We start from the raw sequence: 56976 nt of genomic DNA, 5'->3' as shown, positions 1-56976 counted from the left end.
AGCGGGCTGCGTGGCCTGATGTTTCTTTGCTGCCGCCCATCGCGCGGCATTGCAACTCTCAGTAAACTGCACGCTCCAACACCAACATCCGTTGAACTCGAGGTTTCTGCATGACGCTCAGTCCTTTGGCAGGCAAGCCGGCTCCGGCCAGCGTGCTGGTCGATATTCCCCGACTGCTCACCGCCTACTACACCGGCCGCCCCGACGCTGCCGTGGCGGCCCAGCGGGTGGCCTTCGGCACCTCGGGGCACCGGGGCACTTCGCTTGAATTGAGTTTCAACGAGTACCACGTCCTGGCCATTACCCAGGCCATTTGCCTGTATCGCCAGGAGAAGGGCATCGATGGTCCGCTGTTCATCGGCGCCGACACCCACGCACTGTCGGCACCGGCTACTGCCAGCGCCCTGGAAGTGCTGGCGGCCAATGGCGTGCAGGTAATGCTGTCCAAGGACGACGAATACACGCCGACGCCGGCTGTTTCCCATGCCATCCTCTGCCATAACCGTGGCCGCCAGCAGGGCCTGGCCGACGGCATCGTCATCACCCCGTCGCACAACCCGCCGCAGAGTGGTGGCTTCAAATACAACCCGCCCAATGGCGGCCCGGCCGACAGCGACGTGACCAAGTGGATCGAGGCCAAGGCCAACGAACTGCTGGCCGCTGACCTGGCGGGCGTCAAGCGCATGGACCATGCCCAGGCGCTGCAGGCCTCCACCACCCAGCGCCACGACTACGTGAGCAACTACGTGGCCGACCTGGAAAACGTCATCGACTTCGACGTCATTCACGGCGCCAAGCTGCGCCTGGGCGTCGACCCGCTGGGCGGGGCAGGGGTGCGCTACTGGTCGGCGATTGCCGAGCATTACCAGTTGGACCTGGAAGTGGTGAACACCGAGGTCGACCCGACCTTCCGCTTCATGACCGTCGACTGGGACGGCCAGATCCGCATGGACCCGTCCTCGCCCTATGCCATGCAGGGCCTGATCGGCCTGCGCGAACGTTTCGACGTGGCCTTCGCCTGCGACCCGGACCACGACCGCCATGGCATCGTCACCCCCGATGGCCTGCTGCAGCCGAACAACTACCTGGCCGTGGCCATCGACTACCTGTACCGCCACCGCCCGCAATGGCGCAGCGATGCCGCCGTCGGCAAGACCGTGGTCTCCAGCGGCCTGATCGACCGCGTCACCCAGCGCCTGGGCCGTGAGCTGTACGAAGTGCCGGTGGGCTTCAAGTTCTTCGCCCAGGGCCTGTTCGACGGCACGTTGGGCTTTGGTGGCGAGGAAAGCGCGGGGGCTTCGTTCCTGCGCCGCGATGGCTCGGTCTGGGCCACCGACAAGGACGGGCTGATCCCGGCCTTGCTGGCTGCCGAGATGACTGCCCGCACCGGGCGCAACCCGAGCCAGGCCTACGCCGACCTGACCGAGGCGCTGGGCAAGCCGTTTGCCACCCGTGTCGAAGCCAAGGCCGATGCCCGGCAAAAGGCTTTGCTGAGCAAGCTGGCGCCGGAGCAGGTGAAGTCGACCGAGCTGGCGGGTGAGCCGATCGTGCAGATCCTCAGCCATGCACCGGGCAACGGCCAGGCGATCGGTGGGCTGAAGGTGATGACCGCCAATGGCTGGTTCGCCGCACGCCCTTCGGGCACCGAGGACATCTACAAGATCTACGCCGAAAGCTTCATCGACGAGGCGCACCTGCAGCGCCTGGTGCAGGAAGCGCAGGTGCTGGTGGATGCGGCGATTGCCTGACAGGTAACAAACCGCTTGGTTCTGCGGCCACCGCAGGGCCTTCCTGCTGTCGGCGACAGTGGGTTTCTAGCCCATTTCAAAAGCTGGCGCGCTCCCTGTAGGAGCGGCCTTGTGTCGCGAAAGGGCCGCAACGCGGCCCCAGGATTGATGCGCAACAGTTGAAATTGCCGGGGCTGCTTTGCAGCCCTTTCGCGACACAAGGCCGCTCCTACAGGTTGGACCGATCGGTCAGACCGAATCAGGCACCACGGCGATCACATCGATCTCCATCAGCCACTCGGCCTGGGCCAACCCAGCCACCACCAGCCCGGTAGAAATCGGGAACACGCCCTTGAGCCACTTGCCTACCTCCTTGTACACCGGCTCGCGGAAGCGCGGGTCGGTGATGTAGGTGGTGGTCTTGACGATGTGCGACAGGTCCGAGCCGGCTTCTTCGAGCAGTTGCTTGACGTTCTTCATCGCCTGCTCGGCCTGCGCCCGTGGGTCACCCAGGCCCACCAGGTTGCCTTCGAAGTCGGTGCCGACCTGGCCGCGCACGTAGATGGTGTTGCCGGCGCGTACCGCCTGGCACAGGTCGTTGTCCAGGGTCTGGTTGGGGTAGGTGACCTTGGTGTTGAACATGCGGATGCGAGTATGGGTAGGCATCAGTGGGCTCCGAGGGTGCTGACGTTGCTGATCTTGGGTTGTTGCTGCTCGTCCGCTGCGCGTTGTTCGCGGTCGCGGTAGGCGGTATAGGTGCGTTGCGTGGCGATGTGGCCGGCGACGTGCTTGGCGTCGTGCCACACGCCCCAGATGAACGACGAGCCACGGCGCGACAGCCAGGGCAGGCCAAGGAAGTACACACCCGGCTCGCGGGCCACGCCGCGTTGGTGCTGGGGCTTGCCGTTGGCGTCGAAGGTGTCTACCTGCAGCCAGCTGAAGTCGACACCGTAACCGGTGGCCCAGATGATGCTGGTAACGCCGGCCTTGGCCAGGTCCAGTTGCTGCAGCGGGTTGCGCATGCACTCCGGGTCGGCCAGGCGTTTGCGGGCTTCGGGCTCTTCCGGCAGGTCCAGGCCGTTGCGTTCGATGTAGGCATCGGCGGCATCCAGCAGGGCCAGGTAGTTTTCGTCGCCGCGGTTGATGTTCTCGACCAGGTTGTCCTGGAAGCGCGCCACGCCGTTCTCGAACGACTGGGTCAGGCCGACCAGGGTCATGCCCTGGTGGGCGAGGGCGCGGAAGTCCACGGTGTGGCCGCCACGGGCGCCACTGACGGCAATGGTCACGTGCTCGCGGCCAGGCTTGGCGATTTCCGCATCCCACTCACCCAGCACGCCCAGCCACCAGCAGAAGTCGCGGTTGCGGTAAGCGCGTGGCGGGCGATCGTGGGCACCGACCGAGAGGTACACCTGGCGCCCGGCACGCATCAGTTCTTCGGCGATCTGCACGCCCGAGGAACCGGCGCCGACCACCAGCACAGCGCCTTCTGGCAACTGCTCGGGGTTGTAATAGGCAGCGGAGTGGATCTGGTGCAGGTTGCTGTCTTTCGGCGCGATGGCCGGGATCACCGGTTTCTGGAACGGGCCAGTGGCGGCGACCACGCGGTTGGCGCGAATCACGCCTTCATTGGTTTCGATGGTAAAACCGGGGCGGTCGCTGTTGCGCAGCACTTTCTTCACTTCGATGCCGGTGCGTACGGGCAGGTTGTACTTGCGTACGTACTGCTCGAAGTAGTCGGCCACCTGGTCCTTGCCGGCGAAGGCGTCGGCGTCGAGGTTGAATTCCAGCCCCGGGAAGCGGTCGTGCCAGACCGGGCCGTTGGCCACCAGCGAGTCCCAGCGGCCGGTGCGCCAGGCCTCGGCGATACGCTTGCGCTCCAGCACCAGGTGCGGCACGCCAAGCTTGCTCAGGTGTTCGCTCATGGCCACGCCGGCCTGGCCGGCGCCGACGACGAGGGTGTCGATTTCGAGGTTGTTCAGTGTCATGTCCGAGCCCTTGTTCAGGCGGTTTTTGTCAGGTCGGTTTGGAGGACCGCCGTTGCCTGGGGCCAGACTAGGGATGCCGTGGAAATGGCGAAAATAGTATTTAGCTGGGGCTTGCCGATAAAACGGCGAAGGCCTTGATTGCTGCCGCCTGCAGCGGTACCCGCAGCAGCTTTGCCGGGGTTTTTCCGGAACGTTTCGTGGTCATAGTTTTTTCCTCTGCAAACCCTCGGAAAAAGGTCGTTTCGCCGGCCGAAAGGTTCCACCCAGAATGCCGTGTATCGCACAGCACAACAGGAACCATGACATGACTTTTTCCATCATCGGTCGTTGCCAGGAAACCGGCCAGGTCGGTATCGCCATCAGCTCTTCGAGCATCGCCGTGGGCGCCCGCTGCCCCTGGGTGCGTGCCGGTGTGGGTGCGGTCGCCACCCAGAACATCACCTTGCCGGCGCTGGGCCCGCAGATTCTCGATGCCCTGGAACAGGGCCAGTTGCCGCCTGCCGCTGCGCTGGACCGGGTGCTGAGCGCCAATGGCTGGAGCGAGTACCGCCAGCTCACGGTGATCGACAGCCATGGCCAGGTGGCGCTGTTCACTGGCAAGGAAGCCCTGGGCACACACCACGCCGTGGCCGGTGAGCAATGTGCGGCGGCAGGCAACCTGTTGGCCTCGACCCAGGTGATCGAGGCGATGGTGCAGGCCTTTGAACAAGCCGGCGGGCATCTGGCCGACCGCCTGCTGGCGGCCATGCACGCGGCGATGGCCGCAGGCGGCGAGGCGGGGCCTGTGCACTCGGCGGCGTTGAAGATTGCCGGCGAGCTGACCTGGCCGCTGGTGGACCTGCGCGTGGACTGGGCCGAGGCCGACCCGATCGGCGTGCTCGATGGCCTGTGGCAGGCGTATCGGCCGCAGATGCAGGACTACGTCACCCGCGCCCTCAACCCGACTGCCGCGCCAAGCTACGGGGTGCCGGGCGATGAGTGAATTTGCCAGCCGCGCGCTGCTGGCCAGGCTGATCGGCTTTGCCACCGTCAGCCGGGATTCCAACCTCGAACTGATCAGCTTCATCCGCGACTACCTGGCCGAGCTGGGGGTGGAAAGCGAACTGTTCCATAACCCGGAAGGCACCAAGGCCAACTTGTTCGCCACCATCGGCCCCCGGGACGTTGGCGGCGTGGTGCTGTCCGGGCATACCGATGTGGTGCCGGTGGACGGCCAGGCCTGGACAGTCGAGCCGTTTGCCCTGAGTGAGCGCGACGGGCGCCTGTATGGGCGCGGCACGGCCGACATGAAGGGCTTCATCGCTTCGGTGCTGGCGGCTGTACCGGCGTTTCTCGCCCAGCCGTTGCGCATGCCGGTGCACCTGGCGTTCTCCTACGACGAGGAAGTCGGCTGCCTGGGGGTGCGCTCGATGCTGGCTGCGCTGGATCAGCGCCCGCACAAGCCACGGCTGTGCCTGATTGGCGAACCCACCGAACTCAAGCCGGTGCTGGGGCACAAGGGCAAACTGGCGATGCGTTGCCAGGTACATGGCGCGGCCTGCCACTCGGCGTACGCACCGTATGGGGTGAATGCCATCGAGTATGCGGCGAAGCTGATTGGCAAGCTGGGTGATATCGGTGATGCCCTGGCGTTGCCGGAGCATCACGACGAGCGCTTCGACCCACCGTTCTCCACTGTGCAGACTGGTGTGATCAAAGGGGGCAGGGCGCTGAACATCGTGCCGGCAGAATGCGAATTCGATTTCGAAGTGCGGGCCTTGCCGGGGTTCGAGGCGCAGGCAGTGGCCGACCAGTTGCAAACCTATGCCGAGGCCGAATTGCTGCCGCGCATGCGCAAGGTCAATGCGGCCAGCGCCATTCACCTGCAGCCGTTGAGTGCGTATCCGGGGCTGGCCACGCCAGCGGATAGCGAGGCGGCTGGCCTGGTGGCGTTGCTTAGTGGTTCGGATGAGTTCGGTACGGTGGCGTTTGGTACCGAAGGAGGGCTGTTCGACCAGGCGGGCATCCCGACTGTGGTGTGTGGGCCTGGGAGCATGGACCAGGGGCACAAGCCGGATGAGTTCGTCAGCGTCGAGCAGTTGCGGGGGTGTGATGCCATGTTGCTGAGGCTGGTGGATTACCTCAGGCAGGGTTGATTGCGCTGGCTTCTTCGCGGGTGAACCCGCTCCCACAGGATCTCGTCAGTCTCAAGGGCTGTGCAGTACCTGTGGGAGCGGGCGTGCCCGCGAAGGGCTGCAAAGCAGCCCCAATCAAGGTTTCAGAAGGTAGCCTTGACCTGCAGGCCAACCACCAGCGCGTTGTCGATGTCCTTCCCGTAGAACGCGCCCGGCTCGATGATGTACTGCACATCCGGGCGCAGGTTCAGCCACGGCGTGGCCTGGTAGCCATAGCTCAGCTCGATCAACTGCTCGGCGCTGTCGATATCGGGGAACTGCTGCCCGGCATTGAACGCGGCATCTTCCAGCACGTCGCGGCTACGCGGGTTGGGCACGGCACGGCCATAGCCCAGCGCCACGGTATCCTTCGGGCGGCCTGCGAACGGCTTGTACAGCACCACGCCGGCGCCATACCACTTGGTGAACGGCGAGGCGGCCTTGCTCGACGCCGAGTACTGGCCGAAGGCATGCAGGCTGCGGCCCGGCAAGCCCTGGTCGTTCCACACGGCCTGGTCGACCAGGAGATAGTGGCCGCCACGGCCGGACACTTCCTCGTCGCTGCCGATGCGCTTCACATCGGAGCTGTCGTAGTAGTAGCCCAGTTTGTACTCGCCAGGCAGCTCGCCCTGCAGCTTGTACACCAGCTCTACCGGTACCACGGTGCCGGTGGTGTGCTTGGGGCCCAGGTGCCAGGCGCGGCTGGAGTTGCCGTTGCTTTCCGGGTCGACGTTGAACGCCGCCACACGCAGCTGCCAGGACGGCGACAGGTCGTACTTCACCCGCACGCCCAGGTGGGCATTGGGGTAATTGGTCCAGCCACTGCCGCCAGACATGTTAAGCGGGTGGCCGCAGAAGCCGGCGTTCATGAAGTTGCACAGGATGCCACTGTCCAGGCCGCCGAGGTCGTTGCCCATGGCCATGTAGCCGAGCTTGACGTTGAGTGCCGGGGTGAACAGGGTGCGCTCGTAGCTCAGTTCGGTCAGGCGGGTGTACAGGCCGCCGAAGTTTTCCTGGATCGGCAGGCGGTTGCCCACCAGGTCTTCCGAGGCGCTGTTGCCGCGGCGGTCGTTGATGGTCAGCTGGACCTTGCCGCCGTTGTCCAGGCCATACAGTTTCGACAGGTCGAACTGCACGCCCAGTTTCAGGTTTTGCGAGTAGCGCGCCGAGCGGTGCAGGCCACCGTGGGCGTTGTAGGCGGTTTCGCCGCTGTAGTCGCCGGTGAACTTGACGCCGTCTTCTTCCAGCTGGTGACGCAGGCCGCCCCAGTCACCGGTCAGGGTGCTGCGGGTCATCAGGTCGCCGTCGGCCAGGGCGGTGCTGCTGGCCAGGGCCAGCAGCAGGGTGGGGGTGATGCGAATTGCGGATGGCATTGCTGAATCTCTGGTTGTTTTTCAGGGCCTCATCGCCGGCAAGCCAGCTCCCACAGGTCTGCGCTGCCTTTGCAGGTGGCACGATCCTGTGGGAGCTGGCTTGCCGGCGATGAAGGCGACGCGGTCTTACGGCAGAGCGTAAGAAATCACGTAGTCGCCACGGTCAGTCGACTGGCGCGCGCCGCCAGCCGTGATCACCACGTACTGCTTGCCGGTCTTCGGCGAGACGTAGGTCATCGGGCCGCCCTGGCTGCCCACTGGCAGGCGAGCCTTCCAGATTTCGTTGCCGTTGCTGCTGTCGTAGGCGCGCAGGTAGAAGTCCTGGGTGCCGGCGATGAACACCAGGCCACCCTGGGTCGACAGGGTGCCGCCCAGGGTCGGCAGGCCGATCTTGATCGGCAGGTGCATGCGGATGCCCAGCGGGCCGGTGTCCTCGACGGTACCCACCGGTACCTGCCACGCCACCTGGCGGGTCTTCATGTCGATGGCGGTCAGGGTGCCGAATGGTGGCGCCTGGCACGGAATGCCGGCCACCGACAGGAAGCGGTTCTTGTTCACCGCATACGGGGTGCCCTTGAGCGGTACTGCGCCCATGCCGGTGTTAAGCGCTTCGCCACCGGAAGCGGCGCCGCCCTTGTTCTGCGACGGGATCATCTGGATCCACAGGCCCAGGCGCATGTCGTTGACGAAGATGAAACCATGTACCGGGTCGGTGGAAATGCTGCCCCAGTTCATGCCACCCAGCGAACCCGGGAAGCTCAGCGACAGGTCGGTGCCCGGCGCGGTGTACAGGCCGTCGTAGCGCATTTTCTTGAAGTCGATGCGGCACAGCAGCTGGTCGTACGGGGTTGCGCCCCACATGTCCGATTCGGTCAGGGTCTGCGCGCCGATCTGTGGCATGCCCACCGACTTCGGCTGGGTTGGCGAGTACGGCTCGTTGGGGATGTTGCTTGGCTTGACCGGTACTTCGTCGACCTGGGTCAGCGGCTTGCCGGTGGCGCGGTCGAGCACGTAGATCTGCCCGGCCTTGGTGCCGATTACCACTGCAGGTACCGACTGGCCGTCGTCCTTGGTGAAATCGATCAGGCTTGGCTGCATCGGCAGGTCGAAGTCCCACAGGTCGTTGTGCACGGTCTGGAACACCCACTTCTGGTTGCCGGTGGTGGCGTCCAGGGCCAGTACCGAAGCGCCATAGGTGTGGTCCAGCTTGCTGCGTTCGACACCGTAGATGTCGGTGGACGACGAGCCCATCGGCAGGAACACGGTATTCATCGCCGGGTCGTAGGACATCGGGGCCCAGCTGTTGGGGGTGCTGCGCACATAGGTGCTGTCGCCCTGCGGCGCCTGGCGATCTTCCGGGTTGCCGGGGTCGAAGGCCCAGCGCATTTCACCCGTGATCACGTCGAAACCACGGATCACGCCACCAGGCATGTCGGTCTGGACGTTGTCGGCGACGCGGCCGCCGACCACCACGGTGGTACCGGCCATCAGTGGGGCCGAGGACAGCTGGTAGTAGGAGTCCGGCACATCGCCCAGGCCGGCCTTGAGGTCGACCTGGCCGTTGTTGCCGAAGCCCTGGCAGAACTCGCCGGTGTCGGCGTCGACGGCAATCAGGCGGCCATCGATGGTGTTGGTCAGCAGGCGACGCTGGCAGTTGGCACCGGCCGGTACGCTGGCCGCGGTGATTGGCGAGCTGTTCGGCTGGGTCGGCTGGGCGATGGCGGCAGTGGCGTCGAAGTAGGCCATGCCACGGCAACGCTGCCAGACCTTGGACTGGGCGTTGATCGCGTTCTTCCAAAGCTCTTTGCCGGTGTCGGCATCGAGGGCGATCAGGTTGTTGTGCGGGGTGCAGATGAACACCTTGTTGCCGACCTGCAGCGGGGTCAGCTGGTCTTCGGCACCGTTGCCGTCGCTGAGCGCCACGTCACCGGTGTGGTAGGTCCAGGCCACTTTCAGCTTGTTGACGTTGTCGCGGTTGATCTGGTCCAGCGCGGCGAAGCGGCTGCCACCTTCGGTGTTGCCGTAGTGGGCCCAGTCCTTCTGCGCCTTGTCGGCCTCGACCGGGGTCATGCCCGGGCCTTTGCCGGTGGGGGCGACGCTTGGGTGGGCGACGAACATGTTGCCGGCGGCGATCACCAGCAGCACGGCCATCACCCCGGCAACGCCATAGGCACCGCGGCCGGCGCTGGTGCCATTGGCACGGGCCAGCAGCGGGTAGACCAGCGCCACCACCATGCCGATTGCGCCGAACATGAACAGGCGCGAGAACAGCGGCCAGAACACCAGGCCAGCGTCGATCAGCGCCCAGATGGCAGTGCCGACCAGGAACGCCGCGTACAGCCAGGCGCCAGCCGGTTTGCGGCGAGCGATGAGGACGCCGGCGATGGCCATGGCCAGGCCGCCGACCAGGAAGTACCAGGAACCGCCCAGGCCGGCCAGCTTGACGCCGCCCGCAGCCAGGAGGAGGCCGAGCAGGGCGATGATCACGCCCAGGCCGATCAGGATGAGGTTTGTGGCGCCAGAGGCGCGCGGTGTTTCTTTCATGCCAGGGATCTCAGCAGGTGGAATGCGCGCAGTGTAATCTCTTAGCTTGCTAATTAACAAGTTGGTACATAATTTTGTGGGGCGGATTGTCGCAGGGCTGAACTCTGCAAGGTGTGGCTAAAAGTCTAGATCATGCGCTTAAAATTGCAGTAAACAGGGTGTTCATGTCGGCTGGGTAGCCCACGTTCGATTTTCGATTAGCGGATTCACGCCGGCCACGGGGTGCCGCTGCTGTAGAACACCGCGAGCCAGATGGTGGCAATGCCGGGGGCGGTCCATTCCACGCGGTGGCGGTAATGCGGCGGGATATCCAGGCAATCGCCCGGCGCCAGCAGGCGGGTGTGGTTCTCGTGCTCGAAGCGCAGGCCGGCGGCGCCACTGAGCAGCACGATCCATTCGCCTTCGGCCTGGTCGTACCAGAAACCGGGTGGGCTGGCCTGGCCGCTGGAGACGATACGTTCCACGCGCACGCCCGGGCGGCTGAGCAGTTGGTCGACCCATTCGGCGCTGGTTGGGTCGCAAGGGGGCAGGGCGGTCAGCAGGTTGGTCGGGATCATGGAAAACCTCGTCTGGAAGGGGGTGGTTCCACTATGGACGCAATTGCCATGCGCCGCGCTTCTTGACCGGCCCGGCTGTTTGTAAGAACTTTCCGGGATTTGGAAGACGGGCAACAAATGGACAAACTCCTGGCGATGAAGATGTTCGTGGCCACCGTCGATGCCCAGGGCTTTTCTGCCGCTGCACGCCGGCTCGGGCTGGCGACATCGTCGGTGACGCGCCTGGTCGATGCCCTGGAAGCGGCGTTGGGCACCACCTTGCTCAATCGCTCCACCCGCCAGGTCAGCCTGACCGAGGCCGGCGCCCGTTATTACGAGCGCGCGCGGGGTATTTTCGAGGCCCTGGACGAGGCCGATGCCAGTGTCGCCGATCGGGGCGAGGAGCCTGTCGGTGTGCTGCGCCTGTGCTTGCCTGTGGAGTTCGGCAGGCGGGTCATCGCCCCGCACCTGGGGCCGTTTTTGGCGCAACATCCGGCTCTGGAGCTGGACATCGACCTCAGCGACCGCCTGGATGACCTGCTTGACGGGCGCTACGACCTGTCGATCCGCCTGGGCGACCCCTCGCCCAATGACGAGCTGGTATGCCGCCAGCTGGGTCGCTTCCAGCGTTGGCTGGTGGCCAGCCCGGGCTACCTGGCCGGGCATGACGCGCTGGAGCATCCGCGGCAGCTGCTCGAGCACGCCTGCCTGCGCTTTCGCTACGGGCAGAAAGGCCGCCCCTGGCGCCTGGCCCGTGGGCAGGACAGTCTGGAACTGGATGTGAGCGGGCCGTTGCGCAGTGCCAATGCCGACATGCTGCGCGAAACCGCACTGGCGGGGAGCGGTATCGCACTGTTGGCCGATTGGCTGGTGCACGAGGATGTGGCGGCCGGGCGCCTGCAACGCCTGTTCCCCGATTGGCAGGCCAGCCCCGGCGCGGCCAATGACAGCATCAACGCCCTGTACCTGCCCAACCATCGTGGTTCGCGGCGGGTGAATGCCTTCATCGACTTTTGCGAGAATTTGCTGCAGCGCAGCACCTAGTGTTGCGCAGTGCGCAAAGCCCTGTTGCGCCAGCGCTGGATTCTCGCCAGGAGTGCGTCTGGGTAAGGTGGCCGGCATATTCCAGCCATTGTCGAGGACACTCGCATGAATCCCTCCCTTGCCGCCGCGCAGCCTGCAGTCACCGGCCTCAGCCGGGCCCTGGTCGCCCTGCTGGCGTTCTGCTGCGGCGCGATCGTCGCCAATATCTACTATGCCCAACCCATCGTCGGCCTGATCGCCCCGGACCTGGGGCTGTCCCCCGAGCATGCCAGCCTGATCGTTTCGCTCACGCAATTGGGCTATGCCTTGGGCCTGCTGTTGCTGGTACCGCTGGCCGACCTGTTGGAAAACCGCCGCTTGATGGTGGCCACCGCCGTGCTGGCCTGCGTCAGCCTGCTGCTGGCGGGCACCAGCAGCAGCGGCCAGGGCCAGCTGTTCCTCGGCTATGCACTGCTGATCGGTTTCAGTTCCGTGGCGGTGCAGATGCTCATCCCGCTGGCGGCGCACCTCGCGCCGGAGCAGCAGCGCGGGCGGGTGGTCGGCAACATCATGGGCGGCCTGCTGCTGGGTATCCTGCTGGCGCGGCCGTTGTCCAGCCTGGTGGCCGACTACTTCGGCTGGCGTGCGGTGTTCATTGGCGCTGCCGGGGTAATGCTGGCGATCATCCTGCTGCTGGCCCTGACCTTGCCGCGGCGGGTGCCCGAGCACAAGGCCAGCTATGCCGGGCTGATGCTGTCGCTGCTCACGCTGCTGCGCCGTTATCCCTTGCTGCGCCAGCGCTCGCTGTACCAGGCGTTGATGTTCGCGGCGTTCAGCCTTTACTGGACGGCGGTGCCGATGGCCCTGGCAACCGAGCATGGTCTGTCGCAGAGCCAGATCGCGGTATTCGCCCTGGTGGGCGCGGTGGGCGCCGTTGCCGCACCCATGGCCGGCCGCCTGGCCGATGCCGGGCATGCCCGGGCCGGTTCACTGTTGGCGTTGTTGCTGGCGCCGGCGGCACTGTTGCTGGGGCTGACGGTGCCGGGCTACAGCGTGATCGGCCTGGGCCTGACCGGCGTGCTGCTGGATTTTGCGGTGCAGATGAACATGGTCATCGGCCAGCGTGAAGTGTACGCGCTGGACCCGGCCAGCCGCGGGCGGCTGAACGCGGTGTACATGACCAGCATCTTCCTGGGTGGGGCGCTGGGTTCGGCGGTGGCCAGTGCGGTGTTCAGCCAGTTTGGCTGGCAGGGTGTGGCGCTGGTGGGGGCGGGGTTGCCGGGTGTGGCCTTGCTCATCTTCCTGGCCAAAGCACGCCGGGGTTGAATGCTAGCGCGGTCACCTGTGGGAGCGGCCTTGTGTCGCGAAAGGGCCGCAAAGCGGCCCCGGCAATTCTGAAGTGATGCGTAGATCGTGGGGGCGCTTCGCACCCCTTTCGCGACGCAAGGCCGCTCCCACAAAAAGACCTGCACACGCCTGTATCAGACGTTACCGCCCAAGCGGCAACGCCACACCAATCAAGGCAAACAGGCTGCCGCAGCAGCGGTTGAAGCCCTTGCCGCCCTTGGCCAGCCATGGCCGGATACGAAACGCCAGGCGTGCCAACAGGTATTCGACCAGGAACTCGACGCTGGCAAAGGTTGCCGCCATCACCACGAACTGCAGCAGCAACCCACGCTGCGGGTCGATGAACTGTGGCAGGAAAGCACCGTAGAACAGCAGCACCTTGGGGTTGGCCATGGCCGACAGCAGGCCTTGGCGGAACAGGCCGGCATTGCCCAGCCGCGCGCTTTGCGCGGTCAGTTCCAGGTGCAGGCCCGGGCTGCGCCACAGCTGGATACCCAGCCAGATCAGATAGGCGCCACCCACCCACTTGAGCACGCTCAGCACCGAGGCCGAGGCCTGCAGCAATGCGCTGAGGCCAAACATGGCCAGGGCGATCAGGGCGCTGAAGCCAAACACCCCGCCGACGATGGTGAACAACGTCCGGCGTGCGCCATACAGGGCGCCGTGGGTCAGGGCCAGCAGGCTGTTGGGGCCCGGGGTCAGCGACAGGCCGATGCTGGCCAGCAGGTAGATGAGCCAGGTGTCGAGTGCCATGGTGGGGAATGCCTTGTTGATGGGGAGGGCGTCAGTCTATGGCGCCGACCTTGGCCGGAAAGGGTATGATCCGGACATTGAATGGTCGTTTCTGGACGCGATGCCAATGCTGCCCGATATCCGCTTGCTGATCTTGCCGTTACCGGATTTTGCCCTGTTGCCGTTCGGCGCCTTTCTAGACAAGTTGCGTTTCAGCGCCGACGACGAGGACTACAGCCAGCAGCGCTACTGCAGCTGGACCGTGGCAGGGCTGACCCTCGACCCGGTGCCGTCGAGCAGCGGCGCGGTGGTACAGGTCAAGGCCGTCGCTGGCCAGCTCGAGCTGGCCAGTTTCGACTACCTGGTGGTGTTCGGCGGGCGCAACGCCATGGCCACTGCCGCGCTGGCGCCTCGCTACCGGGCCTTGCTCAGGCAGGCCGGCAAGGCTGGCGTCAAGCTGGTGGGGGTCGACAACGGTGCTTTCCTGTTGGCCGCCTGCGGGTTGCTGCAGGGGCACAAGGTAGTGGTGCACTGGCGCCACGAAGCCGAATTTCGTGCGGCCTTCCCGCATTTGCAGGTGCTGAGTGAGCAGCTGTATTGCATCGACGGTAGCCGCATCACCTGCGCCGGCGGTACCGCGGCCATCGACCTGGCCGTCGCGCTGTTGTCACGCGCCTGCGGGCGGGCCCGGGCGCTCAAGGGCCTGGCCGACATGCTGGTGGATGAAACCCGCGATAGCCGCCATGCCTTGCGCTCGCTGGAGCTGGGGGCGGGGCAGGGGCGGCAGGTGCAGCGTGCGCAGGCGTTGATGCGTCATCACCTGGGGACGCCGTTGACGGTGGAGCAGCTGGCGGCGGAGCTGGGCATCAGCCGGCGCCAGCTGGACCGGCAGTTTCACGCCAGCCACGGCATGAGCGCCAAGGCCTGGTGGCTGGAGATGCGCCTGCAACAGGCGCGCTGGCGCTTGCTCAATTCCAGCCACAGCCTGGCGCAGATTGCCGATGAAGTGGGCCTGGGCGATGCCAGTCACCTGGGCAAGTGCGTGCGGCGACGGTTTGGTTGCACGGCCCTTGAACTGCGCTGTCACGTAGAGAACTGAATTCACAAGCGGTCCACGTACCCTGTGGGAGCGGGTTTACCCGCGAAGAAGCCACCGCGGTGCATGGCACCGGCTCCGCCGGTGTTCGCGGCTAAAGCCGCTCCCACAGGGTCCCTGCTATTTCAATGAGTCCTGTGGGAGCCGGCCTATTGCGGCGTCCCGAACAACCCTGTCCAGTAAATCCCCGCGTCACTCTTCGGGTCCACTGCATACGCAGCGCCCAGCTCGCGGAAGTCCGGGTTCATCAGCGTCGCGCAATGCCCCGGGCTATCCAGCCAGCCATCGACCACCTTGCGCGCGGTGTCGCGCCCGGCGGCGATGTTTTCGCCGATCTGCTGGTACAGGTAGCCGGCCAGCTCTGCCCGGTCACCGGGGGTGCGGCCATCCTTGTCGATGTGGTCGAAGAAGTTCTGGTTGGCCATGGCCCGGGTGTGGTTGGCGGCAACCCCGGCCAGCACCGTGCTCCAGCTCAGCGCGGGGGCGGCGGCGAAGGGCTGGCCACCGCATTGGCGCGGCACCTTGCGCGCGGCGTTGATCTCCTGCAGCACCTTCTGCCCCTCGGCCTGCCAGTCGCCCAGGCGGCCACTGAGCAGCGGCCGGGCCAGCACGATGCGCCAGTCGCGGCCTTCCTGGCTGACGCCAATATCGACGAACTGCGGGTCGAGCACCACCTGGCAGAAGCTCTCTTCGATGGCATGCATGGCAGAGCGCGCATCACGCGGCCCCGACAGGCTGATGGCCTGCACGTTGACCATCGGGTAGGCGGCGCGGGTCATGGCCTGCTGCAGGTCGCGGGTACCCTCTGGCGACAGCGCCAGACGGGTATCGCTGTTGAGCGGCGGCAGCTCCAACGACGCTTCGCCACCGCAGGGCTGGGCCTTGCTGCGGTAGACATTGATCGAATCGATCAGTTGCGCCTCTTCGCCGGTGGCAGCCAGTGCCCCGGCCGAAACGACCAGGCCCAGCGACAAGGCGGCAACGGATGACAGGACGCGCATGTGGATCTCCCTATGACTGGCAGCGTCGTGGTTTGCGCTGCTCATCCTACACAAGCCCGGGGCTTTTGGCCCGGGATCGTGCAAAGCAATGAAAACGCCGGCATTCGTTGCTGGCGGCAAAAGAGGGAGTAGACCACTGATCATCGGAAAAGTGCGAACAGTTGGTAATCATTCTTATCGAAGCGCAGCGGTCAGCCCGTTTGCCGGCACCCGGCGGGTATCAGCGCGCCACCGCCTGGTTCGGTTTGTAGAACAGAAAATGCCGGGTCTGCGCCGTCCGGCGGTAGGCTTTGGCCCAGTCCGGGCGCACATTGCGGTCATGGAAGTACAAGGCACCCCCGGTGCGGTCTTTCAACTGCTGGTTGAGCGCCTTGCGCGCGATTTCCTTGGCAATGCCGTAGCGTTGCGCTTCTTCGACCTGGTCCGGGCGCCCGTCGCACCACCAGGAGAACTGGCAGGCCTTGCTTTCCACACCCTGCTTGACCACGCCGCAGATGGTATCCGGGAAGCCATCGTGGCCCAGGCGGTTGAGCACGACGTTGGCCACGGCGGCCATGTCTTCGGCGTCCGCACCCTTGGCCTCCCAGTAGATGGTGCGGGCCAGGCAGGTGATGCTGTCATCCAGTGGCGCCTGGCCGGCCGGGTCCACTGCCTGTGCTTCGCCCGGCGTGAGGGTTTCGGCCTTTTTCGGGGGTGGTGTGTCATTCACCACTTTTTCCTCGAGCACCTCGGCCTTGTCCTCTGCGACGGCAGCCTTGGCCGGGTCGGCCGCGTGCAAGGGGCCTGCGAGCAGGGCCGAAACCAGGCCGATCACCATCCACGAAAGGCGCATGATGCAAGCTCCCGAACTGTAGGCTGGTTCACAGTCTAGCCAAGCGCGAGCATCAGCACCAAAGGCAGGGTGCCGGCGGCCAACACGGTCTGCAGGGCGATGATGGTGGCCATCAACGGTGCGTTACCGCCCATTTGCCGGGCCATTACATAGGAAGATGACGCAGTCGGCAGTGCCTGGAACAGCACCGCCACCACCGCTGCCTGGCCACCCAGGCCAAGCAGGCGGCACAAGCCCCAGGTGGTCAGCGGCATGACCAGGAACTTGAATGCCGACGCCGCCATCAGCGGGCGCACCTGCTGGCCCAGGCGGGCACCACCCAGGGCTGCGCCGACGCACAGCAGGCCCAGCGGCAGGGCGGCCTGGCCCAGGGCCTTGACCGTGGGTTCGATACCCGCTGGCAGGCCCAGCCCGCTGGCGCGCAGCAGCAACCCGCCGGCGCAACCGACGATCAAGGGGTTGGCGAAGATGGCCCGCAGCACTGTGGCCGGTGAGCTATGGCGGGCGCTGAAGCGGGCGAACACCAGCACGCAAAGCAGGTTGACCAGTGGCACGATGGCGGCGTTGGCCACCGCCGCCAGGGCGATGCCGGCGCTGCCGTAGATACCCGCTGCAAGGGTGGCGCCGATGTAGTTGTTGAAGCGGATGCCGCCTTGGAACACCGAGGTGAAGTCGGCACCGTCGTGGTTCATTGCGCCCTGGTACAGCACCAGCAGCACGGCCCCGGCCAGGGTCGAGAGCATCAGCACGCCGACCATGCCCAGCACCGGCACGCCATCGAGGTTGGCGGTGGCAAGGCCATGGAGAAACAGCGACGGCAACAGTACGTAATAGCTCAGGCGCTCGGCGCCGGGCCAGAAGTTATCGGCGAGGAAGCCGCGCAGGCGCAGGAAAGTGCCCAGGGCAATCAGCAGGATGATCGGCAGCAGGGTAGTCAGCAGCAGGTGGAGCATGATCGACGTTCCGTGGTCGGGTACGGGGCACAGACTACTGGTGCGGATCGATCTGTAAAAACGTTGTTTTCTGCACTGACCATTGAGGAAAAATGCATGTTTGAGGTCGACACTGGCTCTTGTAGGAGCGGCCTTGTGTCGCGAAAGGGATGCGAAGCGCCCCCAGGATATCGGCATCGCCACAAAATTGCCGGGGCCGCTTTGCGGCCCTTTCGCGACACAAGGCCGCTCCTACAAGGCCCTGCGAACCTTCACGCCTCCAGCGCAGTCTTCAGCACCGCACTCAAATGCCGCCGCTGGCTCTTCTCATGCTCCAGCAACACCACCCGCCGGGTCAGCTGCGGGTCGCCAAACGGCAGGCAGGTGGCCGGTGGCAAGCGTTGCAGGTCGTCATCGGCCATGGGGATGATTGCCACGCCCAGGCCCATCACCGCCATGCGCGCCAGCGCTTCCTGGCTGTCCAGCTCCATCTGCTCGCTCACCTGCAGATGCTGTCGGCGCAGCTCCTGCTCGATCTGCCGCCCGGCCCAGGCACGCTTGTCGAAGCGCAGGAACGGCTGGCTGGCCAGCAACTGCGGCACGCTTAGCCCGGCCAGGTCGGGGCTGGCGATGGCCCAGAAGCGGTCTTCGAACAACGGCGTGAAGTCCAGGTTTTGCGGGTAGGGGCTGACCGGCTCGGTGGTGATCGCCGCATCGAGTTCGCCGTCTTCCACCCGCCGTGCCAGTTCCGCCGACATGCCGGAGGCCACGCTGACATGCAGCTGCGGATGGTGCGCCTTGATCCACACCAGCGCCTTGGGCAGGCGCCGCGCCAGCACCGTGTGGATCGCCCCCAGGCGCAGGCGGCCGCGCAGGCTCGGGCCGCTGGCCAGGGCGTCGGCCAGTTCGTCATAGCTAGCCAGGATGGTCTCGGCGCGGGCCACCGCCAACTGGCCGGCTTCGGTCAGCGACACCTGCCTGCGGCTGCGGTCGAACAAGGTCACCTGCAGTTCGTCTTCGAGGGTCTTGATGTGCAGGCTCACCGCCGAAGGGGTGAGGCTGAGCAGGTCGGCGGCACGCGCGAAGGTGCCGTGGCGGGCGATGGTCACCAGGGTGCGCAAGGCTTTGAGGGACATGCGGGTGAGGTCCGGTTTCAAGCTGACAGAGCTGCATTGTCAGGCCCGGCCCTATCGCCGGCAAGCCAGCTCCCACAGGTACTCCACCGGCGGTGGCCATTGCGGCACCCTGTGGGAGCTGGCTTGCCGGCGACAGGGCCGGGGCAGGCAGCACTGCTCAACGCCCACCACGCCCATAAGCCTGGCTGATCCGGTCGATCACCATGGCCAGGGCGACGATCGCCAGCCCGGCCTCGACGCCTTGGCCGACATTCAGGGTCTGGATCCCCGACAGCACATCCTCGCCCAGCCCGCGGGCGCCAATCATCGAAGCCACCACCACCATCGACAGGGCCATCATCACCGACTGGTTGAGCCCGGCCATGATGCTCGGCAGCGCCAGCGGCAGGGCGATGCGCCGCAACCGCTGCCAGCGGCTGGCCCCCAGGCCATGGGCGGCTTGCAGCAGCGAAGGGTCGATCTGGCTCAGGCCCAGTTCGGTCAGCCGCACCAGCGGTGGCAGGGCATAGATCAGCGTGGCGAACACGGCGGGCACCTTGCCCAGGCCGAACAGCATCAGCACCGGGATCAGGTAAACGAAGGCCGGCAAGGTCTGCATCACATCCAGTACCGGCAACAGCAACCGCTTCGCCAGCGGCCGGGCAGCCAGCAGGATGCCCAGCGGCACGCCCACCAGCACGCAGAGGCCGGTACTGACCAGCACCAACGCCATGGTCTGCAGCAGTTTGTCCCACAACCCGAGCATGCCGATCAGGGCCAGCAGCGCCACCAGTACCGCGCTGCGCAGCACGCTGCGGCTGGCATGCCAGGCAAGCAGGCCGATCAGCAACAGCAGCAGCCACCACGGCAGCAGGCGCAGCAGGGTTTCCAGGCCGACCAGCAGTTGCAGCAACTGGTCCGAGACGCTGCGCAGGTGATCGCCGTAATGCAGCACCAGCCAGTCGACCAGGCGGTTGACGCTGTCGGCAAAGGAGAATTGCAGGGCTTCGGGGAAGCCGCCGCTCACAGGCTGCCCTCGACCTTGGTGGCAATGTCCGCAGGCAACCAGGCTTTCCACACCTCGCGGTTATCGCGCAGGAAGGTGAGGGCAGCGTCGCGGGCCGGCGTGCGCTTTTCGCTCATGTCGGCCAGTGCCTTGTTCAGTCGGTCGATGGGCAGGTCGACCCGCTCGAACACGCTCACCAGCTCCGGGTAGCCCTCGCGAAAGGCCTTGGATACGCCAATCGACAACTTGGCCGGCAGCGAGCTGCTGCCCTTGGGCTTGGGGTTGCCGGCATCGGTGAGGGTGGCCCAGGCCTGGGCATCGAACGGCGGCTCCTGCAGGCGTATGAGCTTGTAACGCCCCATCAAAGGGGTCGGGTTCCAGTAGTAGAACAGCACCGGCTGGCCACGGCGGATGGCTGAGCCGATTTCGGCATCCATTGCAGCCCCGGAGCCACTGCGGAAGTTGGTATAGAGATCATTCAGCCCGTAGGCCTTGAGTTTCTGGCTGTTGACGGTTTCGGATGTCCAGCCGCTGGGGCTATTCAGAAAACGCCCTTTGCCGGGTGACTCGGGGTCGCGGAACACCTGCGGGTAACGCTTGAGGTCCTCGACGCTGCGCAATTCCGGCGCCACGGGTTTCAGCTTGCGTGCCGCATCGCCCTCGATCACGTAGGCCGGCACCCACCAGCCTTCTTCGGCGTTCTTGACCGTGTCGCCCAGTGCGAACACCTGGCCGGCCTTTTCTGCCTTGACCCAGGCAGGGCTGCGCCCGGCCCATTCCTCGGCGATTACCTGCAGGTCATTGCGCGCCAGGGCCACTTCCATGCTGACGGTGCTGCCTGGCAGGGTGTCGGTGGTGTAGCCGTAGCCACGCTCCACGATCAGCCGCAGGATCTCGGTGGTGAGGGCGCCGCTTTCCCAGCCGATGGCGCCAAAGCGGATGGGCTCGCTGCGCTCTGCCGAGGCGGCGCTGTCGGTGCTGGCCAGGCCGACGGCGAGCAGCAGGCCGGCCAGCAACGTTGGAATTCTCTTCATCAGGGCCCTCGTCGGTTGCCGTGGGGTAGCTGCGGGCAAGTGTAGACGACCCCTCCCGCTCGGTGCCGACGGCGGCAGGGAACGGGCTCCTGATGCCAGCGGGGGCGGCGGTTTGCAAAGGTGCCCAGCGCCGTTTGGCAAGCACATTTTGCGAGGTATTCCTGATGACACTGGACTTGAATTTCGTCTATTACCGCAACTTCCGTTTTGATGGAAAGCTGCACGTTCGTTGCAGTGGCGCAGACCTGCACAAGGTCAGCCGCATTCGCTACGAACTGGAGCGGGCTGGCCCCGATGGCCCGGTGTCGTTCAGAGGGATTTCGGCCTATTCCCGGGCCCACACCGGCAAACTGAGTGACCACGGTTGCCCAGCCACACTGCTCGCCGAGGAGGAAGCAGGGGTCTATACCATCCGACCAAGGGTGGTACTGCAGGACGAGCATGCGCGGGCGATGAACCTGCCTGTCGGAGGGGCCGGTGTCATCCACATGCCGCCGCTGGTACTCGACATCAAGGCCGAGGAGATCAACCGCAGCGTCCTCGACAAGGTCCCGTTGCCTTCTGCTGGCGGGCGTCGCAAGCGGGCGCTGGCGGGCGCGGAGGTGGCCGAACACGCGCTGCCCCTATTGGCACCAGGCACTTCGTACCCGACCCTGGTCATCGAGTTCAGTGCCGGGGGTTACGAGCACTTCCTTCGAGACCTGGAGCCTGCTTCCGGCTCTGCCCTGTCGCGTTACTGGCCGAACCTGAAGTCGGTGATCGCGCCCAGGCCGGTCCTGGATAAACATGATCTGGACGATAACCGGCTTCATGCGTTACGCCAGTACTATTACCTCGACCAGCCTGCCAGCATGCTCAATGACACCTATCTGGCATTGCTCAAGTCGATGGCCGCGCTGGATTACGTAACATCCATGCAGATGGCGCCGGCCCCTTCGGAACCACACCCCGCCGCATTCGTGCTGGCGGGGCTGTTGGCAACCCTGCTGACAGGTACTGCAGTGGTGGCAGGCAACAGGGCTTATGAAAATGCTCAACCCACGCCCGACTTCGAGCCACGCCAGAACTACCTCGACGAACCCGGCCCCCGCTGGAAGGGCCTGAATGTGCGCAAGGCCTGGGCCAACAAGGTGACGGGCAAGGGCGCGCGGATTCACTTCAGCGACGGTGGTTTGCATGCTGGACATGAAGACCTGCGTGGCAACACGGCCTTGAGCGTCGTGTCGCTCGAGCCAAACGATGATCCGCGTCATGGCACTGCTTCAGTGGGTATCATTCTGGCAAGGCGCAACGGGGTCGGCGCTACAGGGATCAGCCATGACAGCGAGCTATACCTGTACAACAACCGCGCGACAGACGCCCAGGGCGGTTTCCAGGCGCTCACGGAGTTGCTGCGCAATGTAGAACCCGGGGACATCGTCGGCATCAATCGCCAGACTGCAAATATCGAGGTGTCTAGCACGATGCTGCCGTCCTTGCACTACAAGGCTTGGTGGACAGTCATGCAGCAGTTGAGCCAGCGTGGTGCAGTGGTGGTCAATGCCGCGGCCAATGGCAGCAGCAAAACCCTTGCAGAACGACAAACCCACGAAGGGCAGGGCGTAGACCTGACCAATTGGCGCTACTTCGATGACCATGGCGATTCAGGTGCCATCCTGGTGGGCGCCAGTCACTCGTATGACGGCAAGCCCCACGCCTACTCCAACCACCATTACCGTTACCGCATGCTCAATGCCTGGGGCGACAGCGTCGTCACGCTTTCCTATGGGGATTTGCAGGACCTGTCTGGTGAGGACAGGGACTACACAGACCGCTACGCTGGCACCTCCAGCGCTACGCCGATGGTGTGCGGCACACTGAGCCTGATCCAGTCCTACGCAATGGAGCAGCACCACGTCTATCTCAATGGCAACCAGATGCATCAGCTGGTCATGGCGTCCGGGTATCACGACGCCACATTACCCGGTACCGATGTGCTGCCGATGGGCGCCAGGCCCAATGTGCATGGCGCGCTGGTGCTGCTGGACCGCATCCTCGGCGGTGGCAGGTTCGCGGCCTGAGCCAGGGCCGGCAGCTGCCGGCCCTGATCCATTCACACGCGGAACTGGTCCATCAGCGCCTGTTGCTGGTTGGCCAGGCTGTTCAGCGACTGGCTTACGCGCGCCGACTCGTTGGCCTGCCCCGACAGCGATTCGGTGACATCACGGATGGTTGCCACGTTGCTGTTGATTTCCTCGGCCACTGCGCTCTGCTCCTCGGCGGCCGAGGCGATCTGCAGGTTCATGTCGGTGATCACCGTCACTGCCTGGCCGATGCGCTGCAGCGCGGTGACGGCCTGGCCAACCTGCTGCACACCGCCCTGGGCCTGGCGGTGGCTGTTGTCCATGGCCCCGACCACTTCGCGGGTGCCGTTCTGCAAAGCCTCGATCACCTGGCGAGTTTCCTCCACCGATTCCTGGGTACGCTGGGCCAGGTTGCGCACCTCGTCCGCGACCACGGCAAAGCCACGGCCGGCTTCACCGGCACGGGCCGCCTCGATGGCGGCATTGAGCGCCAGCAGGTTGGTCTGCTCGGCGATCGAGCGGATCACTTCCAGCACCGAACCGATCTTCTCGCTGTTCTGCGCCAGGCCCTCCACCTCGGCCATGGCGTTGCTCATGTCGGCGGCCAGGGCATCGATGCTGTGGGTGGTGCGGTCGATCACCGCCAGGCCTTCGCGGGTGGCCTGGTCGGCGTCGCGGGCGGCCTGCGCGGCCTGGGCGGCGCTGCGGGCGACGTCCTGGGCAGTGGCACTCATCTCGTGCGAGGCAGTGGCCACCTGGTCGACCTGGCGGTACTGCTGCTCCATGCCGGCGCTGGTCTGGGTGGCAATTGCCGAAGACTGGTCGGCGGTGCCACGGGCGGCCTGCACCGAGCGTTTGACCTCGGCGATGGTCGGCTGCAGCTTGTCGAGGAAGCGGTTGAACCACCCGGCCAGTTCGCCCAGTTCGTCCTGCTTCTGGTAGGTCAGGCGGCGGGTCAGGTCACCTTCGCCGCTGGCGATGTCCTTGAGCATGCTTGCCACGCCGAGGATCGGCCGGGTAACGCCGCGGGCCATCAGCCACACCATCAGCAGGCCGGCAATCGCCGCCGCCAGGCCCAGACCAAGCTCCAGCAGGGTGCCGCTGGTGTTCAGCGCGTCCAGTTCCTGTTTCAGCGCTTCGGCCGGCCCGGTCAGGGCGTTTTCCGGCACATCCAGCAGCACGCCCCAAGGCTGGGCATCCGGAATCGGCCGGAACGCGGCCAGTACTTTCAGGCGCTGCTGGTCGTGCACGATGGTCATCTTGCCGTCAGCCAGCTTGCGCACCAGTTCGGCACCTTTGGCGGTATCGACCTGGTCGAAGCGCTGGGCCAGCTTGCTGGCGTCGGCGCTGTAGCCGGCCAGCAGGCCGACCGGGCTGAGGATGCCGACCGTGGTGCGGCCTTCGTACAGGCTGCGGCTGGCCTCCTGGCTCAGGGCCTGCAGGCTGTTGAGGTTGATGTCGATGGACAGGGTGGCGATCACCTTGCCGTCGACTGCCAGCGGGAAGACGATGCTGGTCATCAGCACCTGCTGGCCATCGATGTCGTAGAAGTAGGGCTCCACCACGCACACCTTGCCGGATGTGCGCGGGCACACCCACCAGGTATTGGCTGGCTGGCCGCTGGGGCCGATCTCGGTGTTGGCCATGTCATGCTCGGGCAGGGCCATGGCCGTCAGCTGGCCGACACGCGGCTGCGACCAGTACAGGGCGAAGCGCCCGGTTTCGTTGCTGCCCAGTTCCGCCTTGCCGGCGAACAGGCTGTCCTTGTTGTCCAGGGCGTTGGGCTCGAACACCAGCGACAGGCCGAGCAGCTCAGGGTTGGCCTGCAGGGCGGCGCGCACCTGGCGGGTCATGTCCTCGCGCAGGTCGAAGGCATCGAGAAAGCGCTTTTCCGCCTGCTCGCGCAGGAACAGCACCTGGCGGGCGAAACCGGCGCCGTACTGGTAGGCGTCCATGAACTGGCGGCGGATGTTCAGCGCCTGCACCTCGCCCTGCGACTCGATGCGCGACTGCGCCGACTCGGTCAGCATCTGCATGCTGCTGGCCTTGACCAGGTCCGAGCTGTGGTCCATGCGGTACAGCGACAGGCCGACGAGCAGGGTGACGATGCCGGCCAGGCAGAGACCGGCGAGCAGGGTGATCTTCCACTGGATGGAAAGTTGTCGCAAAGGCATGGGGGTGGGTCCCTTGTAATAAGAGTGTGGCTGACGAATGTGTCGGCTGGCGCGGGCTTTTCTTTATTCAAACGTTCAATTTAATCCGCAGGCCGCGCGAGGCGTTGGTAATCCGCCGCAACATGGCGCTTTTGACATCTGCTGCCCACTGCTTCAGAGTGCGCGCTTTTTTTCTGTCGCAATGAGGTAAGCCAACCATGAATGCAGTGATCGCCGCGGTCGGCATCATGCTGATACTCAGCCTGTCCCGCGTGCACGTGGTCATCGCCCTGATCATCGGGGCCCTGGCCGGTGGGCTGGTGGGCGGTCTGGGTATCGAGGGTACGCTCAAGGCCTTCAATGGCGGCCTCGGCGGCGGGGCCACGGTGGCCCTGTCCTATGCACTGCTGGGCGCCTTTGCCGTGGCCATCGCCAAGTCCGGCCTGGCCCATGCCCTGGCCGACCGCGCCCTGGCCATGATCGACCGCCAGGGCCATGCCAATGGCGGCAAGGTCAAATGGTTGCTGGTCGGCCTGATGCTGGTGGTGGCCGTGTCGTCGCAGAACATCCTGCCTATCCACATCGCCTTCATCCCCTTGCTGGTGCCGCCGCTGCTGTACGTGCTGACCCGCCTGCGCATCGACCGCCGGCTCATCGCCTGCGTGATCACCTTCGGCCTGATCACCCCGTACATGTTCCTGCCAGTGGGCTTTGGCAACATCTTCCTCAACGAAATCCTGCTGGCCAACGTTGCCCGCGCGGGTGTCGACGTGAGTGGCGTGAATGTCACCCACGCCATGGCCATTCCGGCAGCCGGCATGCTGGCAGGCCTGTTGCTGGCGGTATTCATCAGTTACCGCAAGAAGCGTGACTACGACCTGGCGCGCATCGAGCAGGTAGAGCAGGTGAGCGTGCAGTACAACCCGCTGACCCTGCTGGTGGCCGGGCTGGCGATTGCCTCGGCGTTCATCGTCCAGTTGTGGCTGGACTCGATGATCATCGGCGCCATGGTCGGCTTCCTGATCTTCTCGCTGTCGGGCATCGTGCGCTGGAAGGACACCGACGACCTGTTCACCGAAGGCATGAAGATGATGGCCATGATCGGCTTCATCATGATTGCCGCCTCGGGCTTTGCCGACGTGATGAAGGCCACCGGTGAGGTGAAGAGCCTGGTGGAAACCTCGGCGCAGTGGATCGACCACAGCAAGGGCATCGGTGCCTTGCTGATGCTGCTGGTGGGCCTGCTGGTGACCATGGGCATCGGCTCGTCGTTCTCCACCGTGCCGATCCTGGCCGCGATCTTCGTGCCGCTGTGCGTGCAGTTGGGCTTCGACCCGCTGGCCACCGTGTGCATCGTTGGTACCGCCGGTGCCTTGGGCGACGCCGGCTCGCCTGCCTCGGACTCGACCCTGGGCCCGACCTCGGGCTTGAACGTGGATGGCCAGCACCACCATATCTGGGACACCGTGGTGCCCACCTTCATCCACTACAACCTGCCACTGCTGGCGTTCGGCTGGTTGGCGGCGATGACACTGTAAGACGGGGAGGGCGTCAGCCCTTGTCGGGCGGCGGCGAGATGCGGTTGAGCACGGTGCTGCCGTCCTTGCTGCGGGTCAGGTAGACCGGCAGCACCTTGGGCAGGTTGTTGACCAGGCGCCCCACCTCACGGGTGTTGTAGATGCCACTGATGCGGATGCGGCCGGTGCTGGCGTCGGCCAGCAACAGCGGTGCGTCGAGGTAGCGGTTGATAATCGGCAGGGCCTGTTCCAGGCTCAGGTTGTCGAGCACCAGCTTGCCGTCGCGCCAGGCCAGGCTGTTGCCGTAGTCGTCGCTCTGCTCCAGTTGCGGCTCGAAGTCGCCCTTGTGATAGCTGGCCTGCATCCCCGGGCCCAGGCGGTAGCCACCGGCGCTGCCGTCGCTGGATACCAGTACCGAACCCTCCACCAGGGTGACCTTGACCTGCTCCTGGTACTTCCACACGTTGAACTGGGTGCCGGTGACGCGGGTCTGGCCGCGACCGGCATGCACGATGAACGGGTGGCTGCTGTCGTGCTGCACCTTGAAGAACGCCTCGCCACGCTTGAGCGTGACCTGGCGTTGGTCCTTGTAGTTGAGGTAGGTGAGCTCGGTGTTGAGGTTGAGCTGCACCGTGCTGCCGTCGCTCAGCTGCACGGTCTGCATGTGCGCGCCGGCTTCGAAGTGCTGATAGTGGTTGGGCAGCCAGCCTTGCTCCCAGCCCACCCAGCCGGCCAGCGGCAGCACCGCCAGGGCGATCGCGGCAGCGGATGCCAGCGGCCGCCAGTTGCGCGGGCGCGCGGCCTGTTGCACGGGCGGGTTGAAGTCGATGACAGTGGCATTGCGCGGCAGCAGGTCGGCGGTTTGCCAGATTTCCAGCATCGCCTGGTATTCCTCGGCATGCCGCGGGTCGGCCGCCAGCCAGCGGGCGAACGCCTCGCGCTCGCCCGCCGTGCAATCTTCGGCGTGCAGGCGCATGCACCAGTGCGCGGCGGCGTCGGTGATGGCATCGTCTGGGCTGGGATTGAGGCGGTCGTGGTTCATTGCGGCTCCGGGTTTTGCGCATTCTACCCTTGCTGGAGGGCTCCCGAGAACCGAGGTAATGGCGAATGACTATCAGTTGTGCCGGTTTTCGTCGGATTGGTGGCGGTTTTCCAGCGTTTGAGAACCCTTCGCGCAGGTAAAACAATGGCTGAAATCGTTGGGGCTGCCTTGCAGCCCATCGCGACACAAGGCCGCTCCTACATGGAATCGCGTTCCCCTGTAGGAGCGGCCTTGTGTCGCGATGGGGCGCAAAGCGCCCCCACGGCCTCTCAGAACTGCGCCGCCTCCAAACCATACAGGCTGCCACTACCCGCCCGGATACTGGCCTCCAACCCCAACCCCCGCGGCAAGACCCGCTGGAAGAAGAACTCTGCACACGCAAGTTTGGCCCCATGAAACGCGGCATCCTCGTCACGCCTGGCCAATGCCACCGCCGCCATCCGCGCCCACATGTAGGCATACGCAGTCAGCCCGAACAGCTGCAAATATTCCACCGCCACCGCGCTGACCAGGTTGGCATCCTCGCCGGCCCGCGCCCGCAGCCAGGCGCTGGTGGCCTCCAGCCGCGCCAGGCTCGCTTGCAGGGCTTCACGGTGCAGCGGCGCATCCACGCTGAAGGCCCGCACCTCGGCGGCAAAGCTGGCCAGCGCCTGGCCACCGTCGGCCAGCACCTTGCGCCCGAGCAGGTCGAGGGCCTGGATGCCGTTGGTGCCTTCATAGATCTGCGCGATGCGCACGTCGCGCACCCGCTGCTCCTGGCCCCATTCGCGGATATAGCCATGGCCGCCATACACCTGCTGGCCGAGCACGCAGCTTTCCAGGCCGTTGTCGGTGAAGAACGCCTTGGCCACCGGTGTCAGCAGCGCCACCAGGCGCTGCGCATGCTCGCGCTCGCCGGCGTCTTCGGCGTAGCGCGCCAGGTCCAGCTGCTGACCGACGTAGGCGGCAAACGCCCGCCCACCTTCGGTGAGGGTGCGCATGGTCAGCAGCATGCGCCGCACATCGCCGTGGTGGATGATCGGGTCGGCAGCCTTGTCCTGTGCCTGCGGGCCGCTGGCGGCGCGGCTTTGCAGGCGCTCGTTGGCGTAGCGGGCGGCGCTCTGGTAGGACGCCTCGGCACAGCCGATGCCCTGGATGCCGATGGACAGGCGCTCGTAGTTCATCATGGTGAACATCGCCGCCAGGCCCTTGTTCGGTTCGCCCACCAGGTAGCCGACGGCACCATCGAAGTTCATCACGCAGGTGGCCGAGGCCTTGATGCCCATCTTGTGTTCGATCGAGCCGCAATGGGCGGCGTTGCGCGCGCCCAGGCGGCCATCGGCCTCGACCAGGTACTTGGGCACCAGGAACAGCGAGATGCCCTTGGCGCCGGTGGGTGCATCCGGCAGCTTGGCCAGCACCAGGTGGACGATATTCTCCGTCAGGTCCTGTTCACCGCCGGTGATGAAGATCTTGCTGCCGCTGATGCGATAGCTGCCGTCGGCCTGGGGCTCGGCGCGGCTGCGGATCAGCCCCAGGTCGGTGCCGGCATGGGGTTCGGTGAGGCACATGGTGCCGGCCCAGCGGCCTTCGTACAGGGGCGGCAGGTAGGTGGCCTTGAGCGTTTCGCTGGCGTGGGCATCGATCGCCAGGCAACTGCCGGCGCTCAACGCCGAATACAGGCTGAAGCTGCAATCGGCGGCGTAGAGCATTTCTTCGAACAGCACACCGAGCATTTTCGGCATGCCCATGCCGCCATGTTCGGGGTTGCCGCCCAGGCCGACCCAACCGCCTTCGCGGTAGGTGTGCCAGGCCTCGCGGAAGCCGTCAGGGGTGGTGACTTCGCCTGCGGCAAAGCGCACGCCTTGCTCGTCACCGTTGCGGCTGAGCGGGGCAATCAGCTGGCCGGTGACTTTGGCTGCTTCCTCGAGGATGGCATCGGCGGTATCGGCGTCGATGCGCTCGGCCAGGGCAGGCAGGCGGGCCCACAGGGCCGGGGCGTTGAACACATCATGCAGGACGAAGCGCATGTCGCGCAGGGGGGCTGTGTAGGTGGTCATCGGTAGCTCTTGAAAAGTGGGAAATCTGGGCTGGCCTCTTCGCGGGTAAACCCGCTCCCACAGGGATCGCGCCAAACCTGAGCACATTGCTGTACCTGTGGGAGCGGGTTTACCCGCGAAGAGGCCACCACTGGATCAGAGGGCTTTGGCCCGGTCGCGCAGCACGTACTTCTGGATCTTGCCGGTGGAGGTCTTGGGCAGTTCGCCGAACACCACGGTCTTCGGCACCTTGAACCCGGCCAGGTGCTCGCGGCACCAGCTGGTGATGTCGGCTTCGCGGGTGTCTTCGCGGCCCGGCTTGAGGGCAACGAAGGCGCACGGGGTTTCCCCCCATTTTTCATCCGGGCGCGCCACCACCGCGGCTTCCAGCACCGCCGGGTGCTTGTACAGGGCGTCCTCGACCTCGATGGTGGAGATGTTCTCGCCACCGGAAATGATGATGTCCTTGAGCCGGTCCTTGATCTCGACATAGCCGTCGGCGTGCCACACGGCCAGGTCACCGGTGTGGAACCAGCCGCCACGGAAGGCTTCGACGGTGGCCTCGGGGTTCTTCAGGTAGCCCTTCATCACCGTGTTGCCACGCATGAAGATCTCGCCCAGGGTGTCGCCGTCGCGCGGCACCGGCTCGAGGGTTTGCGGGTCGGCGACCATCAGGCCGTCGAGGGTCGGGTAGCGCACGCCCTGGCGGGACTTGATCCGTGCGCGCTCTTCCAGCGACAGTTCATCCCATTCGTCATGCCAGGCACACACGGTCACCGGGCCGTAGACTTCGGTCAGGCCGTAGGTGTGGGTGACCTGTATGCCCATCTCTTCCACGGCGCCGATGACCTTGGCAGGTGGCGCGGCGCCGGCGACCATGGCCTGTACCGGGTGCTCGATGGCCGCCTTGGCCGCCTCGGGCATGTTTACCAGGGCGTTGAGCACGATCGGCGCGCCGCACAGGTGGCTGACCCGGTGCTCGCGGATCAGGGTCAGGATCTTCTGCGGGTCGACCCGGCGCAGGAACACATGGGTGCCGGCCAGCGCGGTGATGGTCCATGGGTAGCACCAGCCGTTGCAGTGGAACATCGGCAGGGTCCACAGGTACACCGGGCGATGGCCCATGCCCCAGACCATCTGGTTGCCCAGGGCGTTCAGGTAAGCGCCACGGTGGTGGTAGACCACGCCCTTGGGGTTGCCGGTGGTGCCGGAGGTGTAGTTGAGCGAGATCGCCTGCCACTCGTCATCGGGCCATTCCCAGGCAAAGTCCGGGTCGCCTTCGGCGAGGAACGCCTCATAATCCAGTTCGCTGACCGCACGGCCTTCGCCGTACTCCGGGTCATCCACATCTACCACCAATGGCGGGTGCTCGAGCAAGGCCAGGGCCGCCTCGATGACGCTGTGGAACTCGCGGTCGGTGATCAGCACCTTGGCCTCGCCATGCTGCAGCATGAAGGCGATGGCCTCGGCGTCCAGGCGTACGTTCAGGGTATTGAGCACGGCGCCGGTCATGGGCACGCCAAAATGGGCTTCGAGCATGGCCGGAATATTGGGCAACATCACCGCCACGGTGTCGCCACGGCCGATACCCCGGCCCATCAGGGCGCTGGCCAGGCGTCGGCAGCGTTGGTAGGTCTGCTGCCAGTTGCGGCGGATGGCACCGTGGATCACCGCCGGGTAGTTGCCGTATACGGCAGCGGTGCGTTCGATGAAACTCAGCGGGGTGAGGGCGACATGGTTGACGGCAGCGGGCATCAGGCCCTGGGCATAGATCGACATGCGGTAATCCTGTAGGGGAGGCAGGCACAATCTGTGCGCTTGACCCCCGGTGGCTGATTGTTAGCTCTGTTCAGGGTGCAGGGAGGCGGACGGTGGGCCGCTCGCCCTTGTCGCAGTTTTACGCGAGTCGCTATGGTATTAGGAATATCGACTATAGCAATATAGTAAAACTACTATAACAACGAGCCGCCTACCGTGGACAACACTGCCTATCCCTTGCTCGCCAAGGACCCGCAACCCAGCCTGATGCTGGCCGGCGACGCCAGGCCGCTGGCACTCAACCCGGCGCTGCAGGCCTGGGTCGATGAGGGCCCGGCACTGGCCAGCTGGCTGCCGGGCAACTGCGCCGCCCTGGTGCGCGCCTGCCTGCGCCAGCGCCGGGCGATCGCCGATGTCGAGGTGCAGGTCGGCGAACGCATCGTGCTGTGGAGCTTCATCCCTGACGACCAGGGCCAGCAGGTGCTGGCGCGTTGCCGCGACGCCAGCGACGAGCGCCATGGCGCACGCGAGGCCAGCCGCGCCCGGCGCCTGTACCGGCTGATCATCGAGAACACCACCGACCTGATCTCCCGGCACAGCCCCGATGGCCGCTTCCTCGATGCCTCGCCGGCGGCATTCCGCCTGCTTGGCCTGTGGCCCGAGCAGCTGCGCGGCATGGCCGTGCATACCCTGCTGCACCCGCGCGAGCGCCGCCAGGTGCTGCGCCAGGCCGCCGCCGCCCTGGATCAGGACGGCTACCACACCATGACCTGCCGGGTGCGCCAGGCTGCAGGCGGCTACCGCTGGTTCGAGATCGCCAGCCGGGCCATCCGCGAAACCTACACCGGCGCGGTGGTGGAGGTGGTCAGCGTGTCCCGCGACATCACCCTGCGCATCGAAGCCCAGGAAAGCCTGGCGCACAGTGCCCGCTTGGCCACCTTGGGCGAGCTGGCTTCGGGCATTGCCCACGAGATCAACCAGCCGTTGGCCGCAGTGGTCAACTATGCCAACGCCAGCCAGCGCTACCTGCAGGGCCTGGAGCGCGACCCGCAGGCCCGCGAGCGGGTGGGGCAGGGCCTGCAGCGCATCAGCGAACAGGCCACCCATGCCGCCGAAGTGATCCGCCGCCTGCGCGCCTTCCTGCGCAAAGGGCCGCGCCGCCTGCAGGCGCTGGACGTGGCCGAGGTGGCCGGCGAAGCCATGCGTCTGTGCGCCTGGGAGGCCGCGCGTGACCAGGTGGTGGTCGAGCTGCGCATGAGTGCGCAGTTGCCCTTGGTGTATGCCGACCGGGTACTGCTGGAGCAGGTGCTGTTGAACCTGCTGCGCAACGCCATCGATGCCAACCGCGAGCAGCATGGCGAGCGGCCGTCACGTATCCTGCTGGGCGCCGCGCGCGATGGCGATGGCGTGCTGGTCGAGGTGGCCGACCAGGGCCCGGGTGTGGCGCCCGAGCGCCTGGATGAAATCTTCACGCCGTTCACCACCAGCAAGGCCGATGGCCTGGGCCTTGGCCTGAGCATGAGCCGCAGCCTGATCGAGGGCTTTGGCGGCAGCCTGTGGGCGCGAGCCGGTGACAATGGCGGTCTGGTACTGTGCTGCCGCCTGGCGGTCAGCAGGGGATAAGGGGAGATGGCGGTGCAGGCGAAAGTGTATGTGGTCGATGACGACCAGGGTATGCGCGACTCGACGGTGTGGCTGCTGCAGTCGGTGGGCTTGCAGGCCTTGCCGTTCGCCGGCGGGCAGGCGTTTCTCGACGCCTGCGTCGACGATGGGCCGGCCTGTGTGCTGCTGGATGTGCGCATGCCTGGGCTGGGCGGGTTGGCGGTGCAGCAGGCGATGCGCGAGCGTGGCCTGGGGTTGCCGGTGATCTTCGTCAGCGGCCATGCCGATGTGCCGATCGTGGTGCGGGCATTCAAGGCCGGCGCCTGCGACTTCATCGAAAAGCCCTACAACGACCAGTTGCTGCTCGACAGCGTACAGGCTGCGCTGGAGAGCGCCGGGCGGGCACGCCAGGACGACCAGGCGCTGGCCCGGGTGCAGGCGCGCATCGACGGCCTGACCCCGCGCGAGCGCGACGTGTTCGTGCCGTTGGCCCAAGGGTTGAGCAACCGCGAGATTGCCGAGCGGCTGGGGGTGAGCGTGAAGACGGTGGACCTGTACCGGGGGCGGGTGATGAAGCGGTTGCAGGCCGATAGCCTGGCGGAGTTGGTGGGCATGGCCATAGCCTGCGGGGCGGTGGAGGCACTGGGCCTGCGAACACCGTAGCAGGCCTTGACGCATGGCCCTGTAGGAGCGGCCTTGTGTCGCGATGGGGCGCGAAGCGGCCCCAGGTTTTGTGCCCCAGCAGAAATTGCCGGGGCCGCTTTGCGGCCCATCGCGACACAAGGCCGCTCCTACAGGGGCAGCGCAAGGGGCAGAAATCATGAAATTTTCCATAGCAACCTAATCAAAGCTTTGACATTCACTGCCTAGGCAGTAATATTTTTACACAATTACCCGAGCAGCCTCCGATGGCCCATTTCTCCCCCGAAAACTTCCAGACCTGCGCCATCGGCATGCTGCTTGGCCGCGCGGCGATCCTCAAGGACCGCATTCTCGACTGGCACCTCGAATCCGAAGGCGTCACCGCCGCGCAGTTCAAGGTGCTGATCATCGTCACCCAGTACCAGGTGGACACCCCGGCCGAGCTGTGCCGCTACCTGGGCCTGGACAGCGGGTCGATGACCCGCATGCTCGACCGCCTCGAGCAGAAGGAGCTGATCGTGCGCAACCGCTGCGCCGACGACCGTCGCCAGGTGCGCCTGGCCCTTACCGCCGATGGCCAGCGCCTGGCTGACCGCCTGCCGGAAATCGGCGCGGCGGCCATGAACGAGTTGTGCGGCGCACTGGCAGCCGAAGAGCTCGAGACCCTGGAAGGCCTGCTGGCCAAGGTCCTGCTCGCTGCCGGCGACCCGTTGACGATCCGCCGCTTCGGCGATCGTTGAACCCTGTCACGAATTTTCCAAGGTATTGTCATGGCCACTCCCGCAGACACCCCGACTCCCTCCGCCGCGCCCGAACCGTCGCGCAAGCGCAAGGCCTGGCTGCTTGGCCTGGTGTTGCTGCTGATCCTTGCCGGCGTCGGTGCCTGGGCCTGGTACAGCCTGGTCGGGCGCTGGCACGAAAGCACCGACGATGCCTACGTCAACGGCAACGTGGTAGAGATCACCCCGCTGGTCACCGGCACCGTCACCAGCATCGGTGCCGATGACGGCGACCTGGTCCACGCCGGCCAGGTATTGCTGCAATTCGACCCGGCCGACAGCCAGGTGGCCTTGCAGTCCGCCGAAGCCAAACTGGCGCGCAGCGTGCGCCAGGTGCGCGGGTTGTACAGCAACGTCGACGCGCTCAAGGCGCAGCTGGAAACCCGCCAGGCCGAGCTGCGCAAGGCCCGGCAGGACTTCAACCGGCGCAAGGTGCTGGCCGACAGCGGTGCGATTGCCGCAGAAGAATTGTCCCATGCCCGCGATGACCTGAGCGTGGCCGAGGCCGCCGTCAACAGTGCGCGCCAGCAGCTCAGCACCAGCAGCGCGCTGGTCGACGATACCGTGGTGTCCTCGCACCCCGAGGTGATGGCCGCCGCCGCCGACCTGCGCCAGGCCTACCTCGACCATGCCCGCACCACCCTGGTGGCACCGGTCACCGGCTACGTCGCCAAGCGTACCGTGCAGCTTGGCCAGCGCCTGCAACCGGGCACCGCGACCATGGCGGTGATCCCGCTGGACCAGGTGTGGATCGACGCCAACTTCAAGGAAACCCAGCTGCGCGACATGCGTATCGGCCAGCCGGTGCAGATCAGCGCCGACCTGTACGGCAGCGAGGTCAGGTACAGCGGCACGGTCGACAGCCTTGGCGCCGGCACCGGCAGCGCCTTCGCCCTGTTGCCGGCGCAGAATGCCACCGGTAACTGGATCAAGATCGTCCAGCGCGTGCCGGTGCGCATCCACCTCAGCCCCGACCAGCTCAAGGACCACCCGCTGCGTATCGGCCTGTCCACCGTGGTCGAGGTCGACCTGCACGACCAGAGCGGCCCGGCCCTGGCCCAGCAGCCACCGCAGCAGGCCAGCTACACCACCCAGGTGTATGACCGCCAGCTGGTCGAAGCCGACAACCTGATCGCCCGGCTGATCCACGAAAACAGCGCAACCGGCAAGACGGCCCAGCGATGAGCAACAACGCTGCTGCCCAGTTCACGCCACCGAGCCTGCTGCTGACCACCATCGGCCTGTCACTGGCGACGTTCATGCAGGTGCTCGACACCACCATCGCCAACGTGGCCTTGCCGACCATTTCCGGCAACCTGGGGGTGAGCTACGAGCAGGGCACCTGGGTCATCACTTCGTTCGCGGTGAGCAACGCCATCGCCTTGCCGCTGACCGGCTGGCTCAGCCGGCGGTTCGGCGAGGTGAAGCTGTTCATCTGGGCCACGCTGCTGTTCGTGCTGGCCTCGTTCCTGTGCGGTATTGCCCAGTCGATGCCGGAACTGGTCGGTTTTCGCGTGTTGCAGGGCGTGGTGGCCGGGCCGTTGTACCCGATGACCCAGACCTTGCTGATCGCCGTCTATCCGCCGGCCAAGCGCGGCATGGCCCTGGCGCTGCTGGCGATGGTAACGGTGGTGGCGCCGATTGCCGGGCCGATTCTCGGGGGCTGGATCACCGACAGCTACAGCTGGCCGTGGATCTTCTTCATCAACGTGCCCATCGGCCTGTTCGCCGCCGCCGTGGTGCGCCAGCAGATGCGCACCCGGCCGGTGGTCACCAGCCGCCAGCCGATGGACTACATCGGCCTGCTGACGCTGGTCATCGGCGTTGGCGCCTTGCAGGTGGTGCTGGACAAAGGCAATGACCTGGACTGGTTCGAGTCGTCGTTCATCATTGTCGGCAGCCTGATCTCGCTGGTGTTCCTGGCGGTGTTCGTGATCTGGGAACTGACCGACCGTCACCCGGTGGTCAACCTGCGCCTGTTCGCGCACCGCAACTTCCGCGTCGGCACCATCGTGCTGGTAGGGGGCTATGCCGGGTTCTTCGGCATCAACCTGATCCTGCCGCAGTGGCTGCAGACGCAGATGGGCTATACCGCTACCTGGGCCGGCCTGGCGGTGGCGCCGATCGGCCTGTTGCCGGTGCTCATGTCGCCGTTCGTGGGCAAGTACGCGCACCGCTTCGACCTGCGTGTGCTGGCCGGGCTGGCGTTCCTGGCGATCGGCAGCAGCTGCTACATGCGTGCCGGGTTCACCAGCGAGGTGGACTTCCAGCATGTGGCGCTGGTGCAGCTGTTCATGGGCATTGGCGTGGCGCTGTTCTTCATGCCGACCTTGAGCATCCTGCTGTCCGACCTGCCACCGCAGCAGATTGCCGATGGCTCGGGCCTGGCGACCTTCCTGCGTACCTTGGGCGGCAGTTTCGCGGCGTCGCTGACCACCTGGATCTGGATTCGCCGGGCGGACCAGCACCATGCCTACCTGAGCGAGCACATCAGCCAGTTCGACCCGGCCACGCGGCATACCCTGGAGCAGCTGGGCGGGGCCAGCCCGCAGAGCTATGCGCAGCTGGAGCAGATACTCAACGGGCAGGCGTACATGATGTCGACGGTGGACTACTTCACCCTGATGACCTGGGTGTTTGCCGGGTTGATCCTGCTGGTGTGGTTCGCCAAACCGCCCTTTACCGCCAAGGCGGGGCCGGCGTCGGCAGGGCATTGAGCCGGGCCAGAACAAGGCCCAGGCTCTTGCCCTTGCCAAATGCCATGTCAGGCACTCGCTGCTGCGTACCAGGGCCGCTGCATGCGCAGCACCAACCGGTCGATTTGCGGCACCAGCAGGTTGCCGGCCAGCACGGCGAAGCAGAGGCCATCGGCGTAAAGCCCGAACTCGCGGATCAGCTCGGTCAGCGTGCCGACGGTCACGCCGAAGAGGATGCGACCGGCCCGGGTATCGGGGCTGGTGACCGGATCGGTGGCGATGAAGAAGGCGGTGAAGAGGTAGCCGCCGAGGCTGAGGTTGTACACGGCTTCCTGCAGGCTGTGGCCGGCGGCCATGCACAGCAATACCGTGCTCGTGAGCATCGCCAGCGGAATCTCGATGCGGATCACCCGCAGCAAAGCCAGCAGCAAACCGCCGGCAATGTAGCCGTACCCCGACAGGTTGTGGGTGACATGGGTGAACTCGTTCTGCGCCAGTTGAGTGGCGCCGGCGAACGCATCGAGATCCAGGCGTGGCGCCAACTGTAGCTGTTGCAGCAGAACCGCCTTGGCGTCGAGGGCTGCGGTCCAGGGGGCATGGTTCGATGGCGCGGGGTACAACTGCTGGTAGAAGCAGATGGCAACCACCCCCAGGCCAACCATCGCAGGGTTGAGGCGGTTGCGTCCAAGGCCTCCACTGGCGTGCTTGCACAGTGCCAGAGCGGCAAAGCTGGCCAGGGCGATCATCCACAACGGCACCATCAGCGGCAATGCCCGAGCCAGTATCAGGCCCAGCACCAGCCAGCTGAGGTCGCTCAAACCCTTGCGTACGTCATGCCCGCGCAGGCGCAGCAGGGCGGCTTCGAAGCCCAGGGCGAACAGCACGCACCAGAAGGCCTGCAACCAGACCACGACACCGAATTGCCAGGCATAGAGGACGGTGCCCGGCAGCAGGCACAGGACGACCAGCAGCATCACCGTGCGCAGTCGTTGCGGGATGGGGTGGCGTATCAGGCTCATGCGCGTACCTCCGTCTTGCTCTGGCGGAAGCGTTCGCGCAGCGGGATATTGCTCGGGCAGATGCTGCTGCAGCTGCCGCATTCGATGCAGGCGTCCAGGCGCAGCTCTTGCAGGCTGGCCTTGTCCAGGCGTTCGGCAGCAGCGTAGAGGTCCAGCGGCCGCAGCGACATCGGGCAGACATCCACGCAGCGCGTGCAGCGAATGCAACTGCTGGCGGGGCGAGCAGCCGGCAGGTAGCGCTCGGCGCCGAATATCAGGCAGCTGCTGGTCTTGCTGACGAAGGCGTTGGCGTCCGGTAGCGGCTGCCCCATCATCGGGCCGCCGACCTGGGTCAGCTGCCCAGTGGAGGACGCGCCAGCAATCGCGCGCAGTTCGCTGACCGGGTAGCCCACCGGCACCCGCACATTGCCCGGGCGCTCGCAGTCACCGGTCAGGGTCAGCACGCGGCTGGTCAGTGGTTCGCCCTGAAAGACGGCCCGGCCCAGTGCGTAGAGGGTTGCGACATTCAGCGCCAGCACGCCGATATCGGCGGGGCGGCTCCCCGGGGCCAGGTTGCGGCCACTGAGGCTCTTGATCATCAACGGCTGCCCACCTGCCGGGTAACGCTCCGGAAGTGGACAAATCTCGACCCGGGTGCGCGCCTGGCGAGCGGCGGCACGTAACGTGGCCATCGCCTCCGGCTTGTTGGTTTCGATGCCGAAACGGGTAGTCGTTATTCCCAGCAGCGCGGCGACATAGTCGGCGGCCTCGATCAACGCTTCGGCATTCTCACGCATGAGGCGGTCATCGCAGGTAAGGAAGGGCTCGCATTCGGCACCGTTGATCAGCAGCAGATCGGGCTGCTGTGCGCCGGCCAGCTTGAGGGCAGTCGGGAAACCCGCACCACCAAGGCCGACTATGCCCATCTGCAATGCGCGCTCGACCAGCGCCTCTGGCGTTTGCGGCAGGCCCGGCGCCGGGCGTTCGAGCCACTCATCCAGGCCATCTGCGTTCAGGATGACGGCCATGACCGGCTCGGCCGAGTCGGCCGCGAAGACGTGATCGATCCGTTCCACGATGCCGGAGGTACTGGCATGCACCCAGGCGGTGGTGTTGTCGCCAATACCGATCACTTCGCCCTTGCGCACATGCTGCCCCGGCTGCACGCAAGGCTGGACAAACCGCCGACCCCGCCCGAGGGGGATCGCCAGCTGGATTTTTCCGATTGCGACGGGGGCAACCGGGGTGGCGTTGGATAGTTCCTTGTATCCCCTGAGCTCGATCCCTCCATGCCAACTACGCTGAGAGGATGAGGCGATGGCCAGCAGACGGCGCCAGAAAGTTTTCTGTTGCGGCTGACGCTGGGCGCGGATGCGGCTCTGCAGGCGTTCGACGCTCTGCAACGAATGGCTAGACATTTACTGTCCTCCAATTTTTGGGCAAAGAACGCCCCTATGCGCTTATGCACATGATGGTTTTGTAACTTCCGGGACGTTAAGCGGAAAGGGAGGGGGGATGATTGATCACCCGCGCAGATCAGAGTGCTCAATGAGGATTTTGTTCGGTTTTTGACCAGGTTTGCTGATGAACGGTAGGCCAATTGCCATCTCGCAATTCTGGTGAAATAACCTGCGCCGCGAACGGGCGGCCAGAGTCGGCGAGGTGTCGAATGATGCGCGCAAGCCTGCTGGTGATGCTGGTGACATTGCTGTATGGCTGCGGCGAAAGGATCGAACGCTTTGGCGGGCCGACCATGGGCAGCACGTATTCGATCCAGTACGTACCCACCGCGCAGGCGCCCGGCGCGCAGCAGGTAAAGGCCGACGTCGAGGTGATTCTCGAGGCGCTCGACAAGCAGTTTTCCAACTGGCGCGGCGATTCCGTGGTTGCCCGCTTCAACGCTCTGCCGGCCGGCGCCTGTCAGGCGGTGCCGGAAGAGATGCAGCATTTGCTGGTGTACGGTGTGTCCCTGTTCCGCGAGAGTGGCGGTGCTTTCGACCTGACGGTCTTGCCATTGATGAACCTCTGGGGCTTCGGCCCGCAGTCACGCGGCAGGCAGGTGCCGGACGCCAGCGCACTGGCACGGGAGCAGGCCCGGGTAGGGCTGCAGCACTTGCACCTGGATGGAGAAAAGCTGTGCAAGGATGTGGCGGCGCAGCTGGATTTCGACAGCATGCTCGCCGGTTATGCAGTGGATCGGGTGGGTGACCGGCTTGCGGCCCTGGGTATCCAGGCCTATCTGGTCGAGATCACCGGTGAACTCAAGGGCGTCGGCCGCAAGCCGGATGGCTCGCCCTGGCGCATCGCCCTCGAGGTACCGAGTGGCGGGGGCGAGCAGCAAGTGGAGCGCGCCATCGCCCTGGATGGCTACGGCGTTGCCACCGCCGGTGATTACCGCAACTATTTCGAGGAAGGTGGCCAGCGCTACTCGCACACCTTCGACCCCCGTGTCGGCAGGCCGGTCAAGCACGCGCTGGCGGCAGTGTCGGTGGTCGACCCTTCGGTGCTGCGTGCCGATGCCCTCGATACATTGTTGATGGTGCTCGGCCCGGAGGAAGGCTATGCCTTCGCCGAGCGGCATGAAATCGCTGCCTATTTCATCATGCACCAGGGGCTGGGTTTCGTTGCGCGGGCGACGCCGCGATTCGAGACGTTGTTTCCCCAGCAGGGCACGCCCAGGCAGTAGCAGCAGGAAAGGTCATTCCCACGCGCAGCCTTTTCCCCTATTGTCGATGCTCCCTTTCCAAACGATTGGCAGATCCATGGAGAAAGTCATCGTCATCACCGGTGCCAGCCGCGGCATCGGCGCCGCCACGGCGCTGCTGGCCGCCCGCCAGGGCTACCGCATCTGCATCAACTACCACGCCGACGACCAGGCCGCCGAGGACATCCTCGGCCAGGTCCGCGCCCTGGGCGCCAAGGCCATCACCGTGCGCGCCGACGCCAGTGTCGAGGATGAAGTCATCCAGCTGTTCCAGCGCGTGGACGAAGAACTCGGCCCGGTTACCGCACTGGTCAACAACGCAGGCACCATCGGCCAGCAAAGCCGGGTCGAGGACATGTCCGAATTCCGCCTGCTCAAGGTCATGAAGACCAACGTCGTCGGCCCCATGCTCTGCGCCAAGCACGCACTGAAGCGCATGGCCCGCAGGTACGGCGGGCAGGGCGGGGCCATCGTCAACGTGTCGTCGGTGGCCGCACGCCTGGGCTCGCCCAACGAATACGTGGACTATGCCGCTTCCAAGGGCGCCCTCGACACCTTCACCATTGGCCTGGCAAAGGAAGTGGCAGGCGAGGGCGTGCGAGTCAATGGTGTGCGGCCAGGCTACATCCATACCGGGTTCCACGCGCTGTCGGGCGACCCCGACCGGGTCAGCAAGCTCGAGCCCGGCTTGCCCATGGGCCGCGGCGGGCGCCCCGAGGAAGTGGCCGAGGCCATCCTCTGGCTGCTCTCGGACAAAGCCTCGTACTCCACCGGCAGCTTCATCGACCTGGGCGGCGGGCGCTGAGCGCGCCGTTCAATCCTCCAGCAGCGTGCGTACCCGTTCGGCCAGCACTTCCAGTTCGAACGGCTTGGTCAGCACCTGAGTGCCTTGCAGCAACTGGCCGTCACTGAGCGCCGCGCTTTCGTCGTAGCCAGTGATGAACAGCACCCTGAGGTCGGGGTGGCGCTCGCGGCAACGTTCAGCCAACTGGCGGCCATTCAGGCCGCCAGGCAGGCCGATATCGCTCAACAGCAGGTCTGGCCGCTCGCCAGCTTGCAGGTGGGCGAGGGCGGCCGGGCCGTTCTCGAATGCATCGACCCGATAGCCCAGTTCTTCCAGCACCTCGCAGACGACCACGCGCAAGGCGGCCTGGTCTTCGACCAGCAGAATACGCTGCGTGGCGCTGCTGCTTTTTTCCAGCAGTGTGCGCGGTGGCCTGGGTGCCGGGGCTTCGGGGTGCTGGTGGTGGCGGGGAAGCAGCAGCTCGATGCGGGTGCCTTCGCCAAGTGTCGACAACACCCGTAGCTGCCCGCCCGACTGGCGCACGAAACCATAGGTCATCGACAAGCCCAGCCCAGTGCCGTGGCCCATCGGCTTGGTGGTGAAAAACGGGTCGACGGCGCGCTCGGCCACCTCCGCCGACATGCCATTGCCGCTGTCGCTGACGCTCAGCCGCACGTATTCGCCAGCTGGCAGTTCCAGTGCACGGGCTTGCTGGTCGTCGAGCTGCAGGTTGTCACCGAGGATATCGATCACGCCGCCAGTGGGCATGGCATCGCGGGCATTGATGCACACGTTGAGCAGGGCGCTTTCCAGTTGCGGCGGGTCGATGAAGGTCGGCCACAGCTGGCAGGGGAATTGGCTGGTCAGGGTGATGGAGGGGCCGATGGTGCGGCGCAGCAGCTCTTCCATGCCGCCCACCAGCGTGGCCACCTGCGTGGAGCAGGGCTGCAGGGTCTGCTGACGGGAGAATGCCAGCAGCCGGTGTACCAGCGAAGAGGCCCGCTGCGCCGAGTCGCTGGACAGCTTCAGCAACGGCTCCAGGGCGTCGAAACGGGATTGTTCCAGGCGTTGGCGCATCAGCTCCTGGGCACTGAGGATGCCGCCCAGCAGGTTGTTGAAGTCGTGGGCGATGCCGCCACTGAGCTGGCCGACCGCTTCCATCTTCTGTGCCTGGCGCAGGGCCTCCTCGGCCTTGGCCTGTTCTGCCAGTGCCGCATTCACCCGTTGTTCCAGCTCCTCGTTCAGGCGCTGCAGGGCCTGCTCTGCCCGTCGGCGTGCGGTGACGTCCTTGAACAGAACCGCCACCTGACGCTTTTCGGCAGGCTCTACGCGGAAGGTGGTCACCGACAACACATGGCCGGTGGCGACCAGTTCCTGCTCGAAATGCAGCGGCTCGCCCGTGCGCAGCACCGCGCCATAACGAGCGACCCAATCGTCGGCCTCATCGGGCACCATCTCGCGCAGTTTCTGCCCGACCACGTTGGGGATGCCGGCGTGCTTGGCATAGGCCGCGTTGGCCAGCACATGCACATAGTCGCTCAGCGGGCCGTGCGGGCCGTCGAAGAACTCGATGATGCAGAAGCCCTCGTCCATGGTGTCGAACAGCGAGCGGTAGAAGTCCTGGTCGTGTTGCTGATGGCTTGCCAGGCGGGCTTCCAGCAGCGCGTTCTGTTGCTGCAGGGCTTCGACTTGTTGGCGCAGTGAAAGCAGGTCGCGGGAGGGCATGCCGACGTCCGACAGTGGATGAAGCCCAGACTTTAGCGTGTTCGGCAACAGGCGAATAGCCAGTCAACGCGGGTGTGGCGCAATGGCCAGCAGCCGCTCGATCCGTTCGCCAAGGGTGCTCAGGTCGAAGGGTTTGTGCAGCAGTTCGGTGCGCCTGTCGGGCCGGGCAAAGTGCACCGTATCGGCAGCGTCGTAGCCGGTAATCAGCAATACCGGGGCATGCTCCACCAGGTTTTGGTAGGCCTCTGCAAGCTGGTAACCATCAACCCGCCCAGGCAGACCGACATCGGTGATCAGCAAGTCCGGTGGTGGCCCTTCCTGCAACGATTCAAGCGCCGGGTGGCCGCCCTCGAAAGCTTGCACCTGGTAGCCCAGCTCCGTCAGCACTTCGACCAGCACCAGGCGCAAGGCCGGTTGGTCCTCCACCAGCATGATCCGGCACCCGCGCGCCTGCAGGGGCGCGGTGGCGGATGTGGCTGGCTCGTCGTTGCAGGTTGCGGGAGCGCTCCGGTCTCGGGGCAGGTACAGGTGAACGCAAGTGCCTTGCCCGGCGACGCTGTCGATCAGCAACTGCCCCCCGGACTGGCGAACAAAGCCATAGACCATGGACAATCCCAGGCCGGTGCCCTGGCCCAGTGGCTTGGTGGTGAAGAAGGGTTCGAGGGCGCGTTGCAGCACCTCACTGGACATGCCCACGCCGGTGTCCTCGACTCGAATGTGCAGGTAGTGGCCCGTCGGCAGGTCCAGGCGCTCGGCCTCGGCCGCTGCGAGATCGGCGTTCTCGCAACCGATGCGCAAGGTGCCGCCCAGCGGCATGGCGTCACGGGCGTTGATACACAGGTTGAGCAGGGCGTTCTCCAACTGTTGCGGGTCGATGCGGATCGACCATTGCTCAGTCAGTGTGCGGTCTTGGAAGTCGATGTGCGGGCCGGTCGAGCTGCGGATCAGGTCATGCATGTCGGCGACCAGGCGCTGCACATCCACCGCTTGTGGCAGCAGCGTCTGCTGGCGCGAAAAGGCCAGCAACCGCTGCACCAGGGCTGAGGCGCGCAGTGCGTTGCTACGGCCGAGCTCGAGCATGCGGGCCGTGTCGGCAAAGCGTTGCTGGCCCAGGCGTTGCTCTGCCAGCTCCAGTGCGCCAAGCAGGCTGCCCAGCAAGTTGTTGAAGTCGTGGGCGATGCCACCGGTCAACTGGCCGACCGCCTCCATTTTCTGCGACTGGCGCAGGGCTTCTTCGGCCTGGCGCAGGCGTTCCTGCTCGGCCACGCGCTCGGTGATGTCATAGGCGAACAGGTACCCGCCCTGGACTTGCTGCTGCGCATCGTGCAACGGGTGGTAGCGAATCTCGTAATGGCGCGGGGCGTCAGGCGGGCCGAGAGTGATGGTGTCGATGAAGGCTTCGCCGGCCAGCACGCGTGGCCACACCGGTGCCAGGCGGCCCATGATGTCAGGCTGGTTGAGCAGGAACTGCGGCACGTAATCGCCGATCTGCGGCACGAAACCACGGTAATGCGCGAAGGTTTCCCGGGCCATGCGGTTGATCGCTATCAGGCGCATGCTGCGGTCGGCAGCAAACACGTTGGCCAGGCTGTTGTCGAGCAATTCGCCCAGCAGCCGGTTGTGGGCCTGTGCAGTGTCGTCGCGCTCGGCCAGGCGAGCTTCCAGTTCTGCGACACGCGCTTGCAGCTGTGCCAGGGACGGGAGCGAATCTGCTTGCATGGCGAGGGCCCGGTGAGCGGATCGGGCAACTATAGTCGCCCACCGGGGCACCAGCCATCAGAACGAGCGGATGATTCGCCCCAGGGTTTCCATGGCCCGTTCGGCATCCTCGTGCCAGGGGCTGCCGTAGTTCAGGCGGATGCAGTTGCCGAAGCGCCGGGTGGGCGAGAAGATCGGCCCGGGGGCGATGCTGATGCCTTGGGCCAAGGCCATGTGGAACAGCTTGAGAGCGTCCATCTGTTCGGGCAGCTCCAGCCACAGGAAGTAGCCGCCGGACGGTTGGCTGACCCGCGTCTGCGCCGGAAAGTGCCGGGCGATGGCCGCCAGCATGTTGGCCTGCTGGCCTTCCAGGGCATAGCGCAGTTTGCGCAGGTGGCGGTCGTAGCCGCCGTGCTGCAGGTAGTCGGCGATGGCCGCCTGGGCCGGCATCGAGGCACACAGCGAGGTCATCAGCTTGAGCCGTTCGATCTTCTGCGCAAAGCGCCCGGCTGCCACCCAGCCGATGCGGTAGCCGGGTGCCAGGCTCTTGGCGAACGAGCCGCAGTGCATCACCAGGCCCTGGGTGTCGAAGGCCTTGGCCGGTTTGGGTGCCTGTTGCGAGTAGTACAGTTCGGCGTACACGTCGTCTTCGATCAATGGCACCTGATGACGCGCCAGCAGCTCCACCAGTGCCTGCTTTTTCGCCTCCGGCATGCTGGCGCCCACCGGGTTCTGGAAGTTGGTCATGCACCACACGGCCTTGACCGGGTGCTTCTCCAGCGTTTGCGCCAGCACGCCCAGGTCCATGCCTTCGCGCGGGTGCACAGGGATTTCCACGGCCTTGAGCTTGAGCCGCTCCAGTACCTGCAGGCAGGCATAGAAGGCGGGCGCTTCGATGGCCACCAGGTCACCGGGCTGGGTGACGGCCTGCAGGCACAGGTTCAGGGCTTCCAGCGCGCCGTTGGTGATCAGCAGCTCCTCCATCGGCAACATCAGCCCGCCAACCATGTAGCGCAGGGCAATCTGCCGGCGCAGTTGCGGGTTGCCGGGTGACAGGTCGGTCACCACCATGCGCGGGTCCATGCTGCGGCTGGCGCTGGCCAGCGAGCGCGACAGGCGTTGCAGCGGAAACAGCTCGGGGCTGGGGAAGGCCGAGCCGAACGGCACGGTGTTGGGGTCCTTGATCGAGTCGAGGATCGAGAACACCAGCGCGCTGACGTCGACGTCGGTGGACTCGCTGACCGGCTGCAATGCCTGCGGCTCGCTGAACTGGCGCGGGGCGTGAGCGTTGACGAAGTAGCCCGAGCGCGGCCGGGCGCGGATCAGCCCGCGCCGCTCCAGCAGGTAGTAGGCCTGGAACACGGTGGACGGGCTGACCCCGTGGGTCTGGCTGGCATAGCGCACCGAGGGCACGCGCTGGCCGGGGCCCAGCACCCCGGAGCGGATCAGTTCGGCGATGTCGTCGGCAAAGCGTTCGTAGCGTTTCATTCTGGCCTTCTGTCGAAGCCTGGCAGGCAAGGTGGAGTCAGTGTAAGGGATCAACGGTTCAGCGGCGCGACGAAGCGGCTGTGGGCCACGCTGCGGATGGCGGGGTCGTCGCGCTCGCTGATCTCGAAGCTCAGTGTCTGCGAGCTGCTGGCCGGGCGCTCGGCGAGCATCGCCACCGACACCGGCAGTTCACTCATTTCACCGGCCGGGATCATGAATGAGGTCTTGCCCTGCAGGCTGAAGCCGTCGGCGTCCAGCAGGCGCAGCTGGTAGTGCCGGGTGCTTTCGGTCTTGTTGATGACTTTGAGCAGGTAGATGTTCTCGATCTGGCCCTGGGCATTCTCGCGGAACAGGCCGCGGTCCTTGATCACATCCAGCGACACCATCGGGCGCAGCTGCAAGGCCACCACCAGCGCCGCGATCATCACCCCCAGCGCGGCGGCGTAGCCCAGCAGGCGCGGGCGCAGCCAATGGGTGGTGCCACCTTGCAGGCTGTGTTCGGACTTGTAGCCGATCAGGCCACGTGCATAGCCCATCTTGTCCATTACCCCGTCACAGGCATCGATGCACGCCGCGCAGCCGATGCACGCCATTTGCAGGCCATCGCGGATATCGATGCCGGTGGGGCACACCTGTACGCACAAGGTGCAGTCGATGCAGTCGCCCAGGCCCTGGGCGCGGAGGTCGCTGCCTTTCTTGCGCGGGCCACGGGCTTCGCCGCGCCGCGGGTCATAGGCGACCGCCAGGGTGTCCTTGTCGAACATCACGCTCTGGAAGCGTGCATAGGGGCACATGTGCAGGCACACCGCTTCGCGCAGCAGGCCGGCATTGATGTAGGTGGCGGCGGTGAAGAACAGCACCCAGAACAGCGCCACGCCGCCCAGTTGCAAGGTGAACAGCTCCGCGGCCAGTGGGCGGATCGGGGTGAAGTAGCCGACGAAGGTCAGCCCGGTGAGCACACCAATGGCCAGCCACAGGCTGTGCTTCAGCGTGCGCCGGGCCAGTTTGTTCAGGCTCCAGGGCGCGGAAGCCAGCTTGATGCGCTGGTTGCGGTCGCCCTCGGTGACCTTTTCGCACCACATGAACAGCCAGGTCCAGGTGCTTTGCGGGCAGCTGTAGCCGCACCATACGCGGCCGGCATACACGGTGATGGCGAACAGGCCGAAGGCGCAGATGATCAGCAGCGCCGACAGCAGGATGAAGTCCTGCGGCCAGAAGGTGGCGCCGAAGATGTGGAATTTGCTGTTGCCCAGGTCCCACAGCACGGCCTGGCGGCCATTCCAGTTCAGCCAGGCGGTGCCGAAGAACAGCACGAACAGGGCGCCGGCGAAGCCGATGCGCAGGTTGCGGTACAGCCCGGTGAAGCTGCGGGTATGGATGCCATTGTCGGCGCGGCGCGGCTGGGGGCTGGCTGGGGCGGTGGCGATCTCTGTGAAAGGGATTCTATCGTTCATGGCTCGGTGCTCATCAGGCCTCGATCAGGCATGAGCACTATGGCCCTGAGGCTGTTATCAGCACAGGCTCAGATTTTGCGATAAAAACCGTATCAGATTTCCGGGCAAGCCCCGCCAGGCCTCAGATTACCGAGCCTGGCGTGCTTGCCTTCAGATGCCTGCGGCTATCCACCGCACCCGCCACGGTCAGTGCATCGGCCTCGGCTTCGGTGATGGGCACACGCTGGCCGGCGAGCAGGGCCACGGACATTCGCAGCTGTTCGTCGGTGACGATTTCGATGGACGGGCCATCACCCTCGAGGCGCAGGTCTTCGCCCAGCAGGGTGCAGCGGCGGGTGGTTTCATCGATTTCAACGGGCATGGGGCGGTCCTCCTGGGGGTGGTTACAGGGTGGACCGTGCTGAGGAGAAGGTTGCTGCATCAGCAGGCTGAACGGCACTTTGTCATTTGTTCGGGGGTCAACCCTTGCAGATGGCAGGCCTGGCCTCTTCGCGGGTAAACCCGCTCCCACAGGGTTTGCACAGGTTTCAATGCAATGCAGTACCTGTGGGAGCGGGTTTACCCGCGAAGAGGCCGGGCCTGGCAATGCAATACTCAGGCAGGGGAAAAGCAATGGACCTCATCTGGCAAGCAATCCAGGCCGAATTCGCCGATATCACCGACGAGCGCGAGGTCACGCAAATCCTCGTACGCCTGCTGATGGCAGCCCTGCTCGGCGCCGTGCTGGGCTTCGAGCGCGAGCACAAGGGCAAGGCCGCCGGGGTGCGCACGCATATGCTGGTTTCGCTTGGCGCTGCGCTGTTCGTGCTGGCACCGAGCATGGCCGGGGCCGATGAGCAGGCGCTGAGCCGGGTGATCCAGGGCATTGTCGCCGGTATCGGTTTTCTGGGTGCGGGCACCATTCTCAAGGGTAACGGCCAGGACGCCAGCCATGTGAAGGGCCTGACCACTGCCGCCGGGCTGTGGATGACCGCCGCCATCGGTACGGCAGCCGGCATGGGCCGTGAAGCCACGGCGTTGATCAGCACGATACTGGCCCTGCTGGTGCTGGGCACGATGCCGTTGCTGGTGGACAAGCTCGAAGGGCAGGATGAGGGAAAGCAGGAGGAGGAAGAGGGCAGGAAGCACTGAGGGGAGCCGAAGCTCCCCTCAAAGCGTTGTTGCCTGCTCTTTTTTTATTATTGGGACCGGCCTGTTGTTGTTTTTGTCAGCCTGTCCTGGTGTTGCGGGCGACCCCCATGCGGGGTCAAGAGCAAACGTATTTTTTTGAGCGCTGACCTGCCTTCATCATTGCTGATCCGAACCTGGCTGCCGCTACCTGGAGGTAGTTTTATTGTTCTGTGCCAGACCGCGGGGCGTACCCCTGAAAAGCGTGTCGACTCCAAAAAAATCTGCTTGCTACGCCTCTGCCGTGTTGTTCTTGTTATGTCAGAGCCGTTACCTGTTGTTTTTATTGGGTGTCACATTCTTTTTGTTGTTGTGCCAGAGATATAGCAGGGTGCGTGCCAACTTTTGCAAACCCTTTAAAATCAAGCACTTGGCGATTTCAGTCGAAATCGAACGGCCTGAAATTCTGCCGATTTGTTTCCCTGTTACCCGATTTTTTGCTGCAAAACGTGGGGGCGGTAACACTTCACCCACACCAATGTGACACCCGTATGACTTATTGCGCGCTGCGCGCCCGCGCTACCCGCGACCCGTTGTCGCGGCCCAGCACGCTGCTGATGCGGCGGCCGGCGGCGATCAGCAGGTCCAGGTCGATGCCGGTTTCAATGCCCAGCCCCTGCAGCAGGTACACCACGTCTTCACTGGCGATATTGCCGGTAGCGCCTTTGGCATAGGGGCAGCCGCCCAGCCCGGCCACCGAGCTGTCGAACACGCTGATGCCTTCGAGCAGGCTGGCATACACGTTGGCCAGGGCCTGGCCATAGGTATCGTGGAAGTGCCCGGCCAGTTGCTCGCGCGGTACCTGTGCCGCGACCACCTCGAACAGGCGCCGGGTTTCGCCGGCGGTGCCGGTGCCGATGGTGTCACCCAGCGATACCTCGTAGCAGCCCATGTCGTGCAGGGCACGGGCCACCGGGGCGACCTGCTCGGCGCTGACCTTGCCTTCATAGGGGCAGCCGAGCACGCACGACACATAGCCGCGCACGCGCACACCGTGGTTGCGCGCGGCTTCCATGATCGGCTCGAAGCGCTTGAGGCTGTCGCTGATCGAGCAGTTGATGTTGCGTTGCGAGAAGGCTTCGGAGGCGGCCGCGAACACCGCCACTTCCTTCACGCCGGCGGCCAGGGCGTCCTCGAAACCGCGCAGGTTGGGGGCCAGCGCCGCATAGGTGACACCCGGGCGCTGCTGGATGCCGGCGAACACTTCGGCGGAGCCGGCCATCTGTGGTACCCACTTGGGCGAGACGAAACTGCCCACTTCGATATAGGCCAGGCCCGCTTCGGTGAGGTCGTCCACCAGGCGCACCTTGTCGGCGACGCTGATGGGCTGGGCTTCGTTCTGCAGGCCGTCGCGGGGGCCTACTTCGACCAGGCGGACGTGTTTGGGCAAGGACATGGCGGGTTTCCTGTGGCGTTCAGCGGTTGTCTTTGTTGTTCAGGGTGGCGGCCAGGGCTTGTTCGCAGCGCTCCTGGGCGGTGTCCAGCTCCAGCTGCATCTGGTGGATGTCGAGCATCTGCTGTTCCAGCTGGGCGCGGCGCTCGGCGATTTTCGCCAGCATGCTGTTGAGCTGCTTGAGGTTGCCGCTGGAGGGATCGTACAGCTCGATCAGCTCGCGGCATTCGGCCAGCGAAAAGCCGATGCGCTTGCCGCGCAGGATGAGCTTCAGGCTGACCTTGTCACGCGCCGAATAGATACGCTCCAGGCCACGGCGCTCGGGGCTCAGCAGGCCCTGTTCCTCATAGAAACGGATGGCGCGGGTGGTGATGTCCAGCTCGCGGGACAGGTCGGAGATGCTGTAGGTCTGGGTGCTCATGCTGGGGCTCGGCGTGGGGTATGCGGGTATCCTGAGGGCAGGTTGACGTATACGTCAAGCAGGGGCATGGGATGTGTGTTGCCTGTGCCGGCCTCTTCGCGGGTAAACCCGCTCCCACAGGAAGTGCACAGGCCTTGAGGGCACCGCCGTCCCTGTGGGAGCGGGTTCACCCGCGAAGAGGGCAGCACAGGCGAAAAAGTTACTCAGACAACCCCGACCTGCGATACCCATTCGGCGTCTGCCCACTCAACCGCTTGAACCACCGGGCAAAATAGGTGGGGTCGGTAAACCCCAGGCTATCCGACAACTGCCCGATGCTCATCCGCGTATAGATCAGGTTGCGCCGCGCCTCCAGCAGCAACCGCTGGTGCACCACCTGCAGCGCGGTCTGCCCACTCAGCGCCCGGCACAGCTGGTTCAGTTGCAAACTCGGAATATTCAGCCGCGCGGCAAAGTCCTCCACCGACAGGTGCTCACGGTAATGCGCCTCGACCAGGCGCAGGTACTGCCCCAGCAACTGGCGGTCGCGTTCATCGCGGTTGCGAGGCGGCTGCCTCAACTGCTGGCGACGGCTGATCCACACCATCAGCGCCGTCACCAGCGCCTCGAGCAGTGCCGCCCGCGCCGGGGCGTTGCCCTGGTACTCCTGCTGCAGGGTCTCGATCAGGCTGCGCAAGCGCACCCGGTCCCGGCCCAGCGGGTAGCACGCCGCCTTCGCCAGCACCGCCAGCGGCGCGCCCAGGCGCTGCTCCAGGTTGGCCACCAGTGCCGTGCCGAAGGTCAGCACATGCCCCTGGATATCGGCGCTGAAGCGAAAGCCATGCACGGTCATCGGCGGCACCACCTGGATCGCCGCTTCGCTGATGGCGCTGCGCACCCCCTCTACCTCCACCTCGGCCCGGCCGCGTTGCACATACAGCAACTGGAACAGCTCGGCATGCTGGTGCGGCTTGATTTCCCAGTGGTGCAAACGGCTACGCGCCGGGATCGACTCGCAGTGCAGCAGGTCGGTGCCGGGCCAGGGCTGGTTTTCGCCATACAGCTTGAACAAGGGGACGCCGGGGAGGGTGGATTTCATGCGTGCAGGCCTGTCCGTTAATCGAACGTTTTTTGTAAAAGTGCAGGTTATGCATGGAATAGCACACTTCAATGGCTGTTTTTGCCATTAAAAATGCAAGGGCAAACCCTAACAGCAGATGCCGCCCCACTGCCAGTCCAGGGCCGGCATCGTCCGCACAGAGACAACAACAATGAAAACTCAGGTCGCAATTATTGGTGCAGGTCCGTCTGGCCTGCTGCTGGGCCAACTGCTGCACAAGGCCGGTATCGATACGGTCATCGTCGAACGCCAGACGCCCGAATACGTGCTTGGCCGCATCCGTGCCGGGGTGCTGGAGCAAGGCACGGTCGACCTGCTGCGTGAAGCCGGTGTGGCCGAGCGCATGGACCGTGAAGGCCTGGTACACGAGGGTGTCGAACTGCTGGTCGGCGGGCGCCGCCAACGCCTGGACCTCAAGGCCCTGACCGGTGGCAAGACGGTGATGGTATACGGCCAGACCGAAGTCACCCGTGACCTGATGCAGGCACGTGAAGCCAGCGGCGCGCCGATCATCTATTCGGCAAGCAATGTCCAGCCGCACGAACTCAAGGGCGAACGGCCCTGCCTGACCTATGAAAAAGACGGCCAGGTGCACCGGGTGGACTGCGACTACATTGCCGGCTGTGACGGCTTCCACGGTGTCTCGCGGCAGAGCATCCCCGAGGGCATCCTCAAGCAGTACGAGCGGGTCTACCCGTTTGGCTGGCTGGGCATGCTGTCAGACACGCCACCGGTCAACCACGAACTGATCTACGCCCACCACGAACGCGGTTTCGTGCTGTGCAGCCAGCGTTCGCACACCCGTAGCCGCTACTACCTGCAGGTACCGCTGGAAGAGCAGGTGGAGGCGTGGTCCGACGAGCGCTTCTGGGGGGAACTGAAGGCACGCTTGCCCGAAGACGTGGCTGCGCGCCTGGTCACCGGCCCGGCGCTGGAGAAGAGCATCGCGCCGCTGCGCAGCCTGGTGGTCGAGCCGATGCAGTATGGCCAGCTGTTCCTGGTCGGGGATGCTGCGCATATCGTCCCGCCGACCGGCGCCAAGGGCCTGAACCTGGCGGCATCGGACGTCAACTACCTGTACCGCATCCTGGTCAAGGTGTACCGCGAAGGGCGCACCGACCTGCTGCAGCAGTATTCGCCGCTGGCCTTGCGCCGGGTGTGGAAAGGCGAGCGTTTCAGCTGGTTCATGACCCAGCTGCTGCATGACTTCGGCAGCCACAAGGACGCCTGGGACCAGAAGATGCAGGAGGCCGACCGCGAGTACTTCCTGACCTCGCCGGCGGGGTTGGTGAACATTGCCGAGAACTATGTAGGGCTGCCGTTCGAAGAAGTGGCCTGACCTGTAGGAGCGGCCTTGTGTCGCGAAAGGGGCGCGAAGCGCCCCCAGGGTCTTCGCATTCCTGCAAAATTGCTGGGGCCGCTTTGCGGCCCAATCGCGACACAAGGCCGCTCCCACAGGTACAGCAGCGCCTGTGAGGCAAACGATTACATGTGGGAGCGGCCTTGCGTCGCGATTGGGCTGCAAAGCAGCCCCGGCATTCGAAAGCCAGCATTGCCTAGCGGGCCAGTAACGCCTCCATTTCCCGATACCCCCGCTGCCGCGCATGCTCCAGCGCGGTCACCCCATCCTTGTCGGCAATCTGCCTATCTGCCCCGGCCACCAGCAGCCGGCGCACGATCTCCACATGCCGTGGCCCGCCGTCACCGAGGATCACCGCCTCCAGCAGCGCAGTCCAGTGCAGGCGGTTGAGATGGTTCACGTCCACCCCGGCATCGATCAGCAACTGCACGGTCTCGACATGCCCGCGTTCGGCGGCGGGTATCAGAGCAGTGCCTCCATACCGGTTGGTGCTCTTGAGGTCGGCACCGTGGCTCAAGGTCAGCCGCAGGATGTCGTTCAGGCCACGTGCCCCGGCATACAGGTACGGGCTGTCGTCGATGTTGTCCTTGGCATTCACATCGGCACCGGCCTCGATCAGCGCTTTCGCGGCCGCAACCTGGTTGCCATGGGTGGCCACCAGCAGGGCAGTGCGCCCTTGCTCGTCACGGCTCTCCAGCTGCGCACCTTGTGCCAGCAGTTGTTGCAGGGTGCGCACATCATCGTGACGGGCAGCATTGTGCAGGCGGTTGTCCATGGCAGTGCTCTCGGCGTGGGCGGCAAGGCTGGTGCACAGGGCGAACAGCATCGCAGCAAGTAGTGAACGCATGGGGCAGGCTCCTCGATGACCTGCCCGCATCCTAGAAAAAACACGCCAGGGCTTGAAGTTAAGTTTGCGCATGACAGACAGTGCCTTGCTGAATAGGTAATGGCGGGAAGCACAACGATGACATTCTCCACCCCCCTGATGGGCGCCTTGTGCCTGGTAGCTGCCAGTGGCTGGGCCTGTGCCGACCAGGTGCTGCCCGCACCACCGGAACTGGCCTCCGGCTACCGCACCGGCCTGCAGCCGGTGCATGCCAGCCGGCACATGGCTGCAGCTGCCAACCCGCTGGCCAGCGAGGCGGGGCGGGCGATGCTGCGTGCCGGTGGCAGCGCCATCGACGCGGCCATCGCCATGCAGATGGTGCTGACCCTGGTCGAACCGCAATCAAGCGGCATTGGCGGTGGGGGGTTCATCCTCTACTGGGATGGGCAGCGCGTACAGGCGTTCGATGGCCGCGAGGCAGCCCCGGCGGCGGTGACGGAAAACCTGTTCCTGCAAGCCGATGGTTCACCGATGCCATTCAGGGCGGCGCAGATCGGCGGGCGTTCGGTGGGCGTACCGGGGGTTCTGCGTGCCCTGAAGCTGGCCCATGAGCAGCACGGCAAGCTGCCCTGGCGCGACCTGTTCGCCCCGGCCATTGCGCTGGCACGTAACGGTTTTACGGTTTCCGAGCGCCTTCACACGCTGGTGGCGGGCGACCCGTTCATTGCCCGATCACCCGCCATGGCCCGCTACTTCCTGGATGAACAGGGCAAGCCACTGGCGGTGGGGGCTACCTTGCGCAACCCCGAGCTTGCGCAAACCTTCGAGCAGATTGCCGCGCACGGCCCCGAAGTGTTCTACAGCGGCGAGATCGCCGAAGCCATCGTCGCCAAGGTGCGCAGCCATGCCAATGCCGGCTACCTGTCGTTGCAGGATATGCAGCATTACCGGGCCAAGATGCGCGAGCCGCTGTGCGGCCCCTACAAGGCCTGGCGCATCTGTGGCATGCCGCCGCCGTCGTCGGGCGGGGTGACGGTGCTGCAGACCCTGGGCATCTTGGAGGCACTGCAACGGGCTTCGCCAAAGCGCGACCTTGCCGCCATGCGGCCGCTGCGCACTTCGTCGGTTGCCGGGTTGGAAGCCCCGCCGCTGGCCGTGCACCTGGTTGCCGAGGCCGAGCGCCTGGCCTATGCCGACCGCGCCCAGTACCTGGCCGACAGCGATTACGTGCCGGTGCCGCTCAAGGCCCTGACCGACTCCGCATACCTGGCCAGCCGCGCTGCGCAGGTCGGCGAGTACAGCATGAAACGCGCCCGCCCGGGCCAGCCGCAGGGGGCCGATCTGGCCCTGGCGCCAGACCGCTCGCCGCTGCGCATATCCACCTCGCACCTCAGCGCGGTGGACGACCGCGGCCAGGCCCTGGCCATGACCACTTCGGTGGAAGCGGCGTTCGGCTCGCACCTGATGGTCAAGGGCTTTTTGCTCAACAACCACCTGACCGACTTCTCGTTCATCCCCCGGGAACAAGGCAAGCCTGTGGCCAACCGGGTGCAACCGGGCAAACGGCCGCTGTCGGCCATGGCGCCGACCCTGGTGTTCTCGCAAGCTTCCGGCGAGCTGGTGGCCAGCCTGGGTTCGCCCGGTGGCTCGCAGATCATCGGCTACGTGAACAAGGCGCTGATCGGCCTGCTGGATTGGCAGCTCGACCCGCAGCAGGCCGCCGGCCTGCCCAACTTCGGCAGCCGCAATGCCGGCACCGAAGTAGAGGCGGGGTTGGCCAGCCCGGCACTGATCCGCCAGTTGGCAGCCTGGGGGCATGAGGTGACGCCGATGACCATGACCAGTGGCATGCAGATCATCCAGCGCAGTGGCGAGGGTTGGTCGGGCGGTGCCGACCCGCGGCGCGAAGGCGTGGCAGTCGGCGACTAGCGGTGCGCGTTGCGGTGCAGCAGGTGGCGTGGTAGAAGTCAGTCTTGCCATTCAGAAGTTGAATATCAAGATGTCCATCAGCGTGAAATCGAATAGGGCCCTGTTCGACCTCGACCTGTTGCGTGCCATTGTCGTGGTGGCCGATTGCGGCAGCTTCACCACGGCTGCTGCGCGGCTGCACTCCACCCAATCGACCATCAGCCAGAAGGTGCGCCGCCTGGAGGATATGGTTGGCCACCGTCTGCTGGTGCGTGGCAATCGCGACGTGCTGCCGACCGACGCCGGGCAGACCCTGCTCGGCTATGCCCGGCACATGCTGGCCCTCAACGACCAGATGCTCGAAGCCTTGGCCGGGGCGATGGTTGGCATGACCGTGCGCCTTGGCGTGCCCGAGGACTTCGTGGGCGGGCGTACCACCAATGCATTGTCGGCGTTCAGCCGGCTGCACCCGCAGGTGAAGCTGGAAGTGACCAGCGGCCTGTGCCGCGACCTCAGCCAGGCCTACGACAACGGTGAGCTCGACCTGGTGTTGCTCAAGCAGCGGCGCAACAGCCGCGAAGGCGTGGCCTGCTGGCCCGAACGCCTGCAGTGGATCGACAGCGCGCGCACGCCCGCCTTCGAGCTGGACCCGATCCCGCTGGTGACCTTCCCGCCCCGTGGCCTGTACCGCGACGACATGATCACCGCCATCGAAGGCATGGGCCGGCGTTGGCGCATCAGCTTCACCAGCTCCAGCCTCAGCGGTATCCAGGCAGCGGTCGCCGATGGCATGGGTATCAGCCTGCTGCCGCCACGGGCGGCCACTGGTGAGCACCGGGTGCTGGGGGCAGGGCAAGGGTTGCCGGAAGTCGACAGCTACGAAATCGTCATCGTCCACCGGCCGACGGCGGATGTGATGGTCAAGGCGTTGGCCGAGGTGATGACGCAATTGCTTGCGGGTGGCGGGATCTGACGATCTGTACGGCGATGCAGGATTTTACAATCTGACGCGATCCCTTGTAGGAGCGGCCTTGCGTCGCGAAAGGGCTGCGCAGCAGCCCCAGGTTTCAGCGTCGCTGCAGAGATTGCCGGGGCCGCTTTGCGGCCCTTTCGCGACACAAGGCCGCTCCCACAAGAACCTCGTCCACCGGCCGACGGTGGATGCTGGCAGGTGGCGGGATCTGACGATCTGTGCGGCGATGCAGGATTTGGCAATCTGACGCGGTCCCTGTAGGAGCGGCCTTG

46 protein-coding genes and 1 pseudogene are annotated in these 56976 nt (G+C 65.4%); 19 read left to right on the top strand and 28 right to left on the bottom strand.

Annotated features, from left to right (window positions below; translation table 11 throughout):
* The first annotated feature begins 110 nt into the window (after nt 1-110).
* A complete protein-coding gene (gene pgm / locus CAG00_RS25550) occupies nt 111-1748 on the top strand; it encodes a phosphoglucomutase (alpha-D-glucose-1,6-bisphosphate-dependent) (RefSeq protein WP_085665636.1) in 1638 nt (545 codons plus the stop codon).
* Nucleotides 1749-1976: 228 nt separating this feature from the next.
* Here pgm and CAG00_RS25545 read toward each other — a convergent pair whose 3' ends face one another.
* Both CAG00_RS25545 and CAG00_RS25540 read right to left on the bottom strand, forming a co-directional pair.
* Nucleotides 1977-2393 carry a RidA family protein gene (locus CAG00_RS25545; protein ID WP_025338851.1) on the bottom strand — a complete coding sequence of 139 codons (417 nt, stop codon included), beginning with the start codon at nt 2391-2393 and terminating at the stop codon, nt 1977-1979.
* On the bottom strand, nt 2393-3712 hold the full coding sequence (locus CAG00_RS25540) for an NAD(P)/FAD-dependent oxidoreductase (protein ID WP_025338852.1): 1320 nt from the start codon (nt 3710-3712) through the stop codon (nt 2393-2395). Before CAG00_RS25540 ends, CAG00_RS25545 begins: the two co-directional genes overlap by 1 nt.
* A 304-nt stretch (nt 3713-4016) precedes the next feature.
* Here CAG00_RS25540 and CAG00_RS25535 point away from each other — a divergent pair, with 304 nt between their 5' ends.
* Both CAG00_RS25535 and argE read left to right on the top strand, forming a co-directional pair.
* The gene (locus CAG00_RS25535; protein ID WP_013972966.1) at nt 4017-4694 is read left to right on the top strand and encodes a DUF1028 domain-containing protein; all 678 of its coding nucleotides are present in this window, start codon (nt 4017-4019) and stop codon (nt 4692-4694) included.
* The gene (gene argE, locus CAG00_RS25530; protein ID WP_085665635.1) at nt 4687-5847 is read left to right on the top strand and encodes an acetylornithine deacetylase; all 1161 of its coding nucleotides are present in this window, start codon (nt 4687-4689) and stop codon (nt 5845-5847) included. Before CAG00_RS25535 ends, argE begins: the two co-directional genes overlap by 8 nt.
* A gap of 122 nt (nt 5848-5969) precedes the next feature.
* On the opposite strand, the gene CAG00_RS25525 is transcribed toward argE, so the two are convergent.
* The 3 genes from CAG00_RS25525 to CAG00_RS25515 form a co-directional block, all read right to left on the bottom strand.
* Nucleotides 5970-7238: a carbohydrate porin gene (locus CAG00_RS25525; protein ID WP_085665634.1), complete on the bottom strand. Its 1269-nt coding sequence runs from the start codon at nt 7236-7238 to the stop codon at nt 5970-5972.
* A 126-nt stretch (nt 7239-7364) separates the two neighbouring features.
* On the bottom strand, nt 7365-9782 hold the full coding sequence (locus tag CAG00_RS25520) for a glucose/quinate/shikimate family membrane-bound PQQ-dependent dehydrogenase (RefSeq protein WP_085665633.1): 2418 nt from the start codon (nt 9780-9782) through the stop codon (nt 7365-7367).
* A 206-nt stretch (nt 9783-9988) separates the two neighbouring features.
* Nucleotides 9989-10339, bottom strand: coding sequence for a cupin (locus CAG00_RS25515; protein ID WP_085617017.1), 351 nt, complete (start codon nt 10337-10339; stop codon nt 9989-9991).
* A 117-nt stretch (nt 10340-10456) separates the two neighbouring features.
* Here CAG00_RS25515 and CAG00_RS25510 point away from each other — a divergent pair, with 117 nt between their 5' ends.
* Both CAG00_RS25510 and CAG00_RS25505 read left to right on the top strand, forming a co-directional pair.
* Nucleotides 10457-11362: a LysR family transcriptional regulator gene (locus CAG00_RS25510; protein WP_085665632.1), complete on the top strand. Its 906-nt coding sequence runs from the start codon at nt 10457-10459 to the stop codon at nt 11360-11362.
* Between the two features lie 105 nt (nt 11363-11467).
* A complete protein-coding gene (locus CAG00_RS25505) occupies nt 11468-12667 on the top strand; it encodes an MFS transporter (protein WP_085665631.1) in 1200 nt (399 codons plus the stop codon).
* 162 nt (nt 12668-12829) lie between these two features.
* On the opposite strand, the gene CAG00_RS25500 is transcribed toward CAG00_RS25505, so the two are convergent.
* On the bottom strand, nt 12830-13441 hold the full coding sequence (locus CAG00_RS25500) for a LysE family translocator (RefSeq protein WP_075045011.1): 612 nt from the start codon (nt 13439-13441) through the stop codon (nt 12830-12832).
* Nucleotides 13442-13547: 106 nt separating this feature from the next.
* Between CAG00_RS25500 and CAG00_RS25495 the strand changes: the two genes are divergently transcribed.
* Nucleotides 13548-14519 (top strand): GlxA family transcriptional regulator, encoded by a 972-nt coding sequence (locus CAG00_RS25495; protein WP_085665630.1) that lies wholly within the window; start codon nt 13548-13550, stop codon nt 14517-14519.
* Nucleotides 14520-14665: 146 nt separating this feature from the next.
* Here CAG00_RS25495 and CAG00_RS25490 read toward each other — a convergent pair whose 3' ends face one another.
* From CAG00_RS25490 to CAG00_RS25465, 6 genes are all read right to left on the bottom strand, one after another.
* The gene (locus CAG00_RS25490; protein WP_085665629.1) at nt 14666-15517 is read right to left on the bottom strand and encodes a CAP domain-containing protein; all 852 of its coding nucleotides are present in this window, start codon (nt 15515-15517) and stop codon (nt 14666-14668) included.
* Nucleotides 15518-15737: 220 nt separating this feature from the next.
* Nucleotides 15738-16349 carry a cell wall hydrolase gene (locus CAG00_RS25485; RefSeq protein WP_075045013.1) on the bottom strand — a complete coding sequence of 204 codons (612 nt, stop codon included), beginning with the start codon at nt 16347-16349 and terminating at the stop codon, nt 15738-15740.
* Between the two features lie 35 nt (nt 16350-16384).
* Nucleotides 16385-17302 (bottom strand): AEC family transporter, encoded by a 918-nt coding sequence (locus tag CAG00_RS25480; protein WP_085665628.1) that lies wholly within the window; start codon nt 17300-17302, stop codon nt 16385-16387.
* Nucleotides 17303-17553: 251 nt separating this feature from the next.
* Nucleotides 17554-18417 (bottom strand): LysR family transcriptional regulator, encoded by an 864-nt coding sequence (locus CAG00_RS25475; RefSeq protein WP_025338865.1) that lies wholly within the window; start codon nt 18415-18417, stop codon nt 17554-17556.
* Between the two features lie 157 nt (nt 18418-18574).
* Nucleotides 18575-19423: a proline/glycine betaine ABC transporter permease gene (locus CAG00_RS25470; RefSeq protein ID WP_013972953.1), complete on the bottom strand. Its 849-nt coding sequence runs from the start codon at nt 19421-19423 to the stop codon at nt 18575-18577.
* Nucleotides 19420-20436 (bottom strand): ABC transporter substrate-binding protein, encoded by a 1017-nt coding sequence (locus CAG00_RS25465; protein WP_085665627.1) that lies wholly within the window; start codon nt 20434-20436, stop codon nt 19420-19422. Before CAG00_RS25465 ends, CAG00_RS25470 begins: the two co-directional genes overlap by 4 nt.
* 164 nt (nt 20437-20600) lie before the next feature.
* Here CAG00_RS25465 and CAG00_RS25460 point away from each other — a divergent pair, with 164 nt between their 5' ends.
* A complete protein-coding gene (locus tag CAG00_RS25460; protein WP_085665626.1) occupies nt 20601-22496 on the top strand; it encodes a S8 family peptidase in 1896 nt (631 codons plus the stop codon).
* 32 nt (nt 22497-22528) lie between these two features.
* On the opposite strand, the gene CAG00_RS29370 is transcribed toward CAG00_RS25460, so the two are convergent.
* Nucleotides 22529-23284 carry a methyl-accepting chemotaxis protein gene (locus CAG00_RS29370; protein ID WP_370290277.1) on the bottom strand — a complete coding sequence of 252 codons (756 nt, stop codon included), beginning with the start codon at nt 23282-23284 and terminating at the stop codon, nt 22529-22531.
* Nucleotides 23285-23386: 102 nt separating this feature from the next.
* Nucleotides 23387-24352: pseudogene (locus CAG00_RS29365) on the bottom strand (HAMP domain-containing protein); the annotation flags it as partial.
* A 518-nt stretch (nt 24353-24870) separates the two neighbouring features.
* On the opposite strand from CAG00_RS29365, the gene CAG00_RS25450 reads away from it, so the two are divergent.
* Entirely contained in the window at nt 24871-26190 is a 1320-nt protein-coding gene (locus tag CAG00_RS25450) for a Na+/H+ antiporter family protein (RefSeq protein ID WP_085616997.1), read from the top strand.
* A gap of 13 nt (nt 26191-26203) precedes the next feature.
* On the opposite strand, the gene CAG00_RS25445 is transcribed toward CAG00_RS25450, so the two are convergent.
* The 3 genes from CAG00_RS25445 to CAG00_RS25435 form a co-directional block, all read right to left on the bottom strand.
* On the bottom strand, nt 26204-27211 hold the full coding sequence (locus tag CAG00_RS25445; protein ID WP_075045017.1) for a FecR family protein: 1008 nt from the start codon (nt 27209-27211) through the stop codon (nt 26204-26206).
* Between the two features lie 269 nt (nt 27212-27480).
* The gene (locus tag CAG00_RS25440) at nt 27481-29250 is read right to left on the bottom strand and encodes an acyl-CoA dehydrogenase C-terminal domain-containing protein (protein ID WP_085591477.1); all 1770 of its coding nucleotides are present in this window, start codon (nt 29248-29250) and stop codon (nt 27481-27483) included.
* Between the two features lie 135 nt (nt 29251-29385).
* A complete protein-coding gene (locus CAG00_RS25435) occupies nt 29386-31008 on the bottom strand; it encodes an acyl-CoA synthetase (protein ID WP_085665625.1) in 1623 nt (540 codons plus the stop codon).
* A 195-nt stretch (nt 31009-31203) separates the two neighbouring features.
* Here CAG00_RS25435 and CAG00_RS25430 point away from each other — a divergent pair, with 195 nt between their 5' ends.
* From CAG00_RS25430 to CAG00_RS25410, 5 genes are all read left to right on the top strand, one after another.
* A complete protein-coding gene (locus CAG00_RS25430) occupies nt 31204-32610 on the top strand; it encodes a sensor histidine kinase (protein ID WP_085616989.1) in 1407 nt (468 codons plus the stop codon).
* Between the two features lie 6 nt (nt 32611-32616).
* The gene (locus tag CAG00_RS25425; protein WP_061305020.1) at nt 32617-33252 is read left to right on the top strand and encodes a response regulator transcription factor; all 636 of its coding nucleotides are present in this window, start codon (nt 32617-32619) and stop codon (nt 33250-33252) included.
* A gap of 245 nt (nt 33253-33497) precedes the next feature.
* Entirely contained in the window at nt 33498-33971 is a 474-nt protein-coding gene (locus CAG00_RS25420) for a MarR family winged helix-turn-helix transcriptional regulator (RefSeq protein ID WP_025338875.1), read from the top strand.
* A gap of 30 nt (nt 33972-34001) precedes the next feature.
* Nucleotides 34002-35195, top strand: a complete 1194-nt coding sequence (locus CAG00_RS25415) for an HlyD family efflux transporter periplasmic adaptor subunit (protein ID WP_025338876.1) — start codon at nt 34002-34004, stop codon at nt 35193-35195.
* Nucleotides 35192-36727: a DHA2 family efflux MFS transporter permease subunit gene (locus tag CAG00_RS25410; protein WP_025338877.1), complete on the top strand. Its 1536-nt coding sequence runs from the start codon at nt 35192-35194 to the stop codon at nt 36725-36727. The genes CAG00_RS25415 and CAG00_RS25410 overlap by 4 nt, the downstream gene beginning before the upstream one ends.
* A 47-nt stretch (nt 36728-36774) precedes the next feature.
* Here the strand turns inward: CAG00_RS25410 and CAG00_RS25405 are convergent, their stop codons facing one another.
* The gene (locus CAG00_RS25405) at nt 36775-37725 is read right to left on the bottom strand and encodes an RnfABCDGE type electron transport complex subunit D (protein WP_085665624.1); all 951 of its coding nucleotides are present in this window, start codon (nt 37723-37725) and stop codon (nt 36775-36777) included.
* The gene (gene rsxC, locus CAG00_RS25400; protein ID WP_085665623.1) at nt 37722-39122 is read right to left on the bottom strand and encodes an electron transport complex subunit RsxC; all 1401 of its coding nucleotides are present in this window, start codon (nt 39120-39122) and stop codon (nt 37722-37724) included. Before rsxC ends, CAG00_RS25405 begins: the two co-directional genes overlap by 4 nt.
* A 251-nt stretch (nt 39123-39373) precedes the next feature.
* On the opposite strand from rsxC, the gene CAG00_RS25395 reads away from it, so the two are divergent.
* A complete protein-coding gene (locus CAG00_RS25395) occupies nt 39374-40390 on the top strand; it encodes an FAD:protein FMN transferase (RefSeq protein WP_085665622.1) in 1017 nt (338 codons plus the stop codon).
* Between the two features lie 76 nt (nt 40391-40466).
* Complete coding sequence (locus CAG00_RS25390) at nt 40467-41213, top strand: SDR family oxidoreductase (protein ID WP_085616981.1); 747 nt, start codon at nt 40467-40469, stop codon at nt 41211-41213.
* A 9-nt stretch (nt 41214-41222) separates the two neighbouring features.
* Here CAG00_RS25390 and CAG00_RS25385 read toward each other — a convergent pair whose 3' ends face one another.
* From CAG00_RS25385 to CAG00_RS25365, 5 genes are all read right to left on the bottom strand, one after another.
* Nucleotides 41223-42917: a response regulator gene (locus CAG00_RS25385; RefSeq protein ID WP_085665621.1), complete on the bottom strand. Its 1695-nt coding sequence runs from the start codon at nt 42915-42917 to the stop codon at nt 41223-41225.
* Between the two features lie 63 nt (nt 42918-42980).
* Nucleotides 42981-44636 carry a PAS domain-containing sensor histidine kinase gene (locus CAG00_RS25380; protein ID WP_085665620.1) on the bottom strand — a complete coding sequence of 552 codons (1656 nt, stop codon included), beginning with the start codon at nt 44634-44636 and terminating at the stop codon, nt 42981-42983.
* 57 nt (nt 44637-44693) lie between these two features.
* Entirely contained in the window at nt 44694-46103 is a 1410-nt protein-coding gene (gene mapR / locus CAG00_RS25375; RefSeq protein WP_025338884.1) for a GntR family transcriptional regulator MpaR, read from the bottom strand.
* A 50-nt stretch (nt 46104-46153) separates the two neighbouring features.
* Nucleotides 46154-47557, bottom strand: coding sequence for a cytochrome c oxidase accessory protein CcoG (gene ccoG, locus CAG00_RS25370; RefSeq protein WP_085665619.1), 1404 nt, complete (start codon nt 47555-47557; stop codon nt 46154-46156).
* Nucleotides 47558-47678: 121 nt separating this feature from the next.
* Nucleotides 47679-47918 carry a DUF3203 family protein gene (locus CAG00_RS25365; RefSeq protein ID WP_085665618.1) on the bottom strand — a complete coding sequence of 80 codons (240 nt, stop codon included), beginning with the start codon at nt 47916-47918 and terminating at the stop codon, nt 47679-47681.
* 251 nt (nt 47919-48169) lie between these two features.
* Here CAG00_RS25365 and CAG00_RS25360 point away from each other — a divergent pair, with 251 nt between their 5' ends.
* Nucleotides 48170-48688, top strand: coding sequence for an MgtC/SapB family protein (locus tag CAG00_RS25360; RefSeq protein WP_013972932.1), 519 nt, complete (start codon nt 48170-48172; stop codon nt 48686-48688).
* 532 nt (nt 48689-49220) lie between these two features.
* Here the strand turns inward: CAG00_RS25360 and CAG00_RS25350 are convergent.
* The 3 genes from CAG00_RS25350 to CAG00_RS25335 form a co-directional block, all read right to left on the bottom strand.
* Entirely contained in the window at nt 49221-50120 is a 900-nt protein-coding gene (locus CAG00_RS25350) for a hydroxymethylglutaryl-CoA lyase (RefSeq protein ID WP_061551595.1), read from the bottom strand.
* 19 nt (nt 50121-50139) lie between these two features.
* On the bottom strand, nt 50140-50538 hold the full coding sequence (locus tag CAG00_RS25345; RefSeq protein ID WP_013972930.1) for a MerR family DNA-binding transcriptional regulator: 399 nt from the start codon (nt 50536-50538) through the stop codon (nt 50140-50142).
* A 199-nt stretch (nt 50539-50737) separates the two neighbouring features.
* The gene (locus CAG00_RS25335) at nt 50738-51616 is read right to left on the bottom strand and encodes a helix-turn-helix domain-containing protein (RefSeq protein WP_085665616.1); all 879 of its coding nucleotides are present in this window, start codon (nt 51614-51616) and stop codon (nt 50738-50740) included.
* Nucleotides 51617-51788: 172 nt separating this feature from the next.
* Here CAG00_RS25335 and pobA point away from each other — a divergent pair, with 172 nt between their 5' ends.
* A complete protein-coding gene (gene pobA / locus CAG00_RS25330) occupies nt 51789-52976 on the top strand; it encodes a 4-hydroxybenzoate 3-monooxygenase (RefSeq protein WP_085665615.1) in 1188 nt (395 codons plus the stop codon).
* Nucleotides 52977-53193: 217 nt separating this feature from the next.
* Here the strand turns inward: pobA and CAG00_RS25325 are convergent, their stop codons facing one another.
* A complete protein-coding gene (locus tag CAG00_RS25325) occupies nt 53194-53844 on the bottom strand; it encodes an ankyrin repeat domain-containing protein (protein ID WP_085665614.1) in 651 nt (216 codons plus the stop codon).
* Between the two features lie 117 nt (nt 53845-53961).
* On the opposite strand from CAG00_RS25325, the gene ggt reads away from it, so the two are divergent.
* Nucleotides 53962-55752 (top strand): gamma-glutamyltransferase, encoded by a 1791-nt coding sequence (ggt, locus tag CAG00_RS25320; RefSeq protein WP_085665613.1) that lies wholly within the window; start codon nt 53962-53964, stop codon nt 55750-55752.
* Nucleotides 55753-55822: 70 nt separating this feature from the next.
* Complete coding sequence (locus tag CAG00_RS25315) at nt 55823-56704, top strand: LysR substrate-binding domain-containing protein (RefSeq protein WP_085591441.1); 882 nt, start codon at nt 55823-55825, stop codon at nt 56702-56704.
* Nucleotides 56705-56976 lie beyond the last annotated feature (272 nt).

Source organism: Pseudomonas sp. B5(2017), assembly GCF_002112825.1.
Lineage (GTDB): Bacteria > Pseudomonadota > Gammaproteobacteria > Pseudomonadales > Pseudomonadaceae > Aquipseudomonas > Aquipseudomonas putida_Z.
This window is presented reverse-complemented; position numbering and strand designations above follow the sequence as displayed.

Excerpts from the sequence above, each read along its gene's own strand:
- mapR (WP_025338884.1), bottom strand. The coding sequence starts at position 46,103 with ATGAAACGCTACGAACGCTTTGCCGACGACATCGCCGAACTGATCCGC.
- CAG00_RS25390 (WP_085616981.1), top strand. The coding sequence starts at position 40,467 with ATGGAGAAAGTCATCGTCATCACCGGTGCCAGCCGCGGCATCGGCGCC.
- CAG00_RS25325 (WP_085665614.1), bottom strand. The coding sequence starts at position 53,844 with ATGCGTTCACTACTTGCTGCGATGCTGTTCGCCCTGTGCACCAGCCTT.
- CAG00_RS25420 (WP_025338875.1), top strand. The coding sequence starts at position 33,498 with ATGGCCCATTTCTCCCCCGAAAACTTCCAGACCTGCGCCATCGGCATG.
- CAG00_RS25475 (WP_025338865.1), bottom strand. The coding sequence starts at position 18,417 with ATGTCCCTCAAAGCCTTGCGCACCCTGGTGACCATCGCCCGCCACGGC.
- CAG00_RS25385 (WP_085665621.1), bottom strand. The coding sequence starts at position 42,917 with ATGCCCTCCCGCGACCTGCTTTCACTGCGCCAACAAGTCGAAGCCCTG.
- CAG00_RS25435 (WP_085665625.1), bottom strand. The coding sequence starts at position 31,008 with ATGTCGATCTATGCCCAGGGCCTGATGCCCGCTGCCGTCAACCATGTC.
- CAG00_RS25410 (WP_025338877.1), top strand. The coding sequence starts at position 35,192 with ATGAGCAACAACGCTGCTGCCCAGTTCACGCCACCGAGCCTGCTGCTG.
- CAG00_RS25510 (WP_085665632.1), top strand. The coding sequence starts at position 10,457 with ATGGACAAACTCCTGGCGATGAAGATGTTCGTGGCCACCGTCGATGCC.
- argE (WP_085665635.1), top strand. The coding sequence starts at position 4,687 with ATGAGTGAATTTGCCAGCCGCGCGCTGCTGGCCAGGCTGATCGGCTTT.
- CAG00_RS25505 (WP_085665631.1), top strand. The coding sequence starts at position 11,468 with ATGAATCCCTCCCTTGCCGCCGCGCAGCCTGCAGTCACCGGCCTCAGC.
- CAG00_RS25445 (WP_075045017.1), bottom strand. The coding sequence starts at position 27,211 with ATGAACCACGACCGCCTCAATCCCAGCCCAGACGATGCCATCACCGAC.
- CAG00_RS25335 (WP_085665616.1), bottom strand. The coding sequence starts at position 51,616 with ATGAAATCCACCCTCCCCGGCGTCCCCTTGTTCAAGCTGTATGGCGAA.
- CAG00_RS25480 (WP_085665628.1), bottom strand. The coding sequence starts at position 17,302 with ATGCTCCACCTGCTGCTGACTACCCTGCTGCCGATCATCCTGCTGATT.
- CAG00_RS25380 (WP_085665620.1), bottom strand. The coding sequence starts at position 44,636 with ATGCAAGCAGATTCGCTCCCGTCCCTGGCACAGCTGCAAGCGCGTGTC.
- CAG00_RS25360 (WP_013972932.1), top strand. The coding sequence starts at position 48,170 with ATGGACCTCATCTGGCAAGCAATCCAGGCCGAATTCGCCGATATCACC.
- pobA (WP_085665615.1), top strand. The coding sequence starts at position 51,789 with ATGAAAACTCAGGTCGCAATTATTGGTGCAGGTCCGTCTGGCCTGCTG.
- ggt (WP_085665613.1), top strand. The coding sequence starts at position 53,962 with ATGACATTCTCCACCCCCCTGATGGGCGCCTTGTGCCTGGTAGCTGCC.
- CAG00_RS25405 (WP_085665624.1), bottom strand. The coding sequence starts at position 37,725 with ATGAGCCTGATACGCCACCCCATCCCGCAACGACTGCGCACGGTGATG.
- CAG00_RS25490 (WP_085665629.1), bottom strand. The coding sequence starts at position 15,517 with ATGCGCGTCCTGTCATCCGTTGCCGCCTTGTCGCTGGGCCTGGTCGTT.
- CAG00_RS25465 (WP_085665627.1), bottom strand. The coding sequence starts at position 20,436 with ATGAAGAGAATTCCAACGTTGCTGGCCGGCCTGCTGCTCGCCGTCGGC.
- CAG00_RS25495 (WP_085665630.1), top strand. The coding sequence starts at position 13,548 with ATGCTGCCCGATATCCGCTTGCTGATCTTGCCGTTACCGGATTTTGCC.
- CAG00_RS25515 (WP_085617017.1), bottom strand. The coding sequence starts at position 10,339 with ATGATCCCGACCAACCTGCTGACCGCCCTGCCCCCTTGCGACCCAACC.
- CAG00_RS25525 (WP_085665634.1), bottom strand. The coding sequence starts at position 7,238 with ATGCCATCCGCAATTCGCATCACCCCCACCCTGCTGCTGGCCCTGGCC.
- rsxC (WP_085665623.1), bottom strand. The coding sequence starts at position 39,122 with ATGTCTAGCCATTCGTTGCAGAGCGTCGAACGCCTGCAGAGCCGCATC.
- CAG00_RS25535 (WP_013972966.1), top strand. The coding sequence starts at position 4,017 with ATGACTTTTTCCATCATCGGTCGTTGCCAGGAAACCGGCCAGGTCGGT.
- CAG00_RS25460 (WP_085665626.1), top strand. The coding sequence starts at position 20,601 with ATGACACTGGACTTGAATTTCGTCTATTACCGCAACTTCCGTTTTGAT.
- CAG00_RS25415 (WP_025338876.1), top strand. The coding sequence starts at position 34,002 with ATGGCCACTCCCGCAGACACCCCGACTCCCTCCGCCGCGCCCGAACCG.
- CAG00_RS25315 (WP_085591441.1), top strand. The coding sequence starts at position 55,823 with ATGTCCATCAGCGTGAAATCGAATAGGGCCCTGTTCGACCTCGACCTG.
- CAG00_RS25425 (WP_061305020.1), top strand. The coding sequence starts at position 32,617 with ATGGCGGTGCAGGCGAAAGTGTATGTGGTCGATGACGACCAGGGTATG.
- CAG00_RS29370 (WP_370290277.1), bottom strand. The coding sequence starts at position 23,284 with ATGGAGCAGCAGTACCGCCAGGTCGACCAGGTGGCCACTGCCTCGCAC.
- CAG00_RS25365 (WP_085665618.1), bottom strand. The coding sequence starts at position 47,918 with ATGCCCGTTGAAATCGATGAAACCACCCGCCGCTGCACCCTGCTGGGC.
- CAG00_RS25440 (WP_085591477.1), bottom strand. The coding sequence starts at position 29,250 with ATGACCACCTACACAGCCCCCCTGCGCGACATGCGCTTCGTCCTGCAT.
- CAG00_RS25540 (WP_025338852.1), bottom strand. The coding sequence starts at position 3,712 with ATGACACTGAACAACCTCGAAATCGACACCCTCGTCGTCGGCGCCGGC.
- CAG00_RS25395 (WP_085665622.1), top strand. The coding sequence starts at position 39,374 with ATGATGCGCGCAAGCCTGCTGGTGATGCTGGTGACATTGCTGTATGGC.
- CAG00_RS25545 (WP_025338851.1), bottom strand. The coding sequence starts at position 2,393 with ATGCCTACCCATACTCGCATCCGCATGTTCAACACCAAGGTCACCTAC.
- CAG00_RS25345 (WP_013972930.1), bottom strand. The coding sequence starts at position 50,538 with ATGAGCACCCAGACCTACAGCATCTCCGACCTGTCCCGCGAGCTGGAC.
- CAG00_RS25520 (WP_085665633.1), bottom strand. The coding sequence starts at position 9,782 with ATGAAAGAAACACCGCGCGCCTCTGGCGCCACAAACCTCATCCTGATC.
- CAG00_RS25500 (WP_075045011.1), bottom strand. The coding sequence starts at position 13,441 with ATGGCACTCGACACCTGGCTCATCTACCTGCTGGCCAGCATCGGCCTG.
- pgm (WP_085665636.1), top strand. The coding sequence starts at position 111 with ATGACGCTCAGTCCTTTGGCAGGCAAGCCGGCTCCGGCCAGCGTGCTG.
- CAG00_RS25485 (WP_075045013.1), bottom strand. The coding sequence starts at position 16,349 with ATGCGCCTTTCGTGGATGGTGATCGGCCTGGTTTCGGCCCTGCTCGCA.
- CAG00_RS25350 (WP_061551595.1), bottom strand. The coding sequence starts at position 50,120 with ATGTCCTTGCCCAAACACGTCCGCCTGGTCGAAGTAGGCCCCCGCGAC.
- CAG00_RS25450 (WP_085616997.1), top strand. The coding sequence starts at position 24,871 with ATGAATGCAGTGATCGCCGCGGTCGGCATCATGCTGATACTCAGCCTG.
- ccoG (WP_085665619.1), bottom strand. The coding sequence starts at position 47,557 with ATGAACGATAGAATCCCTTTCACAGAGATCGCCACCGCCCCAGCCAGC.